This window comes from Mycobacterium sp. 141, assembly GCF_000382405.1.
In the GTDB taxonomy this organism is placed as follows: domain Bacteria; phylum Actinomycetota; class Actinomycetes; order Mycobacteriales; family Mycobacteriaceae; genus Mycobacterium.
The window spans coordinates 57,672-99,664 of the sequence record NZ_KB908269.1 but is presented as its reverse complement, the minus strand read 5'-3'; the positions used below and the strand labels follow the sequence as shown (position 1 = coordinate 99,664).

47 protein-coding genes and 1 pseudogene are annotated in these 41,993 nt (G+C 66.2%); 21 read left to right on the top strand and 27 right to left on the bottom strand.

Going from position 1 to position 41,993, the window contains the following annotated elements; all coding sequences use genetic code 11:
• A pseudogene (locus H276_RS24820) lies at nt 1-168 on the bottom strand (IS1380 family transposase); the annotation flags it as partial.
• Between the two features lie 428 nt (nt 169-596).
• Between H276_RS24820 and H276_RS0117805 the strand changes: the two are divergent.
• Nucleotides 597-1,076 (top strand): hypothetical protein, encoded by a 480-nt coding sequence (locus H276_RS0117805; protein ID WP_019972652.1) that lies wholly within the window; start codon nt 597-599, stop codon nt 1,074-1,076.
• Between the two features lie 28 nt (nt 1,077-1,104).
• Here H276_RS0117805 and H276_RS0117800 read toward each other — a convergent pair whose 3' ends face one another.
• Together H276_RS0117800 and H276_RS0117795 are read right to left on the bottom strand one after the other, a co-directional pair.
• Entirely contained in the window at nt 1,105-1,437 is a 333-nt protein-coding gene (locus tag H276_RS0117800; RefSeq protein ID WP_081625500.1) for a PASTA domain-containing protein, read from the bottom strand.
• Between the two features lie 289 nt (nt 1,438-1,726).
• Nucleotides 1,727-2,368, bottom strand: coding sequence for a TetR/AcrR family transcriptional regulator (locus tag H276_RS0117795; RefSeq protein WP_026357142.1), 642 nt, complete (start codon nt 2,366-2,368; stop codon nt 1,727-1,729).
• Nucleotides 2,369-2,443: 75 nt separating this feature from the next.
• Between H276_RS0117795 and H276_RS0117790 the strand changes: the two genes are divergently transcribed.
• On the top strand, nt 2,444-3,913 hold the full coding sequence (locus tag H276_RS0117790; protein ID WP_019972649.1) for an NAD(P)/FAD-dependent oxidoreductase: 1,470 nt from the start codon (nt 2,444-2,446) through the stop codon (nt 3,911-3,913).
• A 69-nt stretch (nt 3,914-3,982) separates the two neighbouring features.
• Here the strand turns inward: H276_RS0117790 and rraA are convergent, their stop codons facing one another.
• The 9 genes from rraA to H276_RS0117745 form a co-directional block, all read right to left on the bottom strand.
• The gene (gene rraA, locus H276_RS0117785) at nt 3,983-4,465 is read right to left on the bottom strand and encodes a ribonuclease E activity regulator RraA (RefSeq protein WP_019972648.1); all 483 of its coding nucleotides are present in this window, start codon (nt 4,463-4,465) and stop codon (nt 3,983-3,985) included.
• A gap of 44 nt (nt 4,466-4,509) precedes the next feature.
• Entirely contained in the window at nt 4,510-4,968 is a 459-nt protein-coding gene (locus H276_RS24815; RefSeq protein ID WP_019972647.1) for a hypothetical protein, read from the bottom strand.
• A gap of 91 nt (nt 4,969-5,059) precedes the next feature.
• Nucleotides 5,060-6,001, bottom strand: a complete 942-nt coding sequence (locus H276_RS0117775; protein WP_019972646.1) for a CopD family protein — start codon at nt 5,999-6,001, stop codon at nt 5,060-5,062.
• Entirely contained in the window at nt 5,977-6,483 is a 507-nt protein-coding gene (locus H276_RS0117770) for a copper resistance CopC family protein (RefSeq protein ID WP_019972645.1), read from the bottom strand. Before H276_RS0117770 ends, H276_RS0117775 begins: the two co-directional genes overlap by 25 nt.
• Complete coding sequence (locus tag H276_RS0117765; RefSeq protein ID WP_019972644.1) at nt 6,480-7,160, bottom strand: YcnI family protein; 681 nt, start codon at nt 7,158-7,160, stop codon at nt 6,480-6,482. Before H276_RS0117765 ends, H276_RS0117770 begins: the two co-directional genes overlap by 4 nt.
• Before the next feature lie 40 nt (nt 7,161-7,200).
• Nucleotides 7,201-7,692: a hypothetical protein gene (locus H276_RS0117760; RefSeq protein ID WP_019972643.1), complete on the bottom strand. Its 492-nt coding sequence runs from the start codon at nt 7,690-7,692 to the stop codon at nt 7,201-7,203.
• 50 nt (nt 7,693-7,742) lie between these two features.
• The gene (locus tag H276_RS0117755) at nt 7,743-8,399 is read right to left on the bottom strand and encodes a DUF6474 family protein (protein WP_019972642.1); all 657 of its coding nucleotides are present in this window, start codon (nt 8,397-8,399) and stop codon (nt 7,743-7,745) included.
• 237 nt (nt 8,400-8,636) lie between these two features.
• A complete protein-coding gene (locus H276_RS0117750; protein ID WP_155943147.1) occupies nt 8,637-8,879 on the bottom strand; it encodes a hypothetical protein in 243 nt (80 codons plus the stop codon).
• Nucleotides 8,864-9,334: a hypothetical protein gene (locus H276_RS0117745; RefSeq protein ID WP_019972640.1), complete on the bottom strand. Its 471-nt coding sequence runs from the start codon at nt 9,332-9,334 to the stop codon at nt 8,864-8,866. The genes H276_RS0117750 and H276_RS0117745 overlap by 16 nt, the downstream gene beginning before the upstream one ends.
• On the opposite strand from H276_RS0117745, the gene H276_RS0117740 reads away from it, so the two are divergent.
• The 3 genes from H276_RS0117740 to H276_RS0117730 are packed head-to-tail and all read left to right on the top strand — an operon-like array spanning nt 9,333 to nt 11,467.
• The gene (locus tag H276_RS0117740; protein WP_019972639.1) at nt 9,333-9,812 is read left to right on the top strand and encodes a hypothetical protein; all 480 of its coding nucleotides are present in this window, start codon (nt 9,333-9,335) and stop codon (nt 9,810-9,812) included. The genes H276_RS0117745 and H276_RS0117740 overlap by 2 nt on opposite strands.
• Nucleotides 9,813-9,839: 27 nt before the next feature.
• Complete coding sequence (locus tag H276_RS0117735; protein ID WP_026357139.1) at nt 9,840-10,331, top strand: ImmA/IrrE family metallo-endopeptidase; 492 nt, start codon at nt 9,840-9,842, stop codon at nt 10,329-10,331.
• On the top strand, nt 10,328-11,467 hold the full coding sequence (locus tag H276_RS0117730) for a hypothetical protein (protein WP_019972637.1): 1,140 nt from the start codon (nt 10,328-10,330) through the stop codon (nt 11,465-11,467). The genes H276_RS0117735 and H276_RS0117730 overlap by 4 nt, the downstream gene beginning before the upstream one ends.
• A gap of 94 nt (nt 11,468-11,561) precedes the next feature.
• Here the strand turns inward: H276_RS0117730 and H276_RS0117725 are convergent, their stop codons facing one another.
• From H276_RS0117725 to H276_RS25050, 4 genes are all read right to left on the bottom strand, one after another.
• Nucleotides 11,562-11,960, bottom strand: a complete 399-nt coding sequence (locus tag H276_RS0117725; RefSeq protein ID WP_026357138.1) for a secretion protein EspR — start codon at nt 11,958-11,960, stop codon at nt 11,562-11,564.
• A gap of 553 nt (nt 11,961-12,513) precedes the next feature.
• On the bottom strand, nt 12,514-13,047 hold the full coding sequence (locus H276_RS0117720; RefSeq protein WP_019972635.1) for a hypothetical protein: 534 nt from the start codon (nt 13,045-13,047) through the stop codon (nt 12,514-12,516).
• 209 nt (nt 13,048-13,256) lie between these two features.
• Nucleotides 13,257-13,880: a superoxide dismutase gene (locus H276_RS0117715; protein ID WP_019972634.1), complete on the bottom strand. Its 624-nt coding sequence runs from the start codon at nt 13,878-13,880 to the stop codon at nt 13,257-13,259.
• Nucleotides 13,881-14,007: 127 nt separating this feature from the next.
• The gene (locus H276_RS25050; protein WP_196807944.1) at nt 14,008-14,166 is read right to left on the bottom strand and encodes a hypothetical protein; all 159 of its coding nucleotides are present in this window, start codon (nt 14,164-14,166) and stop codon (nt 14,008-14,010) included.
• A gap of 490 nt (nt 14,167-14,656) precedes the next feature.
• Here H276_RS25050 and H276_RS0117705 point away from each other — a divergent pair, with 490 nt between their 5' ends.
• Genes H276_RS0117705 through H276_RS0117695 form a run of 3 tightly spaced genes read left to right on the top strand, consistent with a single transcriptional unit; the run spans nt 14,657 to nt 17,037 of the window.
• The gene (locus H276_RS0117705) at nt 14,657-14,998 is read left to right on the top strand and encodes a rhodanese-like domain-containing protein (RefSeq protein WP_026357137.1); all 342 of its coding nucleotides are present in this window, start codon (nt 14,657-14,659) and stop codon (nt 14,996-14,998) included.
• A 34-nt stretch (nt 14,999-15,032) separates the two neighbouring features.
• Entirely contained in the window at nt 15,033-16,169 is a 1,137-nt protein-coding gene (locus H276_RS0117700; RefSeq protein ID WP_019972631.1) for a DUF4328 domain-containing protein, read from the top strand.
• A gap of 4 nt (nt 16,170-16,173) precedes the next feature.
• Nucleotides 16,174-17,037, top strand: a complete 864-nt coding sequence (locus H276_RS0117695; protein ID WP_019972630.1) for a glycerophosphodiester phosphodiesterase — start codon at nt 16,174-16,176, stop codon at nt 17,035-17,037.
• On the opposite strand, the gene H276_RS0117690 is transcribed toward H276_RS0117695, so the two are convergent.
• The 4 genes from H276_RS0117690 to H276_RS0117675 all read right to left on the bottom strand — a co-directional run bounded on the left by H276_RS0117690 (nt 17,034) and on the right by H276_RS0117675 (nt 20,512).
• Nucleotides 17,034-17,582 carry a ferritin gene (locus tag H276_RS0117690; protein WP_026357136.1) on the bottom strand — a complete coding sequence of 183 codons (549 nt, stop codon included), beginning with the start codon at nt 17,580-17,582 and terminating at the stop codon, nt 17,034-17,036. The two genes, H276_RS0117695 and H276_RS0117690, sit on opposite strands and share 4 nt — an antisense overlap.
• Before the next feature lie 133 nt (nt 17,583-17,715).
• Nucleotides 17,716-18,879, bottom strand: coding sequence for an LCP family protein (locus H276_RS0117685; protein WP_231376709.1), 1,164 nt, complete (start codon nt 18,877-18,879; stop codon nt 17,716-17,718).
• A gap of 30 nt (nt 18,880-18,909) precedes the next feature.
• The gene (locus H276_RS0117680; RefSeq protein ID WP_019972627.1) at nt 18,910-19,671 is read right to left on the bottom strand and encodes a CPBP family intramembrane glutamic endopeptidase; all 762 of its coding nucleotides are present in this window, start codon (nt 19,669-19,671) and stop codon (nt 18,910-18,912) included.
• Nucleotides 19,672-19,729: 58 nt separating this feature from the next.
• Nucleotides 19,730-20,512 carry a DUF2470 domain-containing protein gene (locus H276_RS0117675; protein ID WP_019972626.1) on the bottom strand — a complete coding sequence of 261 codons (783 nt, stop codon included), beginning with the start codon at nt 20,510-20,512 and terminating at the stop codon, nt 19,730-19,732.
• A gap of 129 nt (nt 20,513-20,641) precedes the next feature.
• Between H276_RS0117675 and pheA the strand changes: the two genes are divergently transcribed.
• A complete protein-coding gene (gene pheA / locus H276_RS0117670; RefSeq protein WP_019972625.1) occupies nt 20,642-21,577 on the top strand; it encodes a prephenate dehydratase in 936 nt (311 codons plus the stop codon).
• A complete protein-coding gene (locus tag H276_RS0117665; protein ID WP_019972624.1) occupies nt 21,574-22,260 on the top strand; it encodes a histidine phosphatase family protein in 687 nt (228 codons plus the stop codon). Before pheA ends, H276_RS0117665 begins: the two co-directional genes overlap by 4 nt.
• Before the next feature lie 3 nt (nt 22,261-22,263).
• On the opposite strand, the gene H276_RS0117660 is transcribed toward H276_RS0117665, so the two are convergent.
• The 3 genes from H276_RS0117660 to H276_RS0117650 all read right to left on the bottom strand — a co-directional run bounded on the left by H276_RS0117660 (nt 22,264) and on the right by H276_RS0117650 (nt 24,378).
• Nucleotides 22,264-22,452, bottom strand: a complete 189-nt coding sequence (locus tag H276_RS0117660) for a hypothetical protein (RefSeq protein ID WP_026357134.1) — start codon at nt 22,450-22,452, stop codon at nt 22,264-22,266.
• Nucleotides 22,453-22,575: 123 nt separating this feature from the next.
• A complete protein-coding gene (locus tag H276_RS0117655; RefSeq protein ID WP_019972622.1) occupies nt 22,576-22,926 on the bottom strand; it encodes a metallopeptidase family protein in 351 nt (116 codons plus the stop codon).
• A gap of 3 nt (nt 22,927-22,929) precedes the next feature.
• A complete protein-coding gene (locus H276_RS0117650) occupies nt 22,930-24,378 on the bottom strand; it encodes a septum formation family protein (RefSeq protein ID WP_019972621.1) in 1,449 nt (482 codons plus the stop codon).
• Between the two features lie 147 nt (nt 24,379-24,525).
• Here H276_RS0117650 and serS point away from each other — a divergent pair, with 147 nt between their 5' ends.
• Together serS and H276_RS0117640 are read left to right on the top strand one after the other, a co-directional pair.
• Entirely contained in the window at nt 24,526-25,782 is a 1,257-nt protein-coding gene (gene serS / locus H276_RS0117645; protein ID WP_026357133.1) for a serine--tRNA ligase, read from the top strand.
• Between the two features lie 64 nt (nt 25,783-25,846).
• Nucleotides 25,847-26,662 (top strand): DUF5718 family protein, encoded by an 816-nt coding sequence (locus H276_RS0117640; protein ID WP_019972619.1) that lies wholly within the window; start codon nt 25,847-25,849, stop codon nt 26,660-26,662.
• A 3-nt stretch (nt 26,663-26,665) separates the two neighbouring features.
• On the opposite strand, the gene H276_RS0117635 is transcribed toward H276_RS0117640, so the two are convergent.
• Entirely contained in the window at nt 26,666-26,998 is a 333-nt protein-coding gene (locus H276_RS0117635) for a hypothetical protein (protein WP_019972618.1), read from the bottom strand.
• Nucleotides 26,995-28,539: an MBL fold metallo-hydrolase gene (locus H276_RS0117630; RefSeq protein ID WP_019972617.1), complete on the bottom strand. Its 1,545-nt coding sequence runs from the start codon at nt 28,537-28,539 to the stop codon at nt 26,995-26,997. The genes H276_RS0117635 and H276_RS0117630 overlap by 4 nt, the downstream gene beginning before the upstream one ends.
• Nucleotides 28,540-28,661: 122 nt before the next feature.
• On the opposite strand from H276_RS0117630, the gene H276_RS0117625 reads away from it, so the two are divergent.
• Genes H276_RS0117625 through H276_RS0117615 form a run of 3 tightly spaced genes read left to right on the top strand, consistent with a single transcriptional unit; the run spans nt 28,662 to nt 31,045 of the window.
• Nucleotides 28,662-29,456, top strand: a complete 795-nt coding sequence (locus H276_RS0117625; RefSeq protein WP_019972616.1) for a 1-acyl-sn-glycerol-3-phosphate acyltransferase — start codon at nt 28,662-28,664, stop codon at nt 29,454-29,456.
• 6 nt (nt 29,457-29,462) lie between these two features.
• Nucleotides 29,463-30,218 carry a 1-acyl-sn-glycerol-3-phosphate acyltransferase gene (locus H276_RS0117620; protein WP_019972615.1) on the top strand — a complete coding sequence of 252 codons (756 nt, stop codon included), beginning with the start codon at nt 29,463-29,465 and terminating at the stop codon, nt 30,216-30,218.
• A gap of 2 nt (nt 30,219-30,220) precedes the next feature.
• Nucleotides 30,221-31,045, top strand: coding sequence for a Cof-type HAD-IIB family hydrolase (locus tag H276_RS0117615; RefSeq protein ID WP_019972614.1), 825 nt, complete (start codon nt 30,221-30,223; stop codon nt 31,043-31,045).
• Between the two features lie 31 nt (nt 31,046-31,076).
• Here H276_RS0117615 and H276_RS0117610 read toward each other — a convergent pair whose 3' ends face one another.
• Nucleotides 31,077-32,687 carry an N-acetylmuramoyl-L-alanine amidase gene (locus tag H276_RS0117610; RefSeq protein ID WP_019972613.1) on the bottom strand — a complete coding sequence of 537 codons (1,611 nt, stop codon included), beginning with the start codon at nt 32,685-32,687 and terminating at the stop codon, nt 31,077-31,079.
• Between the two features lie 133 nt (nt 32,688-32,820).
• Entirely contained in the window at nt 32,821-33,744 is a 924-nt protein-coding gene (locus H276_RS0117605) for a hypothetical protein (protein WP_026357132.1), read from the bottom strand.
• A 213-nt stretch (nt 33,745-33,957) separates the two neighbouring features.
• On the opposite strand from H276_RS0117605, the gene glf reads away from it, so the two are divergent.
• The 6 genes from glf (at nt 33,958) to H276_RS0117575 (ending at nt 41,976) form a co-directional block, all read left to right on the top strand.
• Entirely contained in the window at nt 33,958-35,217 is a 1,260-nt protein-coding gene (gene glf / locus H276_RS0117600; protein ID WP_026357131.1) for a UDP-galactopyranose mutase, read from the top strand.
• Nucleotides 35,214-37,190 (top strand): glycosyltransferase, encoded by a 1,977-nt coding sequence (locus H276_RS0117595; RefSeq protein ID WP_019972610.1) that lies wholly within the window; start codon nt 35,214-35,216, stop codon nt 37,188-37,190. Before glf ends, H276_RS0117595 begins: the two co-directional genes overlap by 4 nt.
• 1 nt (nt 37,191) lies before the next feature.
• Nucleotides 37,192-37,731, top strand: a complete 540-nt coding sequence (locus tag H276_RS0117590) for a phosphatase PAP2 family protein (RefSeq protein WP_019972609.1) — start codon at nt 37,192-37,194, stop codon at nt 37,729-37,731.
• A gap of 11 nt (nt 37,732-37,742) precedes the next feature.
• Nucleotides 37,743-38,660, top strand: a complete 918-nt coding sequence (locus H276_RS0117585; protein ID WP_026357130.1) for a decaprenyl-phosphate phosphoribosyltransferase — start codon at nt 37,743-37,745, stop codon at nt 38,658-38,660.
• Complete coding sequence (gene zomB, locus H276_RS0117580; RefSeq protein WP_369758509.1) at nt 38,641-40,677, top strand: flagellar motor control protein ZomB; 2,037 nt, start codon at nt 38,641-38,643, stop codon at nt 40,675-40,677. The genes H276_RS0117585 and zomB overlap by 20 nt, the downstream gene beginning before the upstream one ends.
• Nucleotides 40,678-40,974: 297 nt before the next feature.
• Nucleotides 40,975-41,976 carry an esterase family protein gene (locus H276_RS0117575; protein ID WP_019972606.1) on the top strand — a complete coding sequence of 334 codons (1,002 nt, stop codon included), beginning with the start codon at nt 40,975-40,977 and terminating at the stop codon, nt 41,974-41,976.
• Nucleotides 41,977-41,993 lie beyond the last annotated feature (17 nt).

Sequence of the window (41,993 nt, the reverse complement as noted above, 5' to 3'; positions counted from 1 at the left end):
CGACCCGGACCTGACCCGCGGTGCCGCGATATGCACCTTGTCAGCCAACAGTTTCGGCAGTCCCGTCTGAGCAGCCAACGTCATCACCGGAACCAGCCCCGCGCACGACACCAGACGCTCATCATCGAAGACTGCCGAGGACGCAGTGAACCTGTGGGACACTTTCACCGGAAGTGCCTTTCTGAACTGGTCTGATTGATGCGTAGAGAACACCAATCCTCCCAGCTCAAGAGGCACTTTCCTCATTCCGACACCCCACGACCAGCCAGTTCATCAGTGGATCGAGGTTAAGGGCTATGCCGAGATTGGTGGCGAACGCCATTCCGTCCCAACCTCTTTCGCTTCCGTGACTGACCGCGGTCGCGAGCTGTGCCCCTGACCTCCTTCGCCCGAAGCGCCAGCGTCTGGCGGCGTGTCGCAGTGTCCATCAGAACTGGTCGACGCAGCTGTAGGTGTAGTCCTGCACCTGCGTCGAACTGACCTGCACAATCACCGCGGTCTGGTCCACACCCGCAGCCTGGTACTCGCTGATGGCCTATCCGTATTCGGTGTGAAAGCGGTCGACGTCGGTGGACTCGGTGTGCGACGGTCGATGCATGTCATGGGATGCTCCGGAACTGTGCTGGCAGTTCCTGGTCGGGGATGATCCGCCGAGTGATCTTCCCGCCGCGTGGGCTTCGGCCACGCGCGCAGTCACCCGCGACCTTGATTGTCGTCGGCACGGTCGACCCATCAGCTTCGACAACGTGATGTGGAAGATTGCGTCTGACGATGGGTCTGTTTGCGTGGGCTTCGCGCTGGCCGGCGACGCCGACATTGGCGCCTATCAGCGGTGCAACAGCTATCGCCTGGAGACCACCGCGGCACAGGCGACGGTGTGGCTGGCCGACGACGTTCAGTACGAGCTCACGGGCTATGAGTTCGTGCAGTGGCCTATCGCGGGCCACCGCATCCTGATGCCGCGGATCATCGACGACCAGGCGACATGGGTGGAGTCAGAGACCGGGGCCGTTATCGCGCTCATTGGCGACTTGCGTCAGGCCGGGGCAGCACGACCCACCGTCAGCGGGAGATAGACCCTCGCACTCCTGCGAAATGCCTGTCTCAGGCACCGAATTGGAGTGTGATTCGGCCGTCGGACGCCAAGGGCTCACCAGGCATCGGACTTTGGGTGACGATCCGGTTCCAGTGTTGCGGACCTGCCGGGATATCAGGCCCCTTGTCGATGACGCCCGCCCAGCCCAGTGAGTCCAGCTTTGGTTGGGCGTCATCCCAATACATTCCGACCAGATCAGGCATCACGATGCCCGTAGAGGTGCTGGTGGGCGCCGGCGCGGTCGTCGACGAACATGCCATGACCCCGATTGCGACAAGCGCAGTGGTCAATCCAAGCGCGATCCGCCGAGTTGCCCCTGTGATGCAGTTTGTGACACTCATCAGATCCTCCTCGCCTGAAGTTTGGCATCAGGATCATGTCGGTGGTGCAGGTTACTGTTCCGCTAAGTCTGTCGACGCTGATCAGGAGGCGGATATGCGGGTGCAACGAGTCGTCGCCCCGGCGGAGGCCCAGAGTCATGGACCGTCGTGGATGAGACATTCGCCGCAGTCGACCCCGTCGACAACACCGTCCACGACGCAAAGCCCCAGCTCATGACCGAGAGATACACCGGCAACCCAGGGGAACATATGTTCGCATGTCACTCCGACAAGATGCCGATGCCAGCGGTCAGGCCGCGGTCCCGTAGATGCTCGTCAGCCAGATGTGCGCGAGGGTGTCGACGACCTTCTCGTGCTCTACAGCAGGTTGTTCGCCGGCGAGCGTGGCCATCATCATGCGCTCGTTCATCAAATTGAGTGAGGTGGCCAGGTCGAGCGCGGGGATGGTGTCCGGCGCGTTGCCGAGTTGGCGTTCGGCAGTGATCAGGGCTGCGGTCAGGCTGATCCACTTCTGCATCAGGCCGGACCAGAAGTGCCGGAATTCTGGGCTGCTGTTCAGTGCCTCGGTGCCCGCGCGTGCGGTTGCCGGATGTGATCCGAATGAGCTGAAGAAGATCTCGATGCCGCGGCGGATCGCCCGCTTGGGGTCGGCAGGCATATCCTCCAATGCCCTGTCGAAGCCGGTGTCCGCTCGCTTGATCAGCGGATCGAGCAGGGACAGCAGGACGGCTTCCTTGGAGGTGAAATAGAAGTAGAACGTAGGCCGCGAGATACCTGCGCCCTTGGCCAGATCGTCGACCGAGATGTCGGCGAACGCCTTGGTCTCGAGCAGTCGCGACGCGGTCGCCAAGATCGCCGCTTCACGGTCGTCGCCCGAGGGTCTCGTCGCGCGGCGACCGCGTGGAGCGCGGGTCTGGGCGGTGGTCACAATCAGCAGCCTAACAGCACGTCGAAATTTCCGACATATCGTTGACTGAATCAACACTGTGTTGATACCGTCGGTACCATGATCGAACACTTCGACGTTGTGATCGTCGGCGCCGGAATCTCCGGTATCAGCACGGCCTGGCACCTGCAGCGCCGCTGCCCGAGCAAGAGCTACGTGGTCCTGGAGCGCCGGCAGAATATCGGTGGTACCTGGGACCTCTTCAAGTACCCGGGCATCCGCTCGGACTCGGACATGTTCACCCTCGGCTTCCGGTTCAAGCCGTGGGAGTCGGCGAAGTCGATCGCCGACGGCCAGTCGATCTGGAACTACATCAACGAGGCTGCCGTCGAGAACGGCATCGACAAGCACATCCGCACCGGCCACCGTGTCACGTCGGTGGACTGGTCCGACGCCGGCAATCACTGGACGATCAACGTCGAGCACAACGGTGAAGCCGAGCAGATCACCGCGTCGTTCCTGTCGGTGTGCAGCGGCTACTACAACTACGACGAGGGCTACTCGCCGGAGTTTCCGGGCGCCGCGGACTTCAAAGGTCAGATCATCCACCCGCAACAATGGCCGGAGGACCTGCAGTACGCAGGCAAGAAGATCGTCGTCATCGGTTCCGGTGCAACCGCCGTGACCCTAATCCCATCGTTGGTCGACGGCGGTGCGGGCCACGTGACGATGCTTCAGCGGTCGCCCACCTATATCGGCGCTCTACCGCTCGTCGACCCCTTCGCCGAGAAGGCCAACAAGTATCTACCGAAGCGCCTGGCGCACTTCGCCAACCGATGGAAGCAGATCGGTTACAGCACCGGGCAGTACCAGATAGCCCGGAAATTTCCGGGGGTGTTCAAAAAGGCACTGCGTCAGATGGCCGAGCGCCGGTTGCCCGAGGGTTTCGACTACGACACGCACTTCAGCCCGCGCTACGACCCGTGGGATGAGCGAGTCTGCTTGGCGCCCAATGGTGATCTGTTCAAGGCCATTCGGTCGGGCAAGGCCGGGGTCGTCACCGACACCATCGAGACATTCACCGAGACCGGCATCAAGTTGACCTCCGGTGAGGAGTTGCAGGCTGACATCATCGTCACGGCAACGGGTTTGAATATGCAGTTGTTCGGTGGCGCGGTGGCCTACCGCAACGGCGAGCCGATCGACCTGCCCAAATGCATGACCTACAAGGGTTTGATGCTTTCGGGAGTGCCGAACCTGGCGATCACGTTCGGCTATACCAACGCCTCCTGGACACTGAAGGCAGACCTGGTGTCCGAGTTCATCTGCAGACTGCTGAACTACATGGACGCCAACGGTTTTGACCGGGTCGAGCCGCAGCACCCCGGCGAGAGCGTCGACGAGCTGCCGTTCATGGAATTCATGCCGGGCTACTTCCGGCGGTCGATGGACAGCCTGCCCAAGTCGGGGTCGGAAGCGCCGTGGAAGCTCAAGCAGAACTACTTCTTCGACATGCGGACCATCCGGTACGGCAAGATCGACGAGCAGTCGCTGCACTTCACCAAGCACCGCGTGGCCGTGCCGGTTTAATTTTCCCGCCGAGCAGTCGCAAAGGTCCCTCGATACCGGCGTGTCGAGGGGCCCTAGCGTCTGCTCGCGCTAGGTGGCGGCGACCACCACGATGCCGTCTTCGTCGGCGTAGGCGATCTCGCCCGGCGCGAACGTCACACCGCCGAAGCTGACCTCGACGTCGCGCTCGCCCTCACCGGTCTTGCTGCCCTTACGGGGATTGGTGCCCAGGGCCTTGATGCCGACGTCGATGGTGCGCAATGTGGCCGCATCGCGCACCGCGCCGTTCACGATCACGCCGGACCAGCCGTTGTGGTACGCCAGCCCGGCGATGATGTCGCCCACCAGTGCGGTATGCAGGGAACCCGATCCGTCGACCACGAGCACCCCGCCGTCACCGGGGGTGGACAGGATCGACTTGAGCAGGGCGTTGTCCTGGAAGCAACGCACTGTGGTGATCCGGCCGGCGAACATCGTCCTGGCGCCGTAGTTCTGCAACTGCAGGTCGCAGCTGCGGACGTCGGGGTAGATCTCATCGACCAGATCGGCGGTGGCGCGGGGTTCGATACTCACTGCCCGATTATTTCAGGACGCTCGCGATCCGCCCTTGGCCACGATCAGTCGGTGCCGGAGCGGCGCCGCGTAAGGAACACCAGCAGGACCACCAGCGCGCCGATGACCGCGGCGGCCGCGAGAGGCAGCGGCGACGGACCGGGCTGGACCGGCACCGCCGGATTGGCCGCCGTGGCTACCGTCGACTTCGCTTGTGCTGCAGCCTCTTCCGCTGCTGCTGTCAGATCGTCGGGTGTTTGCGGCGGCGCGGGTGGCTGCTGTGTGGGCGCCTTTTTGGCCGGGGCTTTCTTTGCGGGAGCTTTTTTGGCCGATGCCTTCGCGGCAGCGGCCTTCGCTGGTGCTTTTTTGGCGGGGGCCTTCTTCGCCGGTGCCTTCTTTGCGGGGACCTTCTTGGCGGGCGGCGTCACAGCATCAGGATCGGCAGCAGCACCTGACGGACGGGCCGCCGGAGCTCCGGAATCGGAGCCCGGCTTGTCCTCGGGTTGATCCTGCTGCTCTGCCATCTGGCTGCTCCTTTGCAGTGTCTGGTACTCCGAGCCAACGCGGTGTCGGGCTGGTGGGCAGTCGTCCCCATCATGCCAGGCGGCTTTGGCGTCAACCGGCCACGGCCAACGCCGCGGCAAACGTGACGGCGACGGTCATCATGGCCAGCTCGGTCAGTGACCGGGACCGGGACAGTCTTGCGGTTGCCCGATGTGCACGCGCCGCAGGCACCCAACCGGCCCTATTGTGCCAGGCCAGCATCAGCAGACCCGCAGTCAGCACGATCTTCGCCGTCAGCAGCCGGCCGTAACCGGTCATCCACAGCTCTGCCGGGGCATCCAGCCGGATCAGCGCACTGAGCACTCCCGCGACCACCAGCACCGTCACGCACATCAGCGACAGCTGGGAAAATCGCGGCAGCACCCGGGCCCACTGCCCCCGATGTGTCACCGTGAGGACCAGAGCGGCCAGCACACCGCACCACAACGCCGCGGCCAGCGCATGCACAGCCACTGCGAGCCCGCCGACAGGGCTTTCGGCGAGGTGCCCCGACAGCATCCTGGCCGCCAGCCCGGCGGCCGCGATTCCGGATGTCGCGATCAACGCTGTCGCAGTCCGCGGCAACGTGAGCGCTATGACGCCGACCGCCAGTGCCGCGACGATGCCGGCCACGGTGGACCGGCCCGCCGCGGTGTGCAGCGCGAACTCGGTGTTGGTCCGCACGCCGAGGTGCAGCACGGATACGTCGGCCGCCCGGGCCGTTTCGGCGACCAGCCGCACCAACTCGGTCAGCAGCCAGAGCACACTGCTCCAGACCAACGGTCCGGTCGTCGACCGGATCGACTCGGCTCGGTAACGCGCCGTGTCGAGCATCGGTACCACGGCCAGCCCCACGGTGACGATGGCGGCACCGTCGGCTGCGGCGCGTGCCGAGGAATCGCCTATCGAGCTCTGGGGATAGGCCAGCGCCCAGGCGCCGGCCACCGACGCGGCGACGATGAGCGCACCGCAGGCCACCACCCGTCCGATCACGACCGTCGGCGCAGTACCCACCAAGCTCCGCCACCCACGATCACTGCGGCCGCCAGCACGAACGGCCACACCGGCACGCTGCCGTCGGAACGGCTCGCCGATCCGGCGGCCGGTCCCGGTGTCCCGGTGCCCGCCACGGTCAGCTCGAACGACCACGAACCGGACACCACGTGGCCGTCTGCCGAGGTGACCCGGTAGTTCACCGTGTACGTGCCTGCCGGGCCGAGCGGTCGCACCGCCATGCTGATGATCGCGCCCTGCACCTGGGCGTCGCCGGTCGACCACAGGTTGCCGTCGGGCCCGACGACCGTCATGTCGGCGAACGTCTTTTGCAGGACCTCGTTGAATGTTGCGCTGACCCGTTGCGGTGAGACGGCCAGTGCGGCGTGTTCGGCGGGGTCGGTGGCGATCCTGGTGGCATGCGCCGACGCGGTACCAGCTGTAGCCAATGACATTGCCGCCAAGGCGAATCCGGCCAGAACCGTTGCCAGCACGCGCCTCATGACCGGCGCCGTGCTGCCAGTGCCGCCACCACGGCGATCGCGGCCGCCGTCAGCGCGCCGCCGGCCAGCCAGCGCGCCGTGTTGTCGACGGTACCGGCCGGCTGTTGGGCAGATTCCGCCGTCGCGGTGATGGTGGGGGTGGCCTCGTGATCATGGTCGTCATCGCCGGCGGCCGCACCGGACAGCTTCAGTTCGGGTGCCGGATATTCTGGCTCACCGCCACCGGGCAGCGGGGCCTGATCCCAGTGCACCACCTGGCCATCCGAATATGTCTGGGTGGCAGGGAAACTCACCGTGTCGGTGCTCGGCAGCTTCACCGCGATCCGGAACAAGGCGAACTGATCGGGCGAGATGCCGACGCCCGGGGCGGCTGTCCAAGTCACCGAACGGGTAGTGCCCGCCGCGGTGTCGCGGTCCAGCTTGACCGTCCAACCCGGCATGACCTCAGCACGCGCGGAGGCGACGTTGGGCAGGGCGACGCTCAATTGTGTTGTCAGAGCCCCGGTGTCGGATTCACCGGGAACCTGGAAGGTGAGCAGCGATGTGCTGCCCGGCGTGGGATTGTCGGCATTGACATGGACGTGGGCGGCCGCGGGCGCCGCGGTGAGCAGGCCGGCCACCAGAGCCGCTGCCGCGGCGGGCAGGGCGCGCGAACACGCCCGGCTACGGGATTTCATTGTGACTCGATGTCTTTCGTGGATGATCGGGATGGGTAGGTCAGCGGATGACGCCGACCGGCGGACCCCGATGGGACATCGAACTGCCCAACAGCCGCGCGGAATGCAACGGTTGGTCGGCGCTGTGGACGGCGGTACGCGTCGCCGACTCCGATCTCGGATGTGCGGGGCGCGCCAACGAGCAGATGGTCCGGGACAATGCGGTGCACAGCCGCGTTCCACCCGTGATGAGAAGGGCCTCGGCGGTGACGGCGACCAGGTGCGCTACCAGCATGGGGGCGCTGGGCTGTAGCGGATGCGACCCGTGAGCATGGCCGTCGATCGCGAGCAGCACATGGGCCAGCAGCTGTCCGACGCCGAGCAGACCGGAGAGCGCCAGGGCGCCGGTCGTGGCGCGGACGGTTGACGCCACCGCGCCGAGTGTCACTGCCAGCAGTGCAAGCTGCACGGCGCCCGCGCCGCCCGGCCATCCTCCGCCCGCGGTTCCGTGGGCGGCCACCGCCAGTACCGCGGTGAGTACCCCGACGGACACACCTCGTAGCGCAGCCGCAAGATCGGTACGGGCGCCCGTCATGGCACGGGTCAGACCAGACCGAGCCGGGCCAGCAAGTCGGCGTCGATGCCGTCGAGCTGGGCAGCGATCGCCGCATGGGCGCCCCGGCGACGCGTGGTGGGCATGTGTTCGGCGGCGGCCACCGCGGCACCCAGGTCGGTGAGCCGATCGGTGATGGCCGCGACGAACTGCTTGGTCTCGGCGTCCTTCGGAGCCTTGTCGGTGACCAGGCGCAGGGATTGTTCAGCACCTGCGATACGAGCCGACAGCTGCGCGCCATGCCCGGAGAACTGGCCGAGCTGACTCAACGGCACGCCGAGCTGATCGGCCCTGCGTTCATCGATGGCGCCACGTGCGGCGATGGCGGCCCGGTAGACCAACGGCACGAGAACCGGTGCCAGCAAACGCGTGATGGTCAGCAGTCGGCGGATCCGGATCGGTGAGAGCAGCTTGCCCTCGCGGGCTGCCTTCAGCTGCGTCTCAGCCACTTTGAGTGCGTTGCGGTCACTATCGCGCTGGGCTTTGAGCTGCGCTTTGAGTGACTTGCGCTCGGCCTTGCGGTCTTCTTTGATTCGCCGAGCCTCGTTCTTTGCGGTGAGCCGAGCTTCCAGCTTGGCCTTGGCCTTGATCGCGCGGACTTCGGCTCGCCGGGTGGCACGGCTTTTGCGTGGCGTGAACAGGCCCATTCCGGCTGCCTCCGGGTCGTCTCGTCGAGTATTGGTTCTCACCGCTGCACTGCTGCTGATCCACAGTATCGTCCAGCAGGTTTGCTCTGCTTCCACACCCTGGCGGTGGCCCGGTTAATCAGCACAGCTAGCAAACCGGATAGCCCAGCTGTGCGACAATGTCAGCACGTCAATACATCGTCGGGCGATGCGCGGAAAGGGGGTGACAGAGTGCGTTCGCGGGTGCGTGTCGCCGCCTCAACCATCATGGTGACTTCCGGCCTGTTCATCGCCGGTGTCGGCGGGGCGCTGGCATTTGCCGATCCAGACCACGGCGGGAGAGACTCCGGTCGCGGTGCCGGCGATTCTGCCGGCGCCGGTGCCGGGCAGAACAAGGACGGCAACGGCCACGGGAACGACTACGGTGGCAAGCCGCGCGGACCGGGTCGAGGGCCCGGGTCCGACGACGAAGGTCATGGCGGACATCAGTCGGGTGGGCACACAAAGCCACCCACCGACGCCACCCACACCCACCAACCCACCGGGACCGATAGCCCGACCAAGACCGGTAGGCCTTCTGGGACGGGTAAACCGACCCAGACCGGCAAACCCACCGACACCGGTGAGCCGACCGACCCGTCGGGATCGCAAGCCCCGACCTCCGGTGGGGAGTCTCCGACGGAGACTCCGCCGACGGATACAGCGACCGAAACGGACACCTCGACCAATACGACGACCGCATCGACGACAGCGTCCACTACCCCGTCGACGACAGCGTCCACCACCCCGTCGACGACAGCGTCCACCACTCCGTCGACCACAGCCTCTACTACCTCGTCGCCTCCCGAAACCACGTCGTCGAAAACCACGTCGTCGTCCCCCGAGAGCACCACGTCGAGCTCGGTTGGTGGTGTCTCGTCGACCGACGGAGGCAGCGGTCGCGGCGTAGTCGCCATGCCGCAGCTGTTCGGGGCTCCGGTACCGCAGATGCAGCCGCCTCAACGCGAGTTGTCCGACCCCGCGTCGGCGCAGCCGGCCGCAGCCTCACCGCCCGGTATCGCAGCCGCGGCCGCGATACCGGTTCTCATCTCCGTCGCGGTGCCACCGGTGGTCGTGCCGCCCGGAGCCCCGAACGGTGACGGCGGGTCGGGTGCGGGGTCGGATCAACGCCCGGCGCTGCAGCCCACGCCGGAACAGCGGCCTCCGGCACCCGCACCGCAGGCCGACGGACACGACCACGGGGCTGTACCCGCGACGTACCGGGCGGGTTACGGCGAATATCTACGGACGGCGGGGACGCCCGAGATCGCCGCGCTGGCCGTGTCGGGGACGATCGGGATCATGGCGCTGACCGGGGCAGGAGGCATTGTGGGCTATCGCCAGGCCAGAGCCGGGCGTGCGGTGCGGATCAACGTCGCACGGTTTGTCGAGTAACGAGGCGCACGGCGGAAAGGGGGAGGTATGTCAGCCAGTCGTACTGTCACGCGGGCTGTCAACGCGGTGCTTGAACTAGCGCCGCGGCGGGGCGAAGTGACGCTGGTCCGCTTGGTCGAAGCCGTCAGTGAGGACCGGGGTAGACCGATCGAGCTGATGATGGAGGAGCTGCCGCCGGGGGTATGCGGTCAGTGGCGGCAGTACGCCGACCGGGACGTTTTCCTGATCCAGCAGGGATTGCCGACCTGGGACCGGACCCTGGCGCACGAACTGGGTCACCTGGTGCTGGGCCACGAAGGGATCTCGATTATCGAGGCCGCCGAGGAATCGGTCGAGCTGGCCAGTGCCGATCTGATCGCCTACATGCTCAACCAGCGCACCGGATGCATGGGTCCCAACGGCGAGGACATCGAACAGGAGGCCGAGGACTTCGCGGCGCTGCTGCTCTACCGATTGGGCCGGCTCCCGTCCGACCGGGCGTCGATCATCCAGGTTCGCCTCGGAGAGGCGTTTGGTTGATCATCTGGGTGATCGCCGGCCTGCTCGGTCTGGCTACTGGACTGCGCATCGGTTGGGCACTGGTCAACAAACAATCGCTGGTCAGCCTGGCCATGATCGTTGCGCTCGGCAGTCTCGGCGTGGTGGCGGCGCTTAACTGGCAACCGCTCGCCTTGCTGATCGACACTATCGCGCACTGGCCCAATATCGGGATAGCACTCAGCCAGGTCGCGCTGATCGCCTGCGCCGCAGGCAGTTGCGTCATGATCACCAGTGCGGCATCGGATCATTCACCGGCAATCACGCGCCGCCTTGCCGTAGCGCAATACGGTGCGGCGGCGGTCGTCGCGATCGTCAGCCTGGCGCTGTTCTTCCGGTCGCCCCGGCAACCCGAGATGGCACCGGAGGAGTACCTCAAACGGGACCTCGGCAGCAACGGCATCACGTGGCTGTTGCCGTTGCTGTATGTGCTGCTGGCCCTGACGCTCGTGGTTTGGGCCGGTCTGCGGTACTCGAACAGGAGCCGTCGGGGCCGTGCGCTGTTCGTGTTCAGCCTGGGCATCGCACTGATCGTTGCAGCCAGCGCCTTCTTCCTCCTGCGAGCAGTCGGGCACACACCGATGGTTGGTGTCGGATCGGCGGCGACCCTGCTCGGCTGTGCCATGATCGTCGTTGCTGCCGGCTCGCTGCTGCCAAGCGTCGAGGACTGGTTCGGTGCCCGACAGGAATTGCGTGTCATCGCCCCGCTGCTCACCGAACTCGGCCGCAGGCATCCCGACGCCGGTATCGGCGTACGGCCACGCGGCCCGCTGGTGTTCCGAGTGGCCGAGCGGATGTCACTGATCTCGGACTCGCTCTACCTGGAGGCGACCGCCGCCGCGGGCCGCCGGCGCGAAGCAGTCGGACGTCTCCGAACAGTGGGCGCCGAAATCCGCCCAACCGATCCCGACGCGGTGTCGCCGGTTCAACAAGCTCGCGCGGTGGCGCGGTGGATCTACCAGACCCGTGGTGTCGACCACTTCGACGCTGACGGCGAAGTATCGGAGTTTCCGGGGTTGACCTGGTTGCGTCAACCGGAGTCGTATTCCGATCGCGAGTGGATTCTCGCGATCGCGCAGGAGTACCGCGCCCTACAACGTTCCAGAGGCAGAACGTAAACGAAGCGGTAGACGCACAAAACCCAGACAGGGACCGACGGCGTCGGTCCCTGTCTGGGTGCTGTCGCTGATGATTGGCTGGAGGACGGCCGGGTCAGTCGTCGAGACGCTCGAGGCGGCGCAGCTCGTCGACCTTTTGCGCGATGTCCTGCTGAGCCTGTGCAGAGAGCCCGACCGTGCGGGCGGCGATACGGCGAACCCCTTCATCGCGCATGCTCGCGAGCCAGGTCAGTTCTTTGTCGAGCTTCTCGTAGTACTCGTCGTCGGTGAAGTACGCCGGCTTGATCCGGAAGAAGTTGGCAAGGGCGGCCATGGTGGCCACTGACGGGTTGGTGCGGTTGCCCGACCGAAGCTGCGAGAGGTACGGAGCCGACATGGTGATGCCCTCGGACTTCAACGCAGCAATCACCTCGGCCGACGTGTGGGCCCCGCGCCCTGGGGGATAGACCGTGTCGAACAGCCGGTTGAGACGGGCGGCGAACGTCTTGCTCATCGAATTGACCTCCACATGCATCTTGAGCGGCAACGAATAGGCGGCGTATTTGCTGACCATCGTAGCGAGAACTGTGTCAACTACCAAGTGCAAACCGCGTAAAAGTTAACCCGGCTTACCGTTTCTACCATCTTGGCCGTGCAAATCGGGGCTTTCGTCACAGGTCGATGGCGGGATTGCACCGGGTGGCAAAGCAAATAGCGACGGTTGCGTCGCATTGCCGGGGGTGCGCTCCCTTCGGCCTCTCGTGCAGAGTGGTTCAGGTTTCCTGTGGGCAACCTGAGGCTCGACCCCCTCCGGGGAAGCGCATATTTGCTGGAGCGCGGATGCCCACAACTGTCGGGCTGCGCGGCGGCAGTGTCGTGCAGCAATTGACACGCGCGGCCGGCGGGCCCACGAAAGCCGGTGACGGCGCTGTCCCGGTCTTTTCGTTGACATCAATACCCTGGTGGCGGAATGCATAAATCGCTTGACCCGCTATCGATATCGATCGCTAGGCCAGGTTCTGCCCGTCAGAGAACGACCCTTCCGAATTTTGGGACAGACGTCCCGGTCATGCGGCAAGCAGCATGGCGAGAATTGCGGTATCCGGATGACTGATCGGGTCTACACCGACTCGACTCACCATCGACGTGACGGTGCCGTCGGACTCGGCCTCCACCCACGCCGCCCGATGATCCAGCCCGAGATAAGGCAGACCGGGCAGCAATACGCAGCCCGATGCGGCACCGGTGCATTCGGGCAGCGACGGTGTGGTCTCGGACGGTGGATGAAGTATCAGGAGTGCGGGCGGTTGATGAGCGGCGAAATAGCCTGGCGGCAACGCAGACTCACCCACTACCGGTCCCTCGGCGAGTACGAGTCCGATCGTACCGGGCTGAGGCTGCTCGGGCAGTTCCTCGCGGACCCCGAAAATCGTTGTAGTGGAGAGTAATCCGGGTACCGACGCGATCCGCACGGTCACAATCAGCAGCTGGGCCCATTCTTTCGTGGTGTCCGGCCAACGCCCAGACACCACGAACCCCTTGAGGAACCCGCCGGACTGAAACGGGGCGATTTCGATCGCCCGAGAAGACCCAGAGTCCATTTCGCCTCCCGGACATAGGAGTTGGGGCGCCGGCACCTTTCTGTTCGCATCTGTTCACACTCGATCACTTCAGCATGCGGCAGGTGCGTGGGTCGTGCAAGGGAAAACGGGATCGGCCAGGTCTCAATACGAGAACGGGGCGTCGCGCAAACTGCGCGACGCCCCATTCTGGAGAGATCGAATCGATCCCCGGACCGGATGAGACCGGGTCAGCCGAAGATCAGGCCGTTTGCCTTCGAGGTCGCGGCCGCGTACCGGTTCTGGACGTCCTCCCAGTTGACGACGTTCCAGAACGCCTTCACATAGTCGGCCTTGACGTTCTTGTACTGCAGGTAGAAGGCGTGCTCCCACATGTCGACCTGCAGCAGCGGAATGATGCCGAGGGGCACGTTGGCCTGCTGGTCGTAGAGCTGGAAGGTCAGCAGCCGGTCACCGAGGCTGTCGTAACCGAGCACCGCCCAGCCTGAACCCTGCAGACCGTTGGCGGCAGCGGTGAACTGAGCCTGGAACTTGTCGAACGAACCGAACTGGTCGTCGATGGCCGCAGCGAGGTCGCCGGTCGGCTTGTCACCACCGTTCGGGGAGAGGTTCTTCCACCAGATCGAGTGGTTGACGTGCCCGCCCAGGTGGAAGGCGAGGTTCTTCTCGTTGAGGAAGATGGCGGCGTGATCGCCGTTGGCGCGGGCTTCCTCAAGCTTGGCCACCGCGTCGTTGACACCCTTGACATACGCTGCGTGATGTTTGCTGTGGTGCAGCTCGTTGATCTGTCCGGAGATGTGCGGTTCAAGCGCTCCGTAGTCGTAATCCAGGTCGGGCAGGGTGTATTCAGCCACGTGAGTCCTTCCTCAAATTGGTCGATCGCGCCGGGCGTCCACAAGATCGTCGTACACATTGCTTCATCGCAACGCGCATCGCAACGATGCGTGTCATCCCTCACATGTGGACCCGACGGTTCGGCAGTCAGATCCAGACGATCAGCGCCAGGACGCCCAGCAGGATCAGCGCGATAGCGCTCGCGCGGAGAAAGACCATGAGCTGATTCTGCGTGTGCAGACAGCCGGATGGATGCCGCTCAGGATGCGGTACGACCCTCCCGGAGCCCATTGGATGTGATGCCATCAGACACTCCTGAACTGCAGGATCAACGTTCGCCCCAGTGAGTTCTGTCACAACGGCTGGTGTGACGCCGAGCATAGACCCTTGGGCGGGTGGGCAAAAATCCACCGTCTCCCACCGCAAAACCCCAGGCACCGACCCCGCTCTGGGGTCCGCCCGGTCAGGCGGTGCGGGATGGCTTCGACAGCCGGCCGCGACCCGATGTGCACCGGTTGGCCGCAGGAGATACCACGGCGATGTGCCGAGATGAATGGTTAGCCGAACAACTCATTTCGCTCGGACCTGAGCGGCTGTTGATCGATAGGCAGACGAACACAGGGTTATCCACAACGGTGATCAGCATGCGCACAGCTAAACCCGGTTGACGCGCACCGGCACAGGTACCGGCCTGTGGATGAACCTGTGGAAACTGTGGATAGTTTCGGATTGCTAAACCAACAGTCGGGCCGGGGACTGGATGCATCGCACGAATCCGCGTGCAAGCATGGACGGTATGGACGACGTTGAGGTCGCGCAGGTCGGTATTGCCGCTGTTCCGGCGACTTTCGGTGAGACGGTGGTACTGCTCGATGTGCGCGAGGACGACGAGTGGCAACGCGGTCATGTGGCGGGGGCCCAGCACATCCCGATGGGCGATGTGCCGGCCCGGATGGCCGAGATCGACCCAGATGCCGAATTGTTCGTGGTGTGCCACGCGGGCGGCCGCTCGTTGCGTGTTGCCAACTACCTCGCGCGCAACGGATACGCGCCCACCAATGTCGACGGCGGAATGCTGGCTTGGGTGGGCGCCGGCCGGCCAGTGGTCACCGACGACGGCAGTCCTGGCAGCGTGTGAGAGGCCGCTCCGCAACCGTCGCTAGGCTGAACCGATGATCCAGGTGTGTTCGCAGTGCGGAACGCGCTGGAACGTGCGTGACCGGCAGCGGTCGTGGTGCCCGCGGTGCGGTGGCACGTTGCTCGCGCCATCGGTGGTGCAGTGGACACCGCCGCCGGGCGGGCCGGGTCTGTCGCCGCCTCCGCAGGCCGCTCCGACACCACCTCCACAGCCGCACGGGTCCGCCCAGCCGCAAGGCAAGCGGTCGCCGCAGGCGACCCCATCTCGCCCGGCGCCCGGCTATCGCTGGGTCGCGCTGCGCCCGGGCGCGCCGCCGCGACGCCGCCTGCGGCGCGGGCCGCTCGGGCCCACCCCTCACTACCCCGTCGTCCCGCGCTGGGGCCTGCAGCAGCATTTCGATGTCGCCGGCGAGGAGCAGGCCCGCGAACATGCCGGGCCCCAACCAGCAACTGTGCGCACCATGCTGGTCGCCACCATGGTGGCGCTCGGTGTCGCGGCCTTAGCTCATGTGCTGCGCTACGCGCTGATGCTGATCAACCGCAGCATCCTGCTGAATCCGTGGATCGCCGCCGCGGCGGTGGTCTTCGGTGTGTTGGCCAGCCTCGTGGCGCTCGTCATCCTGGGCATCACCGCGGTGATCTTGGTCAAATGGCTCATCGCACGACGTGCGGCCGCCTATGCCGAACGCGGGCAGACCGACCCGCACCCCGCCGCGCAGGTGTGGGCACTCACGCTGATCCCCGGAATCAACGTGGTGTTCACACCGGTGTACGTGATCGAGCTGGCGACCGTGGAGGGCCGGCTGACGCGGCTGCACCGCCCGATCGTGGTGTGGTGGATCGTGTGGGCGCTCAGCGCCGTCGTCGCGCTGTGGTCGGTCGTCGACACCGTCGTCGTCACGTTCTTTGCCAACAGCACGCAGAACCTTGCCGACGACAACGTGACCGTCGCCGTCGGGTATCTGCTGGCCCTGGCTACGATCGTGCTGGTCTCGCGGGTATATCTCGGTTTCGAGGGCGCCCCGGGCGAGCACAGCACCCGGCGCTGGGTGGTGGTGGCAAGCGACCCGGACGCAAGCGAACCAAACGATCCGACGCACCCCGCCGGCGCTGCGGACGAGCCGGAATCGGCGGTTCCGGTTGAGACCCGAGGGCAAAACCCGGCAGCATAGCGGTATGAACGCGGGCGAAGCCGCTGCCGAAGAGCCAGCGACACCGGGTCCATCGCATCCGTTTGTGGTGGCGCATCGCGGGGCCTCCGCGGACCGGCCCGAACACACCCTTGCCGCCTATGATCTCGCGCTGCGGGAGGGAGCCGACGGTGTCGAATGCGATGTGCGGCTCACCCGCGACGGACACCTGGTGTGCGTGCACGACCGCCGGGTGGATCGCACGTCGACGGGTACCGGGTTGGTCAGTGAAATGTCCCTCTCCGAGCTGCGCGACCTCGACTACGGATCGTGGCATGCCAGCAGGGACACCGACGGTGGTCAGGGAGACACCGGGCTGCTGACCCTGGATGCACTGGTCTCGATGGTGTTGGACTGGAACCGGCCGGTGAAGCTGTTCATCGAGACCAAGCATCCGGTCCGCTATGGCGCATTGGTGGAGAACAAGGTGCTGGCCCTGCTGCATCGCTACGGGATCGCCTCACCCGCGTCGGCGGATCTGTCCCGGGCCGTGGTGATGTCCTTCTCGGCGGCCGCGGTGTGGCGAATCCGGCGGGCTGCGCCGATGCTGCCGACGGTGCTGCTCGGGGAGACCTCGCGGTACCTGGGCGGAAGCGCGGCGACGACGGTGGGAGCCACGGCCGTCGGACCGTCCATCGCCACGTTGCGGGAGCATCCGGAATTGGTCGACCGGGCGGCAGCGCAGGGCCGGGCGCTGTACTGCTGGACCGTGGACCATTACGAGGACGTGCAGTTCTGCCGGGATATCGGGGTGGCCTGGGTAGCCACCAACCATCCCGGCCGCACCAAGGACTGGCTGCTGAACGGCCTGACCGGTGCGGGCGGGACGGGCGGCGTGTCGAACTCTTAGAGGGTGCCCCCGGCGGCTTTGGGAGCCGAGGGATCGGCGCCTGCGGTGGCCGCCATTTCGCGGGCGACGAAGTCCTCCAGATGGAACAGGTTGTCACCGGCACGCTCGGCGATGCGGACCAGCGTCGACATCGACGCCACCTCTTCGACCTGCTCCTTGAGGAACCACTGCGTGAACTGCTCGCCGAGGTAGTCGCCCTCCTCGCGGGCCACGCTGGCCAGTCGGCTGATCTGCTCGGTGACCGTGCGCTCCTGCTTGAGCGAAAGCAGCAGGGCGTCGCGGGGCTCGTCGAACTGGTTGCACACCGCGTCGGTGCCGGGGATCTCGACCTCGATGTCACGGTCGAGCAGGTACTGCACCAGCATCATCGCGTGATTGCGTTCTTCGACCGATTGGTTGTAGAAGTGCTTGGCGAGCTGGGGAAGATCGGCGCCATCGAAATACACGGCAATCGCAATGTATTGCTGTGAAGCAGTGAATTCATTGCGGATTTGGTCCTGCAGAAGTGTGTGGAATTTTGTTTCGAGTGCGCCAGTGGTTGTCATGTCAGTGATGATATAGCAGGTCAGACGGCATGCATTGAGAAGGTCAGCCTCATTGAGGTCAGCATTGCCTAACTCCTGTGACGTGGATGACACATTCTGGCTCGAATTTGCTGATCGATATTTTTAGCTTTGCCTAACCTTTTGGTTCATTGGCGTTGAGGGTGTCGGCGGGTGGCGGCGAATCGGCTGCCAATGCGTCGAACAATCGGCTCGCGGCGTCGTGGTCCCACACCACCACCGAACCGGATTCGCTCGCGCTGAAGTCTCCGATGGGCACCGTGGTGGTGACCGGATCGCCGTGCAATGCCCAGCCGAGCCGCGCCAGATCCCACACGTGCGCGTCCTGGTCGACGGTGACCGTCTTGGCCGCCGCATGCGCCATGGGAGACCATCGCAGCGGATTGAGCAGCACACCCGGGCTCGTCGCGCGGTGCAGCAGCGCCGACATGAACTGCCGCTGGTGGACCATGCGGTCCAGGTCGGCGCGCGGTGTGGCGCGGGACCGCACGAAACCGAGCGCGTTGCGCCCGTCGAGCTGCTGACAGCCCGCGGGCAGGTCGATGCCGGCCAGGGGGTCGCTCATCGGCTCGGCCGGGCATACCGTGACGCCGCCGACGGCGTCGACCAGGTCGGCGAATCCGCCGAAGCCGATCTCGGCGTAATGGTCCAGACGCAGCCCGGTGGCCTGCTCGACGGTCTGTGCCAGCAGCGGTGCGCCCCCTAGCGAGAATGCGGCGTTGATCTTGTCCTTGCCGTTGTCGGGTATCGGCACGTAGGAATCTCGCGGGATGCTGACCATCGTCGGGGGTGTGCTCGACCCGAGCGCCGGGATGTGCACCAGCAGGATGGTGTCGGTGCGGCCGTTGCCGATGTTTCCTCCGGTGGCGAGGTCGGCCTGCTGCTCGGGGGTGAGGTCCTGACGGCTGTCGGAGCCGACGAGCAACCAGTTGGTGCCGTGACCCGGTGCCGGACGGTCCGGATACGAGTCGAACGCCGTGATGCGGTGCAGCGACGTGTCGATCCACGCCCCGCCCCCGACCAGCGCCATCACCCCGACCAGCAGCAGGGCCAGCAGGATTGCCCCCCAGTGCCGTTTGCGCCGGCGCTTGAGCGGGGCAGGCGGCGGTGGTGGTGGCGTCCCTGCTGGTGGGGACGGGCGGCGGGGAGGCGGGGGGCCGGCACGAACGGGGGCCGGTTGCGGGTTCGGCGGCCAGGCGGGACGATGGTTCGGATCGCGCCGGATCACCTGTGACGGCTCACGGCGTGGCGCTGGGCCTGGGTGCCGGTTGTCGTCCACAGAAAAAATGTACGTGCCGAACGCATCTGATTACTGCAACCAGCCGAGATGGCGGGCTGCGAGTGCGTAGCCGACGAATGCCACGGCGTCGATCACGGTGTGCGCAATGATCAGTGGCCACAGCCGGCCGGTGCGCTGCCAGGCGTAACCGAACACCAGCCCCATGACGATGTTGCCCAGGCCGGCGCTGTAGCCCTGGTAGAGGTGGTAGGCGCCGCGCAGGACGCTCGAAATCACCAGGGCGCGGCAGGGACTGACGTCGAGCTGGCGCAGCCGGGTGAGCAGGAAACCCACCACGATGATCTCCTCGGCCCAGCCGTTGGCGAACGCCGCGCCGATCAGCACAGGTATGCGCCACCAGGTGTCGTAGAGTTCGGCCGGTTCCACCGTCGCGGTCAGGCCGAGCAGCCGCGCGCCGGCATAGAACGCCAACCCGGGCAGACCGATCAGCGCGGCCAGGCCGATGCCGCCGAGCCCGTCAGCGCGCCACTGCGGCCGCCCCAAGCCGATCGAGCGCGGGCTGAAACCACTGCGCCACAACAGGTAGAGCGCCAGGGCACCCCAAGCCAGCAGCTGGACGATGCCTGCCAGATGCAAGCCGAGGTCGATCAGGTCGAACGGCGAGCGCTTCGGGTTGAGGGTGATCGTCTGCCCGGACAGGCCGAGCAGGACGGCTTCGGTCAGCTTCAGCAGCGCGGTATAGGCGCTGAGCCCGAAGGTCACCGCCAGGACGACGGCGATTTCGATCCGCAGGCCGCGGCGCTGAGGATCGGTCGACGGGGCCGCGGTCACCGGAGCAACGGTAGCGGTCACCCCGCGTACGCGAGGAGCACCGGCCTGCCCGGGCAGGTCAGACTTGCCGCGCGCGTAGCCCGTTGAGGAACGGGCAGCCCATGAGGATCCGGATGGCCTGGCTCAGTCCGGTGACGTCGTCGACCGGGTTGGCGAACGGCAACCGGACGTCGTGGTCGCCGTCGGCGCTCTCCACCCGCAGCTGCACGCCGTAGCGGTCCAGGCCCAGCGGTCGCACTCGGCCCTGGCGTAAGGCCATGGGCAACCGGGTCGCCAGTCTTTCGACGACATCGCGGTGAGCCGATTCCATGTGCTGCAGCCAGCACGATTCCATCGTGGAGAACGGGTCGGGGCGGGCCTGTAGGAGCGCGCCCAGCGGCACCGATTCGGCGCCCGTGGCGTCGGCCACGACCACCGACTCGATCTCAAGACGGATCAGGACGTAGCTGTCGTCGGACTGGTCGATTCCGGTGTTGACCTGCAGCAGCGCGGGATTGGGGTCCTGGCCGGCGATCAGGTCCAACAGCGGTGCGACTGTTTCGGTGGGCACCTGCTGCAGTCGGCCGCGAACCCACACCAGCGAGCGCACCGGCTCCCGCAGCGGCAGCGGCGCATAGTCGGTGAGCTCGAGGACGGCCTGCACGCCGGCCGAGCCGGAGGAGGCCACCTGGGAGCCCAGCGGACCAGCAGCGGGGACGGTGATGGCGAACGAGCCGTCATCGAGCAGATGGTGGACGGGAGATGTGACCGGCTCGATGCCCTCGACGGCAAGCATTGCGTCACCGCCCCGCGCACAGGCGCTGCGGATTCGTTCGGCTGTCGTCGGTGCCGCTGTGGCCATCTCGCCGCCTTTCGTCATTCTCGGATACGCGTTAGTGAGGTAAGCCTAACTTAACTCACTGGCGTGAAAGTGCAAAGCTTCTCTTTCACCGTCCCGGGTGTGGTCTGCCGAACCGATAGGGTTGGCAACGTGCTGCGCATCGCCTACCTCGGCCCCGAAGGAACCTTCACCGAAGCGGCGTTACTGCAGATGGTGGCCGCCGGGTTGGTTCCCGGAAGCCCAGGAATCGCTGCCGCCGACGCTGGGTTCACCCCGGTTCGCACCGACACCACACCCGGTGCGCTGGCAGCCGTGCGCGACGGCGCGGCGGACTATGCGTGCGTGCCGATCGAGAACTCCATCGAAGGGTCGGTGCTGCCGACGATGGACAGCCTGGCAGCCGGCAGCCCATTGCAGATCTACGCCGAGCTCACCCTCGACGTTGCGTTCACCATCGTCACGCGTCCCGGCCACGTGGGACCCATTCAGACGGTGGCGGCCTTCCCGGTCGCTCTGGCCCAGGTGCGTCGGTGGTTGTCGACCAACCTCCCCGCCGCCGAGGTGGTCGCGACGACCTCGAATGCGGCGGCCGCACACGACGTCGCCGAAGGACGTGCCGACGCCGGCGTGAGCACCAGGTTGGCCGCGCAGCGCTGCGGGCTCGACGTGCTGGCCGACGACGTCGTCGACGAGGCCAACGCCCGCACCCGGTTCGTCCTGGTCGGCCCGCCCGGGCCGCCGCCGCCCGCCACCGGCGCAGACCGGACCTCGGTCGTGCTGCGGCTCGACAACGTGCCCGGCGCGCTGGTGTCGGCGATGACCGAACTCTCGATCCGTGACATCGACCTGACCCGCATCGAATCCCGGCCCACCAGAACCGAGTTGGGCACTTACCTGTTCTTCCTGGACTGCGTCGGGCACATCGACGACGATTCGGTTGCCGAGGCACTCAAAGCACTCTTCCGGCGTTGTGCAGATGTGCGATATCTGGGTTCCTGGCCGACCGGATCGGCGACGGGCGCGCTGCCCCCGCCGCTCGACGAGGCGACACAGTGGCTGACGCGGCTGCGTGAGGGCATGGCATGAGCGGACGACTGATCCTCGTCCGGCACGGCCAGTCGTTCGGCAACGTCGACCGCCGCCTGGACACCCGCCCGCCCGGCGCCGAACTCACCGACCTCGGCCGTGATCAGGCGCGGCAGTTCGCCGGTGTGCTCGGCCACCGTCCGCACATCGTCGCTCACTCGGTCGCCCGCCGGGCAGCGCAGACCGCGGTGGGCATCGCCGGCGAGGTCGGGCTGACCCCGCACGAGTTCGAGGGTGTGCACGAGGTGCAGGTCGGCGAGCTGGAGAATCGCAACGACGACGCGGCGATCGAGGAGTTCAACACCACATACCAGCGCTGGCATCGGGGCGAGCTGGATCTGGCGATGCCCGGCGGCGAGAGCGCCAACGAGGTGCTCGACCGATACGTCCCGGTGCTCACCCAGCTGCGGCTGCGCTATCTCGATGACGACGCCTTCACCGGTGACATCGTCCTGGTCAGCCACGGCGCGGCGATCCGGCTGGTGGCCGCGGTTTTGGCCGGTCTAGACGGCGGCTTCGCGCTCGACCACCATCTGGCCAACACCGAGTCGGTGGTTCTGGCGCCCGTTACCGACGGACGGTGGAGCTGTGTGCAGTGGGCCCAAATGACTCCGCCCTTTTACCCCGAACCGGCCGTGCGCCCGGTGGAGGAAGCGCTGCGCGCACCCGACCCGATGGGCTGAAGGCTACATCGCCAGCGCGATGTCCTGGCCACACGAGCAGCCGACGGACTCGCAGTCGACGCTGAAGGTGTGTGCGGATTCGGGTGTGGTGCAGCCCTCGTCGGTGCACTCCGAGCGGTACCGGATGTGATGGATGACCGTGCCGTGGCAGTGCTCCAGCCCGGCCAGACAATATCGGCACTGGATGCTCATGGCCTTGTTCATAGCACCCCGCGCCGACACTGCGTGGTTGCCGCGCGGGGCACAAGCGCTCATCCCGGTCTTTTGGTCTTCGCGCAAGCGCTCATCTGGGTTCTTTGGTCTTCGCGCAAGCGCTCATCCCCACCCCAGATCGTGGAGCCTCTCGTCATCAATCCCGAAATGATGCGCAATCTCGTGGATCACCGTGATGGCCACCTCGTCGACAACCTCGTCCTCACTGCTGCAGATATCGAGGATCGCGTCGCGGTAGATCGTGATGGTGTCCGGTAGTGAGCCTGCGTACCACGAGTCCCGCTCGGTGAGCGCGATGCCCTGGTACAGGCCCAGGATGTCCGGCTCATCGGGATTGCGGTCCTCGACCAGGATCACGACGTTGTCGATGGCGGCGGCCAGCTCGGGTGGGATCAGGTCAAGCGCGTCCGAAACCAGCTCGTCAAACCGTCGTGGGCGCATCCGCGCAGCCATGGGTCACGGGCCCGGCGGAATGGGCGGTGCCTCGGGTGCCGCTGGTCCAGGCGGCGGACCTGCCGAAGACTGGTCGCCTGCCGGTGCCGGTGCCGGTGCCGGCTGGTCTCCTGCGGGCGCTGGTGCCGGCTGGTCGCCTGCGGCCGGAGCAGGAGGCGGCGGAGGAGGCGGATTGGTGTTCGACTGAGGCGCCGGTGCCGGTGCGGCCGTGCTGGTCGTCGACTGCTGCGGCATGTGCTGGGTCTGGCTGCTCGACGACCCGGACGAATCCGACGACCCAGATGAATCCGACGATGAGGACGATCCCGAATTCGAGGACGACGACTCGGACTGGGACCCCGACGACTGCGAGGTAGAGGCGGACGAGGCATCCGGCAGCGGAACGGGCGGCATGTTGAGGCGTTCTTCGGGAATGTCCGGGGGTGGGACGGGCGGCTGCCCGTTGATCAGTAGTGCGCCCTTGGCGCTGTTCAGCAGGGTCGACCAACCACCGTTGCCGAGGGTGGCGCCGATGTTGCAGGACACCTGGTGGCTACCGGCCGACCAGCTCGGCAGTGAGATCGTGCTGTAACTCAGCGCCAGCGTGGTGGCCCGCAACTGCACCGGAGCCAGGTAGGCGTCGGTCAGCTTGGTGCAGGTGTCCTTGATGTACGAGTCCTGATCGGAGTCTGCCGGCAGGCCGCCGGGGAACTTCTCCGCCAGGTTCACCGCGCCGGTGACCTCCATGGCGTGCGGTTGTGCGCAGTCGACCGGGACGTCGGTGGGTTGATCGGTGGCGGGGTCGATGCCCAGGCAGGTGCCTGCCGCCCACACCTTGGATTGGTCGACGTCGGCGACATTGCCCTGGAATGGCAATTGGGAGTCGCCGGGGCCGAGTAACTGCAGGCCGCACAGCATGCGCCGTTCACCGGCCTGCTTCCAGGCCTTTTCTCCTGACCACAGCAGGCCGATGGTGAACTTACCGTTCGGGTCGAACTTCGGGCCCAGGTACGAGCGCAGCGCCGGGGTGCACTGTTCTTGGCTGATTTGCGCGACGCGTTCCTTCGACGGTGGCGCGGCATTGGGGCCGTACTCGGCGCCGGGGAAGGTCTTCATGTCGATGGATTCGGCGACCTCGAAACGGTGCTCGTCCTTGCAGGCCACGATGTGGGCGGCATCGGGGTTGGTTCCCGGCCAGTTCAGGCAGTCGCCGGGCTTGACGTGATCGAACGTGTCGTTGCCTCGGGGGCCCAGCGAGATCGAGCCCGCGCTGAGCCCGGTCTCAGCGCCTCCGCCGTTCGACAGCGCCGTGATCAGACCCGCTATGAGCAGTCCGCCGAGCGCGGTCAGCAGCAGAACCCGCCGCGTCGACGTGGCCTGCAGATTGTGCCACCACTTGCCCCACTTCCGATCGTCATCGGTCCGGTGGGGGAGCAGATCGTCTTGCTCGGGTGCCTCCAACATCGCGTCCATTGTGACAGGCGTGTCAGGCTCTGTGACAAGTGATGCAGTTGTAACGTTATGTGGTTGTGCTGGCTATCGGTCACCGGATCGCGCAGCAGCCCCTCGCAAGCCACCTCGGATGCACTGTTTGGCGTCGTCGAAAGTATGGTTGCCCCCGTGATCGACCTCAGGCTGCTGCGCGAGAATCCCGAAACCGTTCGTGTGTCGCAACGGGCCCGCGGTGAAGAGCCCGCGCTCGTTGATGCGCTACTGCAGGCCGACGCCGCTCGGCGGGCGGCGGTTTCGGCGGCCGACAATCTGCGGGCCGAACAGAAGGCCGCCAGCAAGCTCGTCGGCAAAGCTTCCCCGGAGGACCGCCCCGCGCTGCTGGAGCAGGCAAAAGACCTGGCCGAGCAGGTCAAGGCGGCCGAGGTGGCGCAGAGCGAAGCCGACACGGCTTTCACCGCCGCGCACGCGGCGATCGCCAACGTCGTCATCGACGGCGTGCCGGCCGGTGGCGAGGACGATTTCGCGCTGCTGGACCTGGTCGGCGAACCTCGGGCCATCGAGAACCCCAAGGATCATCTCGAATTGGGCGAGGCCCTCGGCCTGATCGACATGGAACGCGGTGCGAAGGTCTCAGGTTCGCGGTTCTACTTCCTCACCGGTCACGGCGCGCTGTTGCAGCTCGGTCTGCTGCAACTGGCTGCTCAGCTGGCGGTGGCGAACGGGTTCACCCTGATGATCCCGCCGGTTCTGGTGCGGCCGGAAGTCATGGCGGGTACGGGATTTCTCGGTGCACACGCCGAGGAGGTGTACCGGTTGGAGGCCGACGACCTCTACTTGGTCGGTACCTCGGAAGTGCCGTTGGCCGGCTACCACGCCGACGAGATCCTCGATTTGTCGGCCGGACCGCGGCGCTACGCGGGTTGGTCGTCGTGCTTCCGCCGCGAGGCAGGCAGCTACGGCAAGGACACCCGCGGCATCATCCGCGTGCATCAGTTCGACAAGGTCGAAGGCTTCGTCTACTGCAAGCCCGAGGACGCCGAGGCCGAGCACCAGCGGCTGCTGGGCTGGCAGCGGCAGATGCTGGCCGCCATCGAGGTGCCCTACCGGGTCATCGACGTCGCCGCCGGGGATCTCGGCTCGTCCGCGGCCCGCAAATACGACTGCGAGGCCTGGGTCCCCACCCAGCAGACCTATCGCGAGCTCACCTCGACGTCGAACTGCACGACGTTCCAGGCCCGTCGGCTGTCCACCCGCTACCGCGACGAGAACGGCAAAGCACAGGTCGCGGCCACCTTGAACGGGACCCTGGCCACCACCCGCTGGTTGGTGGCGATCCTGGAGAACCATCAGCAACCCGACGGCAGTGTGCGGGTGCCCGCCGCGCTCGTGCCGTTCGTCGGCACCGAAGTCCTGGAGCCCAAGTAGCACACCGCCTCGACACGGGGATGACGTATCACCGGTTTGACTGGCTCACAGTAGGGTTGCAGCCATGATCGATATCGACCTGGACGAGCTGCGGAACTGGTTTGGGTTCGGGGTGGCGGGCAACTTCGCCGGCCATCTCGAACAGGCAGGGGAGGCCGGGGATTTCGTCAAGGTCGTGACGGAAGGCTATGCGCCCAAAGGTATTTTTCCTTGGTACGCGCCGGGCCGCGACGACTTCCTGGGCGAGTTCCCGCTGTCCAACGACGCCATCATGCTGCCCGCGGCCGAGGAGATTGACGGACCGCTGAACCTGCAGATCGAACCCGAGGTCGGCGTGGCCTGCCGGGTGGTGTGGAACGGCGACACCGTGGTGCGGTTGGAGCCGTTTGCGCTCGGCGCGTTCAACGACTGCTCGATCAGGCGGCCCGGCGCCCCGAAGATCAGCTACAAGAAGAACTGGGGTCCGGCCTCGAAAGGTGTTGCGCCACAATTCTTCGACATCAGCGACCTGACCCCTGACGGGCCGACGGCCACCATGCGGTTGGTGTGCTTCCTGCGCGACGGCGACGGTGAGCAGCACGCCTATGGCGTGGACTCCCCACTCGTCGGTTACTCGTATTACGGCGAGGTGCTGCTGGACTGGATCGTCGAGCGGCTGGCCAACCAGAAGGGTGCTACGGACACGCCGCTGGAAGATGTCGGTGCACTGATGGTGGCAAGTGGGCATCCGCGAAACGTGCTGATCGGCATCGGCGCCACCCGCTACACCCCGCTCGGCGAGTCCACCTACCTCAAGACGGGCGACGAGGCCATCGTTCGGGTATACGACACCGTCACGGACGTGGCATCCGAGTTGCGCCAGGTGGTTTCGGGCCGCTGATCGTTACGGCGTGTGCAGCAGCTCGTCGAGCATCTCGGTGAACTGCTGCGGATCGGCCGGGGTGAACGCCGGCCGCCAAAAGGACCCCTCTACCTCAAGGGTGATCAGCGTCGAGCGTAGGGGTCGCCCGACGTCCAGTGGCAGCCACCGACGCAGATCGCTGCCCCACAACCGGAAGCGGTGCAGAATGTTCAGTGACTCGACCTTGTAGCTGCGGATGTCGCGCAGCGGTATCACTTTCGAGGTTCCGGACGGAAAGTGGTAGCGCCGCAGCGTAATTGCCTGACGGTCCAATTGGATCAGGCCGTCGTCGTAGTACTGGCGCGGTGCGCTCACGACTTTGCGGACCTCAGCTCATGACCCTTTGTGGTCAGGCACCGCCCATTCTCCAGGTTCCACTGCCAGCCGTGCAGGTTGCAGGTGAGGGTCTTCCCTTCCACCACACCGAATTTCGACAGATCGGCCTTCAGGTGCGGGCAGCGTCGCTGGATCTCCCAGCCGTCGAGCGTGATGGTTGCGGTGTCATCGTGTGCTTCGGCGAACCATCCGTCGGCGTAGGCGATCCGCTCGTCGGTCAGGCACTTGAAGAAGGTGTACAGGTACTCGTTGTAGCCGCCCACCCGCCAGGCGCGGAACCGGGTGGACAGGAAGATCGTGTTGACCCAGTCCGGCTCGTCGTCGCGCAGCACGGTGCGCACCAGCTCCGGGGCGATCTCGAACCCGTAGCGGAACTTCTCGTCTGAAATCGGTTCGCGCACAGAGCGTTTCGGGAAGTCCAACACCACCGTCTCGGCGCCCAGACGTAGTTCGACGGGATAGCCGATGCCGTCGCAGATCTGGTTGGACTGGCTCATGATCGGCTCGAACAGGGCCCGTAGGGGCTCCAGCAGCGGTTCCCCCGCGGCAGGCGCCCAGCCGGCCTTTTCGGCGGCCAGCACGGGGGCCATCCGCTGGGCGTAGTCCTCGATGTAGACGGCCTTGCCGGTGGTGAACACCGCTTCGGGGTCCTCGATCGGGTGGCTCAGCCCGTTGAGCTCGGAGCCGGTGAAATCGGCGACGGACCCGGGCACCATGAGCAGGCCTCGGTCATGGCCGTGCCGGCGCATCTGGTCGAGGAACACCATCTGGTCGGGGAAGATGTTGGCCGGGTCGCCGTGGTCGTCGTTGAGGTCGCGCAGTGCGGGGTCAAGGAAGCACGGCGGGCCGGCCGACGGGATCACCCACGTGGCCCCGACCTGGGCGATGTACTGGCGGCAGCGGTCCATCTGCCGCTGCCGCTTCTGGATGCCGAACGCATCCTTGGCCCGCTCGGGCATGTCGTAGACCATCGGATACCAGATGGCCCCGGAGTACTGCAGCATGTGCACGTCGATCTCGCCGAATTCGGAGCCGAGGACCTCAAGATCGATGGGCCGCGCGTCGTTCATGTTGAAGGCCGTCGTGACGCCGTCGGACACCACCAGCCCGGAGTCGCCGATCGGGCCGTCCGCAGGGGCCCGCAACGCGATGATCATGACGTCGAGGTCGCCCTTGGGGCCGCTGACCGTGTGCTTGACCGAGTCGGTGGTCTCGAAGAACCGGTGGAAGCCCAGTTTCTCCAGCTCGCGGCGCAGATCCGGCACGGGATAGTCCGGCAGCAACACCACCGCGTCCTTGTTGACGTGGCGACGCAGGTTTTCGGGGTCGAAGTGGTCCTTGTGCAGGTGGGAGACGTAGAGATAGTCCACGTCGCCCAGGGCCGTCCAGTCCAGCTGGCTGTTGTCCGGGAACGGGAACCACGATGTGAAGTACGCCGGGTTGACCCAGGGATCGCACAAGATGTTGCCGGCCGTGGTATCGATCCGGAAGCCGGCATGTCCGACGCTGGTGACCTGCACGAATAGCCTTTCGACTCAGAACATGGAGCGCCAGCCAGCCTAGCCGGAATCCAGCGCGGTGCCGAAGCCCGCCTGGTGACCGGCATACGCGACCCGTCGGGTTGCGGATTACGCTTGCGGCTGTGGAACCGGTGTACGGGACTGTCATCCAGCTCGCTCGGCTGGTATGGCGCATGCAGGGGCTGAAGTTCACTGTGACCGGGGTGGAGAATCTGCCCGTCACCGGCGGAGCGGTGATAGCCATCAACCACACCAGCTACTTCGACTTCACCTTCGCCGGTCTGCCTGCGTACAAGCAGAAGCGTGGCCGCAAGGTGCGGTTCATGGCCAAAAAAGAGGTGTTCGACAACACGATCACCGGGCCGATCATGCGCAGCCTGCGCCACATCGAGGTGGACCGCGAATCGGGCGGGGCCTCCTACGACACCGCGGTCGAGTACCTCAAGTCCGGTGAGCTGGTCGGGGTGTACCCCGAGGCCACCATCAGCCGCAGTTTCGAGATCAAGGCGTTCAAGTCCGGTGCGGCGCGCATGGCGATCCAGGCCGGTGTGCCGATCGTCCCGCTCATCGTGTGGGGCGCACAGCGCATCTGGACGAAGGGCCGTCCGAAGAAGCTGTACCGGCCCAAGGTGCCCATCTCGATCGCAGTCGGTGAGCCGATCCAGCCGACGCTGCCTCCGGCGGAGTTGACGGCACTTCTGCATTCCCGGATGCAGCATCTGCTCGAGCAGGTGCAGGACGCCTACGGGCCGTATCCGCCGGGCGAGTTCTGGGTGCCGCACCGCCTCGGTGGCGGCGCTCCGTCGCTGGCCGAAGCCAACCGGATGGACGCCGAGGAGGCTGCCGAGAAGGCGGCCCGGCGGCGGGCGTCGGGGCAACAGACCGGACCCGCCGAGCCGACTGGGGCGTCGGGGTAGGGCCGGATGGAACCGGTTTTCCGGGGTCTGGAGATCGCCGCCGAAATGGTGGTCCGGGCCACCGGAACCAGGATCACCTTTCGTGGACTGGAGAACCTCCCCGCGACGGGCGGTGTCGTCGTGGCGATCAACCACACCAGCTACGTCGATTTCCTGCCCGCCGCCCTGGCCGCGAAGGAACGGGGCCGTCGGATGCGTTTCATGATCAAGGCCGAGATGGCGGAGGTGAAGCCGGTCGGATTCCTGATCAGACACACCGGCACTATTCCGGTGGACCGCCACGCGGGCGCGAGCGCCTATGCCGCCGCGGTGGACTCATTGCGCCACGGCGAGCTCGTCGGGGTGTACCCGGAGGCCACCATCAGCCGCAGCTTCGAGCTCAAGGACTTCAAGACAGGAGCAGTGCGGATGGCGCTGGAGGCCGATGTCCCGATCGTTCCCCTGATTGTCTGGGGTGCACACCGGATATGGACCAAGGATCATCCGAGGGCTTTGGGGCGCAAGAAGCTCCCGGTCGCCGTGGCGCTGGGTGAGCCGATCGCGCCGAGCGGTTCGACGGTGGAACTGGAGGCGCGGCTACGAACGGCGATGACGGGTCTGCTGGACCGGGTGCAGCGCGAGTACCCGACGCCCGTGGGGCAGTATTGGGTGCCGCGCCGATTGGGCGGAACGGCACCGACTCCGGAGGAGGCCAAGCGTCTCGACGAGGCCGAGTTGGCCGAGCGGGCGCGCAAGCGGGCCGCGCGAAGCGACAGGAAGTAACCATGACCGCCGACCGGAGGCCGGGGCTGATTGCCACGGACGTTGACGGCACGCTGCTCGACGAGGACGAGAAGGTGACGCCGCGGACGCGTGAGGCCGTGCAGGCCGCCGTCGCTGCGGGCACCAGGTTCGTGCTGGCGACCGGCCGACCGCCACGGTGGATCAGGCCTGTCGTCGACGGGCTGGGGTTGGCGCCGCTCGCGGTGTGCGCCAACGGCGCGGTGATCTACGACCCGGCCACCGACCGGATCGTCTCGGCGAACACGCTGCTGCCCGACATTCTCGGTGAACTCGCCGAGATCGCGACCCGGGTGATACCAGGCGCGGGCCTGGCCGTGGAGCGTGTGGGCTCCTCGGCACACGATGCCGCCACCCCGCAGTTCGTCAGCTCACCGGGTTACGAGCATGCGTGGCTCAACCCGGACAACACCGAGGTATCCGCAGCGGACCTGCTGTCGCAGCCTGCGGTCAAGCTGCTGGTCCGCAAGGCCGGCGCGCGCAGTGCCGACATGGCCGCCGCGCTCGTCCCCCACGTCGGGCTGCTCGGCGACATCACCTATTCGACCAACAACGGTCTGATCGAGGTGGTGCCGGTGGGCATCAGCAAGGCCACCGGGGTGCAGCAGGTCATCGACCCGCTCGGGCTCACCGCCGTCGACGTCGTGGCGTTCGGCGACATGCCCAACGATGTGCCGATGCTGAGCTGGGCCGGCCGCGGCGTGGCCATGGGCAATGCTCACCCCGATGCACTGGCGGCCGCCGACGAGGTGACGGTGACCAACGCCGACGACGGCGTTGCGCGGGTGTTGGAACGCTGGTGGGGCTAGCGCACGCGAGGAGCAAGATGACCGGGACCTCTTAGGTGATCGGCGTGAACCGCTCCAGCTGAACCGGCTGCTGGTCGGGGGATGGCGACGGCAGCTCCTGCGGCACACCGTCGACCACGCGGGTCACGGTGCCCTTCTCGCGGTCGAAGTTCAGGGTGCCGTGCTGGAAGTTCTGCACGATCCACAGCGGTTCGGCGATCTCGCCGCTGGTCGGCAACCCGAGGATGCCGCGTTCGAAGCCCAGCATGCCCCACGCGTCGTAGATGGCTCCGGTCAACGGTTCGGCACCGGTCTGTGGTGACCAGTACACCGCGCCCTTCTCGAATGTGGCGTAGCGGGCCGTCCCCTCGGCCGCAGTCTCGGGCGAGGTGGGGTTGCCCAGTAGGCCGCCGGGCCCGCCCAGGGCTTGCCAGCGGGCGAAGATGGCTCCGCCGCGCATCTGTTCTGCCAGGTCCGCGGGGCCCGGTGGTTGGTTGAAGCGGGCGGCGATGTCGCGAAGCCGGTCCATCTCGGCGTAGGCGGCGTTGCCGGGGCACTCGGTGTCTCCGACGTCGCGGTGGGTGAAGATCGTCGGCAGGGTCGGGGTGGCACCGAGCGGGAAATGGGTGAATGCGCCGCCCGCGGAGGTGAGCACCACGGAGCCCTTGGGGTCGACGTGATCGAGACCGAGCCGCCAACCGAGCAGCCGGCCCACGGTGTTCAACTGGATCTCGGTCGGTGGGACGGTCGTGAAGTCGCCCATCATCGCCACCCCCCAGGTGTCGCGGTTGAACCCGCCGGTATGCGACCCCTCGACAGCCCGGTTCATACCGCCGGCCCGGCCCTCGAAGACCTGACCGTACTTGTCGACCAGGGCGTTGTAGGCGATGTCGCACCAGCCGAGGGTGCGGGAGTGGTACTCGTAGATTGAGCGGACGATTCCGGCGGAGTCTTCTGGCGCGTAGTCGTTGCTGCCGGCTGTGTGGTGTACGACGGCGGCGCGGATGCCTTGGTCATACACCGGGTTTCCGCATCGCATCGCCTCATCGGCGCCCCACTGGGCGCGGGTGATGATGTGCGGTGGTACCCCGGGCGGGGTGGCGGCGGTGGGGAGGCTTCCGGTATCCACCGGAGCCTTCGGCGGGCTGATCAACACGGCGTTGACAGTCTGGGCGAAGGGTTTCTCGACGGAAGCCGGCCGGTAACCGAGGCCGGGCTGCTGCGGCCCGGGCGGGGTGGTGGCGGGGAGACCGGCCGGCAGCTGGCGCGAGACGGCAATCTGCACGGTGGTGGTACGGCCGACGAACACCGGTTCGGTCCCGCGTGGTCCTGTGCCGCCTTCGTCGCCCACGCCGTCGAGGTTTTCGGTCTGATACCAGGGGCCCCAGGAGCCGTCGGCCTTCTGAGCTCGGACTTTGGCAGAGGTGCCCCTGAGGTCCTGCGCGGTGAGCGCGACCATCGAGAACGGGGTGTCCTGGTGGATCTCGCGGATGCTGTCGCCCGCGGCCAGATTGTCCAGCGGTTGCTGGGTGAGTACCGGTGCGGCGACGCTGCCCTCAGCGGGCTTGCTGCCGGGCGTACTGTCGATCGCCCACGGGAGGATGACGACTGTCGCCGCGAGCGCAGTTAAGAGAAGTGACGGTGCGGAACGGCGGGACAGCACGGACTGATGTTACGTATGTGTCTATTGTTACCAATGATTCGACACGCGGTTTATCTATGCACGCAACGGCACCGCAGAGCCTCCACTGGCTTCTGCGGTGCCGTTTTGTGACAAGCGTTTCGCGACAGGACGATCAGGGCGTGGGCGGGAGAGGCGCCGCCGCGGGTGCGGCTGCCGGGACGCCCGACTTCATTGCCGAGGTGATGGCCGGCATCACTATGCCCTTGAGCAGATCGATCGCCTGGCCGGCGCCGAGCTGCTGGGCGGCACTGGACAGATCGCCGAGGAGGCCGCCGCCGCCGCTGCTGGTGGCGGCTGGCATCGCACTCAGGGACGGGTCCGCACCACCGAGGATCGGATAGGTGCCGCCCAGGCCCGGGTCGCCGGTGATCGGCACCTCGCCCGGCGCGGGCAGCGCGCCGCCGTTGGAGATGGGCATCAGTGACGGATCAGTGCCGAGTCCAGGTGTGGTCAGGCCCGTCGTGGGTGCGCCCAGGCTGGGCGTGGTGAGCCCGCCGGGCACGGCTCCGGCCGGGTTGGTGAGTGCCGGGTTGCTCAGTGCCGGGTTGCTCAGGCCGGGGTCGGTCAGGGCACTTGGTGCGGTCAGGCTCGGCGTAGCCCCGGTCAGGCCCGGGTTTGTCAGGCCTGGGCTGGTCAGGCCCGGGTTCGTCAGCCCCGGGCTGGTGAGCCCTGGTGAGGTCAGCCCGGGCGACGTGAGGCCGGGATCGGTCAGACCCGGTGACGTGAGACCCGGGCTGGTCAGGCCTGGCGAACCCAGGCCCGGCGATGTGAGCGTCGGCGAGGCGAGCGACGGCGACGCCCCGGTGCCGCCGAGCAACCCGCCCGGCAGGTTGATGCCGAACTGGGAGAGCCCCTGGGACAGCGCGGACATCAGCTCGCTGGGCAGGTCGGTGACCATCGCGGCCTGGGTGAATTCGCGCTGCTGAGGCTCGGGGGAAAGCTGGGTGACCGCAACCAATGCTGCTGGACTTGCGACTGCCACTGCAGCGACTGCACGCATGGCTGTCGAGAGCTTGCGTCGACGTCTGTTCGGCACGGAAGTCTCCTCAAATTGGACTGCATATCTGTACTGCTCAGGTCTGTCAGCAGCTAAGGACGAAACGTGCGAAGCCCATGAGTGCCAACGTGATCGATGGTACTGCTGTGACTAATGGGTCTAGAGTGACGATATTGAATTGTGAGCGAATTGCGACCTGCGCCCGCTATCGAATTCGGGCTGCAGCGGGCTGGTCGGATACCCTGGCTGCCGATGACGTCCTTATCTCCCCGGGTCGGTGCTGCCCAGCCCACAGGTCGTTTCGACCTGTTTGTCGTTGGTTCCGGTTTCTTCGGCCTGACGATCGCCGAGCGCGTGGCGACACAACTCGACAAGCGCGTACTTGTCATCGAGCGCCGTCCGCACATCGGCGGTAACGCCTATTCCGAACCGGAACCGCAGACCGGCATCGAAATTCACAAATACGGTGCCCATCTGTTCCACACCTCCAACAAGCGGGTGTGGGACTACGTCCGGAACTTCACCGACTTCACCGGCTATCAGCACCGGGTCTTCGCGCTGCACAAAGGGCAGGCCTATCAGTTCCCGATGGGACTGGGCCTGGTGTGCCAGTTCTTCGGCCGTTACTTCTCCCCGGACGAGGCCAGGGCGCTCATCAAGGAGCAGGCCTCAGAGATTTCCGCGATCGACGCCGAGAATTTCGAGGAAAAGGCCATCTCGCTTATCGGTCGACCGCTCTACGAGGCGTTCGTCAAGCACTACACCGCCAAGCAGTGGCAGACCGATCCCAGAGAACTGCCCGCGGCAAACATCACTCGGTTGCCGGTGCGCTACACCTTCGACAACCGCTACTTCAACGACACCTACGAGGGTCTGCCGGCCGACGGCTACACCGCGTGGCTGGAGAAGATGGCTGCCGACGACCGCATCCAGGTGGTGCTGGATACCGACTGGTTCGACGTGCGCGAGCGCCTGCGCGCCGAGAACCCGGACGCGCCGGTCGTGTACACCGGGCCGCTGGACCGCTACTTCGACTATTCCGAAGGCCGGTTGGGCTGGCGCACACTCGATTTCGAGCTCGACGTGCTCGACACCGGCGATTTCCAGGGCACGCCCGTCATGAACTACAACGATGCCGACGTGCCTTACACGCGCATTCACGAATTCCGGCACTTCCACCCCGAGCGGGATTACCCGGCGGACAAGACCGTGATCATGCGCGAGTACTCCCGGTTCGCCGAGAACGACGACGAGCCGTACTACCCGATCAACACCGAGGGCGACCGCGCCCTGTTGGCCGCCTACCGAGCCCGCGCCAAGGCTGAAACGGCGTCGGCCAAGGTGCTTTTCGGTGGCCGGCTGGGCACCTACCAGTATCTGGACATGCACATGGCCATCGCCAGCGCCCTGAACATGTACGACAACACACTGGCGCCGCATCTGCGTGACGGTGCGCCGCTGACGACCGACGGCGAGACCAAAGCTCGACACCAAGAAAGCAGCAACGCATGAGTGACATCCCGTCCGGCGCGTTGGAGGCCGGAGAATCCAGGGCAGTCAGTCTGCTGGCCCGCGTCATCCTGCCGCGGCCCGGTGAGCCACTGGACGTCCGCAAGCTCTACATCGACGAGGACCCGACCAACGCCCGCCGGGCCCATGCCCCCAGCCGCACGACGCTGGAAATCGGCCCGGAATCCGGGATATCGTTCGCGACCTACTTCAACGCGTTTCCGGCCAGTTACTGGCGGCGCTGGTCGACGCTGGAATCCGTGGTGCTGCGGGTCGAGCTGACCGGCAGCGCACGCGTCGACGTGTACCGCTCCAAGGCCACCGGCGCGCGCATCACCGTCGGCGGCGCCCCCGTCTCCAGTGGGGACTCCGCCGGGCCTGATGGCGGCGCCCGCGCCGCGGAATCCATGGTCGGCCCCGCCTCCGTCGAATTCGAGATCGACCTGACGCCGTTCGAGGACGGCGGCTGGATCTGGTTCGACATCACCACCGACTCCAAGGTGACGGTGCACAGCGCCGGCTGGTACGCACCGACCGCCGCGCCCGGGCGGGCCAACGTCGCGGTCGGTATCCCGACCTTCAACCGGCCCTCGGACTGCGTCAACGCCCTGGCCGCGCTCACCTCGGATCCGCTGGTCGACGACGTGATCGGTGCCGTCATCGTGTCGGATCAGGGCACCAGCAAGGCCAATGACCATCCTGGGTTCGACAAGGCCGCGGCGGCCCTTGGCAACCGGCTCTCGATCCACAACCAGCCGAACCTCGGCGGTTCGGGCGGCTACAGCCGGGTCATGTACGAGGCGCTGAAGAACACCGACTGTGAACAGATCCTGTTCATGGACGACGACATCCGCATCGAGCCGGATTCGATCCTGCGAGCCCTGGCGATGAACCGGTTCGCCAAGGAGCCGACGCTGGTCGGTGGGCAGATGCTCAATCTGCAGGAGCCGTCCCACCTGCACATCATGGGTGAGATGGTCGACCGTGCGAACTTCATGTGGTCGGCCGCGCCCAACGCCGAGTACGACCACGACTTCGCCAAGTATGCCCTTGACGACACCGAGTCCGAGCGCAGCAAGCTGCTGCACCGCCGGATCGACGTCGACTTCAACGGCTGGTGGATGTGCATGATCCCGCGGCAGGTCGCCGAGGAGCTCGGCCAGCCGGTACCGCTGTTCATCAAGTGGGACGACGTCGAGTACGGGCTGCGTGCCGCCGAACGCGGCTATCACACGGTCACCCTGCCCGGTGCCGCGATCTGGCACATGGCCTGGAGCGACAAGGACGATGCGATCGACTGGCAGGCGTACTTCCACCTGCGCAACCGCTTGGTCGTCGCGGCCCTGCACTGGGACGGCGATGTACGGGGGCTGCTGGCCAGCCATCTCAAGGCGACGTTCAAACACCTTCTCTGCCTTGAGTATTCGACGGTCGCCATCCAGAACCGGGCGATGGAGGACTTCCTCGCCGGGCCCGAGCACATCTTCTCGATCCTCGAATCGGCGCTGCCCGACATCCGCAAGATGCGGTCGCAGTATCCAGACGCCGTGGTGCTGCCGGGTGCCACCGCGCTGCCGCCGGCATCGGATATGAAGCGCAAGAAGGTGCGTATCCCGGTATCCAAGGCCGCGATCGCGATCCGGCTGGTCCGCGGCGTCGCGAACCAGCTGCGCGAGGCCGATCCGGAAACCCATGTCCGGCCGCAGATCAACGTGGCGACCCAGGACGCCCGCTGGTTCTCGTTGTGCATGGTCGACGGTGTCACCGTCACCACCGCGGACGGGCGCGGCGTGGTGTACCGGCAGCGTGATCGCGCGAAAATGTTTGCGTTGCTGCGCGCTTCGCTGCGCCAGCAGATGCGGTTGGCCCGTCAGTTCGACCGGCTGCGCAAGGTGTACCGCGAGGCGTTGCCTGCGCTGACGAGTACCCAGGAGTGGGAGAGCGTGCTGCTCACCGAGTCTGCCGAGAAGGTCTGACATGACCGATGCCCCGCGCGGCGAAGACGCTGTGCTGGTAGCCGTTCAGTCGGCGCTGGCCGGCCGCCCCGGCGTACTCGCCGGGGCCCGTGCGTTGTCCCACTTCGGGGAGCACAGCTTGGGCTGGGTCGGGCTGGCCGCGGTAGGTGCGTTGGCGCAGCCGTCGAAGCGCAGGTCCTGGATCGCGGTGGGCGTCGGGGCATTCTTGGCTCACGCCGCCGCGGTGCTGATCAAGCGAGTGGTCCGCCGCGAGCGTCCGCACCACCCCGACATCGCGGTGAACGTGGGTACGCCGAGCCGGCTGAGCTTCCCGTCGGCGCACGCCACCTCCACGACCGCGGCCGCGGTGCTGCTGGCCGAGACCACCGGTCTGCCGCTGCCCGCAGTCCTGGTGCCGCCGATGGCGCTGTCGCGCCTGGTGCTCGGTGTGCACTACCCGACCGACGTGCTCACCGGCGTGGTCGTCGGTGCCCTGGTGGGGAAGGCAGTCGGTAAACGGTGGACCGGGATTCTGGGGTCGAAGGAGACTGATGAGCGATGAGCACAGCTCGGATGAGTGAGGAAGCCCAGCCGACTTCTGGCCCACCGAAGAATGTGGTGACCGGTACCGTCAAGGCGATGCGCCCCCGCCAGTGGGTGAAGAACCTCCTGGTGTTGGCCGCGCCGATGGCCGCGCTGGGCGGCGGCGTCCACTACGACTACGCCGACCTGACCTACAAGATCTCGATCGCGTTCGTGGTGTTCTGCCTGGCGTCGTCGTCGATCTACCTGATCAACGACGCCCGTGACGTCGAGGCAGACCGGGCGCACCCCACCAAACGGTTTCGGCCGATCGCGGCCGGTGTGGTGCCCGAATGGCTCGCCTACGGGCTCGCGGTGGTCTTGGCCGTGCTGTCGCTCGGCATCTCCTGGACCCTGACGCCGAACTTGGCCCTGGTGATGGCGATCTATCTGGGTATCCAGCTGGCCTACTGTTTCGGCCTGAAACACCAAGCGGTGCTGGACATCTGCATCGTCTCGTCGGGATTCCTGATCCGGGCCATCGCCGGTGGCGTGGCCACCGGTATCCCGCTGTCACAGTGGTTCCTGTTGGTCATGGCATTCGGCTCGTTGTTCATGGCATCCGGTAAGCGGTACGCCGAGCTGCAGCTGGCCGAACGTACCGGCGCGAAGATCCGCAAGTCGCTGGAGAGCTACACCACCACGTATCTGCGCTTCGTCTGGACGTTGGCGGCCACCGCGGTGGTGGTCTGCTATGGACTGTGGGCCTTCGAACGCGACCGCGTCGTCGGGTCGTCGTGGTTCGCCATCTCGATGATTCCGTTCACGATCGCCATCCTGCGCTACGCGGTAGACGTCGATGGCGGCATCGCCGGCGAGCCGGAGGAGATCGCCCTGCGGGACCGCGTCCTGCAGCTGCTGGCCGTGGCGTGGATCGGGATCATCGGTGCTGCCATCGCTTTCAGCTGACCGGACGACCGGGGGGCTCGGCCTACGGCTGCGGGCCGTCGGCCTGGGCGAGCGATTCGAACGCTCGCCGGCATTCCCGTACGACATGTCGGTGCGGATCAGCCTGTGGACCAGTGTCGTGGTGGTCGCGGGGCTGTTCGGTTGGGGTGCCTGGCAACGCCGGTGGATCGCCGACGACGGCCTGATCGTGCTGCGCACGGTACGAAACCTGTTGGCCGGCAACGGTCCGGTCTTCAACGCCGGGGAGCGCGTGGAGACCAATACCTCGACGGCGTGGACGTACCTGGTGACCCTGGGCGCCTGGATCGGTGGCCCGATGCGACTGGAGTACGTGGTGCTGGCGCTGGCGCTGGTGCTCAGCGTGCTCGGCATGGTGTTGGTCATGCTGGGTACCGGCCGGCTCTATGCGCCCAGCCTGCAGGGCCGTCGCGCGCTGGTGCTGCCGGCCGGTGCGCTGGTTTACATCGCGATCCCGCCGGCTCGTGACTTCGCCACCTCGGGGCTCGAAAGTGGTTTGACGCTGGCCTATCTCGGCTTGCTGTGGTGGATGATGGTGTGTTGGTCGCAGGCGCTGCGGGCACACCCCGATCAGCCGCGGTCGCAGCAGAACGTCACCGGCCCGGTCTTCGAGGCGTCGCTGGCTTTTGTCGCGGGCCTGAGCGTGCTGATCCGTCCCGAACTGGCGCTGCTCGGCGGCGGACTACTCATCATGATGCTGGTGGCCGCGCGCGGCTGGCGCCGCCGGACACTGATCGTCGTCGCGGGCGGATTGCTGCCGGTGGGCTATCAGATCTTCCGGATGGGCTACTACGGTCTGCTGGTGCCCGGCACCGCGGTGGCCAAGGACGCCTCGGGATCCAAATGGGCCGAGGGTTTCGTCTACCTGACGAACTTCAACCACCCTTACCTGCTGTGGGTGCCCGCGGTGCTGCTGGTGCTCCTCGGGACGGTGCTGCTGGCCACCCGGACCAGGCCGTGGTGGGTTCGGCGCCAGGTGCCCCGCGGCTACGGCTGGCTGCCGCGGACCATCCAAAGTCCGCCCGCCATCGTCACTTTCATGATTCTCAGCGGTTTCCTGCAGGCCGTGTACTGGATACGTCAGGGCGGCGACTTCATGCATGGCCGCGTGTTGCTGGCGCCGGTGTTCTGCATGCTGGCCCCCGTTGCAGTGATCCCCGTGGTGCTGCCCGACGGCACCAAGTTCACCCGGGAGACCGGTTATCTGCTGGCTGCGGCCACCAGCGTGCTGTGGGCAGCCGTGGTGGGCTGGTCCATCTGGGCGGCCAATTCGCCGGGACTCGGTGCGGACGCCACCAGGGTCACCTATTCGGGGATCGTCGACGAACGCCGCTTCTACTCGCAGGCCACCGGTCACGCGCATCCGCTGACCGCGGCCGACTATCTGGACTACCCACGCATGCGGGCGGTCCTGACAGCGATCAACAACACCCCTGACGGCGCTCTGCTCCTGCCGGCCGGCAACTACGACCAATGGGATGTGGTGCCCGCGATCCCTCCGCCGCCGGGTATCTCGCCATCGGCTCGCAAGGCGCTGACACCGCCGCACACGGTGTTTTTCACCAATCTCGGCATGGTCAGCATGAACACCGGGCTCAACGTGAGGGTCATCGATCAGATCGGGCTGGCAAACCCGCTCGCGATGCATACCCAGCGCCTGACCGACGGGCGTATCGGCCACGACAAGAACCTGTTCCCGGATTGGGCCGTGGCAGAGGGGCCGTTCCTGAAGGAACACCCGTACATTCCGCCCTATCTCGACGAGGACTGGATCACCGAGGCCGGAGTGGCCTTGGAGTGTCCGGAGACCGAAGCGATGCTGAATTCTGTGCGCGACGAGATGGGGCCGCGGCGGTTCCTGTCGAACCTGATGCATTCATTTGAATTCACCAGATACCGGATCGACCGGGTGCCGTTGTACGAGCTCAATCGGTGTGGCTTGCAGCCTCCGCCGACCAAAACCCCGCCCTACGACGGGATGCCTGCAACCGGTCCGTAGCCGTCTGACGATGCCCATACCGCAAGGCGCGGATTTGGTCGTAAGCGGGTTCGTCTGTTTGGGTAACGCTAGGCCGCCATGGCCCGATACGTAATCGGGCATCCGTGCTTCCGGCTGCGGTGCCCGATGGCCTGCCTTTGATCGCGTCCTCGACCTTCGAGGCTCTGACCTGGGCAGACAACTGCTGAAAACGAAAAATAGGCCGTCGTGTGGTTGACTACACGGGCACGTGAGCCGCTTACCGTCGGTCGAATCGGCGTGCGGCACACGGACAGATGAGTGAGATTAGGGAGCAGGATGAAGTTCGTTGGGAAGATGCGCGGCGCAGCGGCAGGTCTGTCGCGCCGGCTGACGGTTGCGGTCGCTGTGGCGGCCCTGCTGCCTGGCCTGGTCGGCGTCGCGGGTGGCTCGGCGACTGCTGGGGCTTTCTCTCGCCCGGGTCTGCCGGTCGAGTATCTCGACGTTCCATCGGCGGCGATGGGACGTGACATCCGCGTGGAATTCCAGAGCGGTGGACCGGGTGCGCCCGCACTTTACCTACTCGACGGCATGCGCGCCCGTGAGGACAACAGTGGCTGGGACATCGAGCTGCCGACGTTCGAGTGGTTCCTGAACTCCGGCATCTCCGTCGTCATGCCCGTCGGTGGCCAGTCCAGCTTCTACACGGACTGGTACAAGTCGGCGTGCGGCAGCAAGGACGGCGGCTGCAAGACCTACAAGTGGGAAACCTTCCTGACGAGCGAGCTTCCGGCCTGGCTGGCGGCCAACCGCGACGTCAAGCCGACCGGTAGCGCCGTCGTCGGTCTGTCGATGGCCGGTTCGGCGGCGCTGATCCTGGCGATGAACCACCCGGAGCAGTTCATCTACGCGGCATCGTTGTCGGGCACCTTGAACCCGTCCGAGGGCTGGTGGCCCACGCTGATCGGGGTCTCGATGAATGACGCCGGTGGCTACAAGGCCGAGGACATGTGGGGCCCGTCGAGCGACCCGGCCTGGAAGGCCAACGATCCGACGGTCAACGTCGCCAAGATCGCCGCCGAAGGCACCCGCCTGTGGATCTACTGCGGTAACGGCAAGCCCAACGACTCCGGTGGCACCGACGTCCCGGCCAAGTTCCTCGAGGGCTTCCTGTGCCGGACCAACACCACGTTCCAGGAGAAGTACATCGCCGCGGGCGGCAAGAACGCGGTGTTCAACTTCCCGCAGAGCGGCACGCACGCCTGGGTTTACTGGGGCCAGCAGCTGCAGGCCATGAAGCCTGACCTGCAGCGCGTGCTCGGTGCCACTCCGACCGCCTGATCAGGTGGGCTGGTACC

Bases quoted from the DNA above. Each gene is read 5' to 3' on its own strand.
- H276_RS0117665 (WP_019972624.1), top strand. From the start codon at position 21,574: ATGAGCGGACGACTGATCCTCGTCCGGCACGGCCAGTCGTTCGGCAAC.
- H276_RS0117745 (WP_019972640.1), bottom strand. From the start codon at position 9,334: ATGGCGACTACGCCGCGACCGCTGCCTCCGTCGGTCGACGAGACACCA.
- H276_RS0117675 (WP_019972626.1), bottom strand. From the start codon at position 20,512: ATGGCCACAGCGGCACCGACGACAGCCGAACGAATCCGCAGCGCCTGT.
- H276_RS0117590 (WP_019972609.1), top strand. From the start codon at position 37,192: ATGACCGATGCCCCGCGCGGCGAAGACGCTGTGCTGGTAGCCGTTCAG.
- H276_RS0117660 (WP_026357134.1), bottom strand. From the start codon at position 22,452: ATGAGCATCCAGTGCCGATATTGTCTGGCCGGGCTGGAGCACTGCCAC.
- H276_RS0117790 (WP_019972649.1), top strand. From the start codon at position 2,444: ATGATCGAACACTTCGACGTTGTGATCGTCGGCGCCGGAATCTCCGGT.
- H276_RS0117720 (WP_019972635.1), bottom strand. From the start codon at position 13,047: ATGGACTCTGGGTCTTCTCGGGCGATCGAAATCGCCCCGTTTCAGTCC.
- H276_RS0117650 (WP_019972621.1), bottom strand. From the start codon at position 24,378: ATGGACGCGATGTTGGAGGCACCCGAGCAAGACGATCTGCTCCCCCAC.
- H276_RS25050 (WP_196807944.1), bottom strand. From the start codon at position 14,166: ATGGCATCACATCCAATGGGCTCCGGGAGGGTCGTACCGCATCCTGAG.
- H276_RS0117755 (WP_019972642.1), bottom strand. From the start codon at position 8,399: ATGGGCCTGTTCACGCCACGCAAAAGCCGTGCCACCCGGCGAGCCGAA.
- glf (WP_026357131.1), top strand. From the start codon at position 33,958: ATGACGTCCTTATCTCCCCGGGTCGGTGCTGCCCAGCCCACAGGTCGT.
- H276_RS0117595 (WP_019972610.1), top strand. From the start codon at position 35,214: ATGAGTGACATCCCGTCCGGCGCGTTGGAGGCCGGAGAATCCAGGGCA.
- H276_RS0117770 (WP_019972645.1), bottom strand. From the start codon at position 6,483: ATGAGGCGCGTGCTGGCAACGGTTCTGGCCGGATTCGCCTTGGCGGCA.
- H276_RS0117690 (WP_026357136.1), bottom strand. From the start codon at position 17,582: ATGACAACCACTGGCGCACTCGAAACAAAATTCCACACACTTCTGCAG.
- H276_RS0117800 (WP_081625500.1), bottom strand. From the start codon at position 1,437: ATGAGTGTCACAAACTGCATCACAGGGGCAACTCGGCGGATCGCGCTT.
- H276_RS0117575 (WP_019972606.1), top strand. From the start codon at position 40,975: ATGAAGTTCGTTGGGAAGATGCGCGGCGCAGCGGCAGGTCTGTCGCGC.
- H276_RS0117765 (WP_019972644.1), bottom strand. From the start codon at position 7,160: ATGAAATCCCGTAGCCGGGCGTGTTCGCGCGCCCTGCCCGCCGCGGCA.
- H276_RS0117705 (WP_026357137.1), top strand. From the start codon at position 14,657: ATGGACGACGTTGAGGTCGCGCAGGTCGGTATTGCCGCTGTTCCGGCG.
- H276_RS0117735 (WP_026357139.1), top strand. From the start codon at position 9,840: ATGTCAGCCAGTCGTACTGTCACGCGGGCTGTCAACGCGGTGCTTGAA.
- H276_RS0117740 (WP_019972639.1), top strand. From the start codon at position 9,333: ATGCCGCAGCTGTTCGGGGCTCCGGTACCGCAGATGCAGCCGCCTCAA.
- H276_RS0117585 (WP_026357130.1), top strand. From the start codon at position 37,743: ATGAGTGAGGAAGCCCAGCCGACTTCTGGCCCACCGAAGAATGTGGTG.
- H276_RS0117615 (WP_019972614.1), top strand. From the start codon at position 30,221: ATGACCGCCGACCGGAGGCCGGGGCTGATTGCCACGGACGTTGACGGC.
- H276_RS0117700 (WP_019972631.1), top strand. From the start codon at position 15,033: ATGATCCAGGTGTGTTCGCAGTGCGGAACGCGCTGGAACGTGCGTGAC.
- H276_RS0117805 (WP_019972652.1), top strand. From the start codon at position 597: ATGTCATGGGATGCTCCGGAACTGTGCTGGCAGTTCCTGGTCGGGGAT.
- H276_RS0117655 (WP_019972622.1), bottom strand. From the start codon at position 22,926: ATGGCTGCGCGGATGCGCCCACGACGGTTTGACGAGCTGGTTTCGGAC.
- H276_RS0117620 (WP_019972615.1), top strand. From the start codon at position 29,463: ATGGAACCGGTTTTCCGGGGTCTGGAGATCGCCGCCGAAATGGTGGTC.
- H276_RS0117725 (WP_026357138.1), bottom strand. From the start codon at position 11,960: ATGAGCAAGACGTTCGCCGCCCGTCTCAACCGGCTGTTCGACACGGTC.
- H276_RS0117640 (WP_019972619.1), top strand. From the start codon at position 25,847: ATGATCGATATCGACCTGGACGAGCTGCGGAACTGGTTTGGGTTCGGG.
- H276_RS0117695 (WP_019972630.1), top strand. From the start codon at position 16,174: ATGAACGCGGGCGAAGCCGCTGCCGAAGAGCCAGCGACACCGGGTCCA.
- H276_RS24815 (WP_019972647.1), bottom strand. From the start codon at position 4,968: ATGGCAGAGCAGCAGGATCAACCCGAGGACAAGCCGGGCTCCGATTCC.